The organism is Fusobacterium sp. FSA-380-WT-3A (assembly GCF_012843705.1).
Classification (GTDB): domain Bacteria; phylum Fusobacteriota; class Fusobacteriia; order Fusobacteriales; family Fusobacteriaceae; genus Fusobacterium_B.
Map to the genome: position 1 here is coordinate 1 of NZ_JABAFQ010000015.1, position 46,576 is coordinate 46,576.

44 protein-coding genes and 1 riboswitch are annotated in these 46,576 nt (G+C 25.4%); of the genes, 25 read left to right on the top strand and 19 right to left on the bottom strand.

The window, feature by feature from the left end; all coding sequences use genetic code 11:
* Positions 1 to 1,276: 1,276 nt before the first annotated feature.
* The 7 genes from HF862_RS08205 (at position 1,277) to yvcK (ending at position 7,947) form a co-directional block, all read left to right on the top strand.
* Positions 1,277 to 2,434: a nucleotidyltransferase gene (locus HF862_RS08205; protein ID WP_170187387.1), complete on the top strand. Its 1,158-nt coding sequence runs from the start codon at positions 1,277 to 1,279 to the stop codon at positions 2,432 to 2,434.
* Positions 2,435 to 2,494: 60 nt separating this feature from the next.
* A complete protein-coding gene (locus HF862_RS08210; protein ID WP_170187388.1) occupies positions 2,495 to 3,787 on the top strand; it encodes an MFS transporter in 1,293 nt (430 codons plus the stop codon).
* A gap of 21 nt (positions 3,788 to 3,808) precedes the next feature.
* Positions 3,809 to 5,125 carry a ComEC/Rec2 family competence protein gene (locus HF862_RS08215; protein WP_170187389.1) on the top strand — a complete coding sequence of 439 codons (1,317 nt, stop codon included), beginning with the start codon at positions 3,809 to 3,811 and terminating at the stop codon, positions 5,123 to 5,125.
* 25 nt (positions 5,126 to 5,150) lie between these two features.
* Positions 5,151 to 5,729 (top strand): YigZ family protein, encoded by a 579-nt coding sequence (locus HF862_RS08220; RefSeq protein ID WP_170187390.1) that lies wholly within the window; start codon positions 5,151 to 5,153, stop codon positions 5,727 to 5,729.
* A gap of 64 nt (positions 5,730 to 5,793) precedes the next feature.
* Entirely contained in the window at positions 5,794 to 6,108 is a 315-nt protein-coding gene (locus HF862_RS08225) for a hypothetical protein (protein ID WP_170187391.1), read from the top strand.
* Between the two features lie 165 nt (positions 6,109 to 6,273).
* A complete protein-coding gene (locus HF862_RS08230) occupies positions 6,274 to 6,822 on the top strand; it encodes a ferritin family protein (RefSeq protein WP_170187392.1) in 549 nt (182 codons plus the stop codon).
* 153 nt (positions 6,823 to 6,975) lie between these two features.
* Positions 6,976 to 7,947 carry a uridine diphosphate-N-acetylglucosamine-binding protein YvcK gene (gene yvcK / locus HF862_RS08235; protein WP_170187393.1) on the top strand — a complete coding sequence of 324 codons (972 nt, stop codon included), beginning with the start codon at positions 6,976 to 6,978 and terminating at the stop codon, positions 7,945 to 7,947.
* Between the two features lie 54 nt (positions 7,948 to 8,001).
* Here the strand turns inward: yvcK and HF862_RS08240 are convergent, their stop codons facing one another.
* Together HF862_RS08240 and HF862_RS08245 are read right to left on the bottom strand one after the other, a co-directional pair.
* Positions 8,002 to 9,879, bottom strand: a complete 1,878-nt coding sequence (locus HF862_RS08240) for an Hsp70 family protein (protein WP_170187394.1) — start codon at positions 9,877 to 9,879, stop codon at positions 8,002 to 8,004.
* 10 nt (positions 9,880 to 9,889) lie between these two features.
* Positions 9,890 to 10,744, bottom strand: coding sequence for a hypothetical protein (locus tag HF862_RS08245; protein WP_170187395.1), 855 nt, complete (start codon positions 10,742 to 10,744; stop codon positions 9,890 to 9,892).
* A 153-nt stretch (positions 10,745 to 10,897) separates the two neighbouring features.
* Between HF862_RS08245 and cobU the strand changes: the two genes are divergently transcribed.
* From cobU to metK, 8 genes are all read left to right on the top strand, one after another.
* Positions 10,898 to 11,458 carry a bifunctional adenosylcobinamide kinase/adenosylcobinamide-phosphate guanylyltransferase gene (gene cobU, locus HF862_RS08250; RefSeq protein WP_170187396.1) on the top strand — a complete coding sequence of 187 codons (561 nt, stop codon included), beginning with the start codon at positions 10,898 to 10,900 and terminating at the stop codon, positions 11,456 to 11,458.
* Between the two features lie 21 nt (positions 11,459 to 11,479).
* The gene (gene cobS / locus HF862_RS08255; protein WP_170187397.1) at positions 11,480 to 12,298 is read left to right on the top strand and encodes an adenosylcobinamide-GDP ribazoletransferase; all 819 of its coding nucleotides are present in this window, start codon (positions 11,480 to 11,482) and stop codon (positions 12,296 to 12,298) included.
* Position 12,299: 1 nt separating this feature from the next.
* Positions 12,300 to 12,887 carry a histidine phosphatase family protein gene (locus HF862_RS08260; protein WP_170187398.1) on the top strand — a complete coding sequence of 196 codons (588 nt, stop codon included), beginning with the start codon at positions 12,300 to 12,302 and terminating at the stop codon, positions 12,885 to 12,887.
* A gap of 6 nt (positions 12,888 to 12,893) precedes the next feature.
* Positions 12,894 to 13,949 (top strand): nicotinate-nucleotide--dimethylbenzimidazole phosphoribosyltransferase, encoded by a 1,056-nt coding sequence (cobT, locus tag HF862_RS08265; protein ID WP_170187399.1) that lies wholly within the window; start codon positions 12,894 to 12,896, stop codon positions 13,947 to 13,949.
* 19 nt (positions 13,950 to 13,968) lie between these two features.
* Positions 13,969 to 14,670 carry a DNA repair protein RadC gene (radC, locus tag HF862_RS08270; RefSeq protein WP_170187400.1) on the top strand — a complete coding sequence of 234 codons (702 nt, stop codon included), beginning with the start codon at positions 13,969 to 13,971 and terminating at the stop codon, positions 14,668 to 14,670.
* 100 nt (positions 14,671 to 14,770) lie between these two features.
* A complete protein-coding gene (locus tag HF862_RS08275; protein WP_304205940.1) occupies positions 14,771 to 15,706 on the top strand; it encodes a stage 0 sporulation family protein in 936 nt (311 codons plus the stop codon).
* 3 nt (positions 15,707 to 15,709) lie between these two features.
* On the top strand, positions 15,710 to 16,387 hold the full coding sequence (locus HF862_RS08280; RefSeq protein WP_170187402.1) for a tRNA1(Val) (adenine(37)-N6)-methyltransferase: 678 nt from the start codon (positions 15,710 to 15,712) through the stop codon (positions 16,385 to 16,387).
* Positions 16,388 to 16,431: 44 nt separating this feature from the next.
* A riboswitch (SAM riboswitch) is annotated at positions 16,432 to 16,518 on the top strand.
* 83 nt (positions 16,519 to 16,601) lie between these two features.
* A complete protein-coding gene (gene metK, locus HF862_RS08285) occupies positions 16,602 to 17,756 on the top strand; it encodes a methionine adenosyltransferase (protein WP_170187403.1) in 1,155 nt (384 codons plus the stop codon).
* A gap of 136 nt (positions 17,757 to 17,892) precedes the next feature.
* Here metK and HF862_RS08290 read toward each other — a convergent pair whose 3' ends face one another.
* The 10 genes from HF862_RS08290 to HF862_RS08335 all read right to left on the bottom strand — a co-directional run bounded on the left by HF862_RS08290 (position 17,893) and on the right by HF862_RS08335 (position 25,967).
* On the bottom strand, positions 17,893 to 18,219 hold the full coding sequence (locus HF862_RS08290; RefSeq protein ID WP_027128810.1) for an HU family DNA-binding protein: 327 nt from the start codon (positions 18,217 to 18,219) through the stop codon (positions 17,893 to 17,895).
* Between the two features lie 123 nt (positions 18,220 to 18,342).
* Positions 18,343 to 19,077 (bottom strand): precorrin-3B C(17)-methyltransferase, encoded by a 735-nt coding sequence (gene cobJ / locus HF862_RS08295; protein WP_170187404.1) that lies wholly within the window; start codon positions 19,075 to 19,077, stop codon positions 18,343 to 18,345.
* Positions 19,070 to 20,080 carry a cobalt-precorrin 5A hydrolase gene (cbiG, locus tag HF862_RS08300; RefSeq protein WP_170187405.1) on the bottom strand — a complete coding sequence of 337 codons (1,011 nt, stop codon included), beginning with the start codon at positions 20,078 to 20,080 and terminating at the stop codon, positions 19,070 to 19,072. Before cbiG ends, cobJ begins: the two co-directional genes overlap by 8 nt.
* Positions 20,073 to 20,837, bottom strand: coding sequence for a precorrin-4 C(11)-methyltransferase (gene cobM, locus HF862_RS08305; RefSeq protein WP_170187406.1), 765 nt, complete (start codon positions 20,835 to 20,837; stop codon positions 20,073 to 20,075). The genes cbiG and cobM overlap by 8 nt, the downstream gene beginning before the upstream one ends.
* Positions 20,816 to 21,544: a precorrin-2 C(20)-methyltransferase gene (gene cobI / locus HF862_RS08310; RefSeq protein ID WP_170187407.1), complete on the bottom strand. Its 729-nt coding sequence runs from the start codon at positions 21,542 to 21,544 to the stop codon at positions 20,816 to 20,818. The genes cobM and cobI overlap by 22 nt, the downstream gene beginning before the upstream one ends.
* A gap of 10 nt (positions 21,545 to 21,554) precedes the next feature.
* Positions 21,555 to 22,127 carry a precorrin-6Y C5,15-methyltransferase (decarboxylating) subunit CbiT gene (gene cbiT / locus HF862_RS08315; RefSeq protein ID WP_170187408.1) on the bottom strand — a complete coding sequence of 191 codons (573 nt, stop codon included), beginning with the start codon at positions 22,125 to 22,127 and terminating at the stop codon, positions 21,555 to 21,557.
* Positions 22,118 to 22,744: a precorrin-6y C5,15-methyltransferase (decarboxylating) subunit CbiE gene (gene cbiE / locus HF862_RS08320; RefSeq protein WP_170187409.1), complete on the bottom strand. Its 627-nt coding sequence runs from the start codon at positions 22,742 to 22,744 to the stop codon at positions 22,118 to 22,120. Before cbiE ends, cbiT begins: the two co-directional genes overlap by 10 nt.
* Positions 22,741 to 23,856 (bottom strand): cobalt-precorrin-5B (C(1))-methyltransferase CbiD, encoded by a 1,116-nt coding sequence (gene cbiD / locus HF862_RS08325; protein WP_170187410.1) that lies wholly within the window; start codon positions 23,854 to 23,856, stop codon positions 22,741 to 22,743. Before cbiD ends, cbiE begins: the two co-directional genes overlap by 4 nt.
* The gene (locus HF862_RS08330; RefSeq protein WP_170187411.1) at positions 23,857 to 24,501 is read right to left on the bottom strand and encodes a precorrin-8X methylmutase; all 645 of its coding nucleotides are present in this window, start codon (positions 24,499 to 24,501) and stop codon (positions 23,857 to 23,859) included. It lies immediately after the preceding gene.
* The gene (locus HF862_RS08335) at positions 24,501 to 25,967 is read right to left on the bottom strand and encodes a cobyrinate a,c-diamide synthase (protein WP_170187412.1); all 1,467 of its coding nucleotides are present in this window, start codon (positions 25,965 to 25,967) and stop codon (positions 24,501 to 24,503) included. The genes HF862_RS08330 and HF862_RS08335 overlap by 1 nt, the downstream gene beginning before the upstream one ends.
* 146 nt (positions 25,968 to 26,113) lie before the next feature.
* On the opposite strand from HF862_RS08335, the gene hemC reads away from it, so the two are divergent.
* From hemC to ilvA, 3 genes are read left to right on the top strand one after another with little or no spacing between them, the layout of a single operon-like run.
* Complete coding sequence (gene hemC, locus HF862_RS10195; protein WP_370456855.1) at positions 26,114 to 27,796, top strand: hydroxymethylbilane synthase; 1,683 nt, start codon at positions 26,114 to 26,116, stop codon at positions 27,794 to 27,796.
* Positions 27,789 to 29,258, top strand: a complete 1,470-nt coding sequence (cobA, locus tag HF862_RS08350) for a uroporphyrinogen-III C-methyltransferase (RefSeq protein ID WP_170187413.1) — start codon at positions 27,789 to 27,791, stop codon at positions 29,256 to 29,258. Before hemC ends, cobA begins: the two co-directional genes overlap by 8 nt.
* 28 nt (positions 29,259 to 29,286) lie before the next feature.
* Entirely contained in the window at positions 29,287 to 30,495 is a 1,209-nt protein-coding gene (ilvA, locus tag HF862_RS08355) for a threonine ammonia-lyase (protein ID WP_170187414.1), read from the top strand.
* Between the two features lie 50 nt (positions 30,496 to 30,545).
* Here ilvA and HF862_RS08360 read toward each other — a convergent pair whose 3' ends face one another.
* Positions 30,546 to 31,868, bottom strand: coding sequence for an MATE family efflux transporter (locus tag HF862_RS08360; protein ID WP_170187415.1), 1,323 nt, complete (start codon positions 31,866 to 31,868; stop codon positions 30,546 to 30,548).
* A gap of 89 nt (positions 31,869 to 31,957) precedes the next feature.
* Here HF862_RS08360 and HF862_RS08365 point away from each other — a divergent pair, with 89 nt between their 5' ends.
* From HF862_RS08365 to HF862_RS08390, 6 genes are all read left to right on the top strand, one after another.
* Positions 31,958 to 32,770: a MerR family transcriptional regulator gene (locus HF862_RS08365; protein ID WP_170187416.1), complete on the top strand. Its 813-nt coding sequence runs from the start codon at positions 31,958 to 31,960 to the stop codon at positions 32,768 to 32,770.
* Between the two features lie 34 nt (positions 32,771 to 32,804).
* Positions 32,805 to 33,623, top strand: a complete 819-nt coding sequence (locus HF862_RS08370) for a Cof-type HAD-IIB family hydrolase (protein WP_170187417.1) — start codon at positions 32,805 to 32,807, stop codon at positions 33,621 to 33,623.
* Between the two features lie 100 nt (positions 33,624 to 33,723).
* Positions 33,724 to 34,860: a glycerate kinase gene (locus HF862_RS08375; RefSeq protein ID WP_170187418.1), complete on the top strand. Its 1,137-nt coding sequence runs from the start codon at positions 33,724 to 33,726 to the stop codon at positions 34,858 to 34,860.
* Positions 34,861 to 35,038: 178 nt separating this feature from the next.
* Positions 35,039 to 36,166, top strand: a complete 1,128-nt coding sequence (locus tag HF862_RS08380) for an ABC transporter ATP-binding protein (protein ID WP_170187419.1) — start codon at positions 35,039 to 35,041, stop codon at positions 36,164 to 36,166.
* 1 nt (position 36,167) lies between these two features.
* Positions 36,168 to 37,724 (top strand): glycine betaine ABC transporter substrate-binding protein, encoded by a 1,557-nt coding sequence (locus HF862_RS08385; protein ID WP_170187420.1) that lies wholly within the window; start codon positions 36,168 to 36,170, stop codon positions 37,722 to 37,724.
* 15 nt (positions 37,725 to 37,739) lie between these two features.
* The gene (locus tag HF862_RS08390; RefSeq protein WP_170187421.1) at positions 37,740 to 38,729 is read left to right on the top strand and encodes an MBL fold metallo-hydrolase; all 990 of its coding nucleotides are present in this window, start codon (positions 37,740 to 37,742) and stop codon (positions 38,727 to 38,729) included.
* Between the two features lie 53 nt (positions 38,730 to 38,782).
* On the opposite strand, the gene HF862_RS08395 is transcribed toward HF862_RS08390, so the two are convergent.
* From HF862_RS08395 to HF862_RS08420, 6 genes are all read right to left on the bottom strand, one after another.
* A complete protein-coding gene (locus HF862_RS08395) occupies positions 38,783 to 39,652 on the bottom strand; it encodes a MurR/RpiR family transcriptional regulator (protein ID WP_170187422.1) in 870 nt (289 codons plus the stop codon).
* Positions 39,653 to 39,849: 197 nt separating this feature from the next.
* Positions 39,850 to 40,776, bottom strand: coding sequence for an alpha/beta hydrolase (locus HF862_RS08400; protein ID WP_170187423.1), 927 nt, complete (start codon positions 40,774 to 40,776; stop codon positions 39,850 to 39,852).
* A gap of 189 nt (positions 40,777 to 40,965) precedes the next feature.
* Positions 40,966 to 41,733, bottom strand: coding sequence for a TSUP family transporter (locus HF862_RS08405; protein ID WP_170187424.1), 768 nt, complete (start codon positions 41,731 to 41,733; stop codon positions 40,966 to 40,968).
* Between the two features lie 72 nt (positions 41,734 to 41,805).
* On the bottom strand, positions 41,806 to 43,191 hold the full coding sequence (locus HF862_RS08410; protein ID WP_170187425.1) for a sodium/glutamate symporter: 1,386 nt from the start codon (positions 43,189 to 43,191) through the stop codon (positions 41,806 to 41,808).
* A 328-nt stretch (positions 43,192 to 43,519) separates the two neighbouring features.
* Positions 43,520 to 45,067 carry a BCCT family transporter gene (locus HF862_RS08415; protein WP_170187426.1) on the bottom strand — a complete coding sequence of 516 codons (1,548 nt, stop codon included), beginning with the start codon at positions 45,065 to 45,067 and terminating at the stop codon, positions 43,520 to 43,522.
* Position 45,068: 1 nt separating this feature from the next.
* Positions 45,069 to 45,926: a carbon-nitrogen hydrolase family protein gene (locus HF862_RS08420; protein WP_170187427.1), complete on the bottom strand. Its 858-nt coding sequence runs from the start codon at positions 45,924 to 45,926 to the stop codon at positions 45,069 to 45,071.
* Between the two features lie 269 nt (positions 45,927 to 46,195).
* Here HF862_RS08420 and HF862_RS08425 point away from each other — a divergent pair.
* A partial coding sequence (locus tag HF862_RS08425; RefSeq protein WP_206039067.1) for a DUF6282 family protein occupies positions 46,196 to 46,576 on the top strand: 381 nt, incomplete at its 3' end.

The window sequence follows — 46,576 nt, forward strand, 5'->3', positions numbered from 1 at the left end:
AAACGCTGAAAGTACTTGGGGGGCAGCCCTCTGGGAGGATAGGAACTTGCCAACTTTTTAATTTTTTGGAAGAAATAGAGAGAGAAAATATATATTTAAATATTAAATGAAAAGCTGTGAGTAAAGAGTTATAGAATAGTCTATAGCTTTTTTTATTATTTGTTTAATATTTAAGGGGAAATTAATTATGGAAACATTAATGAAAAATTATTAAAAAATGAAAATTTTATTTTAAAAATTTATGATATAGAGGATTAATTTATTAAATAAAATAAATTATTTTTTATATTAACTATATTAATAGTTAATGAGAGTTATTTAATTTTAACTTATGGATTTTGAAGAAGAAAGAAAAATTCAGAAGTATTGTTTCGACAAAAAATAATAAATAATATTATTAAAATTAATTTGAATAGATATTATTATAGAATAGTATAAATCAAAATATAAAAGAGTTTTAGTAGCTTTTTATTACTCTTTGGAGAAATCATCAACTCTTTTATTAAAAATATAAAATTAACTCTAGATTTAGTTGATAGAAAAATTTATTTTAGAATTATGAAATTAAATTATCTAAAAAAATAATTAATAATAATGTAATAGTTGAATAAACTATTATTGTTAAAAATATTAATTTTCTAAAATATTTTATATATATGAACATTGAGATTTTCTAGAAAAGAAAGAGAATAGTTAAAAAATATATAAAAATATTTAAATGAAACTGAAATAAAATTTTTAAAATTAAAGGAAAGGGTTAATATAATTTATAAAATTATTAATTCTTATGGAGATAGAAAATTTAATAATTATAGATTAAAGAAAATATATGAAAAAAATTATAGAAAGAAATATTTATAAGAGAATGAAAATGAAATTAAATAAAAGAAAATATATATAAAATTAAAAAATTTTTAAAAATAAAAAAATATGAAATCTAAAATTTTAATGTAAGATAATTATAAGAATTTTATGAGAAGAATTTTTATATAATAGTTATTTTTATGATATTTTTAGATTAAAAGTTAGAGTAGTATTTTATAGAAATTTTTTTGTTATTAAATAATAATAAAAAATCAAGGTTTTAAAAGTTATTTTAAAGTAAAAATAAATATAGAAAAATGTTATTAAAACTTTTATAATAAAAATTAAATAAGAGAAAAAAGAGGAGAAATTTGATAAAAAATAGAAAATTTTATTTTTTAGAGAAGAGATTATAGTTTGAAAAATAAAAGTATATGATATAATATATGAAAAAATTATAAAAAGGAGAAAAATGAAAAAGGCTGTAGGAATAGTAGTAGAATATAATCCATTTCATAACGGACATAAATATCATTTAGATAAAGCAAAAGAGTTGGGTAATATAGTGATAGGAGTAATGAGTGGAGATTATCTTCAAAGAGGTGAACCAGCTTTTATTAATAAATGGAGTAGAGCAGAGATAGCTTTAAAAGAAGGAATAGATATATTATGTGAATTGCCAAGTTATTATTCTACTCAAAGTGCGGAAATTTTTGCAAAATCTTCAATAGGAATATTAAAAAATTTAGGAGTGAGTACTATTCTTTTTGGTTCTGAAAGTTCAGATATAGAAAAATTAAAAAAAATATTAGAGTTAGAAAAAAATGAAGAATTTAATGAAGAAATAAAAAGAAATTTAGATAGAGGAATTTCTTATCCAAATGCTTATAGTTTAAGTATAAAAAAATTTTTTGAAGAGGATATAGAAATTAATTCAAATGATATATTAGGGATTGAATACTTGAGAGCTATAAAATATTATGATGAAAAAATTGAAGCTAAAACTTTAAAAAGAAGAGCGGGCGGATATTATTCACAAAAAGAAGAAAATAATATTATGAGTGCTACTGGAATAAGAAAATTAATGTTTGAAAATAAAAATATAGAAAATTTAGTAACTACAAATTCATTTGAGGTTTTAAGAAATCAAAGATTTACTAAAATAACAGAATTTTATCCATTAATAAGATATGCAATATTAACTAAAAAAGATAAATTATCTGATTATCAAGATGTAGAAAATGGATTAGAAAACAGAATCTATGAGATGGCTTTAAAATATGAAAATTATCAGGAATTTTTTAATAATCTTATTACTAAGAGATATACAATAGGAAGAATACAAAGAATATTGATTCATATTTTATTAGATATAACAAAAGAAGATACTAACTATTTAAAGGAAAATATACCTTATATAAGAATTTTGGGATTTTCTAAAAATGGAAGAGAATATTTAAAAAATATAGAAAAAAATAATGATATAAAAATATTAACTTCTTTTAAAAATATAAAAAAAATATTAAAAGAAAATGAAATAAAATTTTTAGAACTAAATGAAAGAGCTAGTATAATTTATAAAATTATTAATTCTTATGAAGATAGAAAAATTCCGATAATTACAGACTAATAAAAATATATGAAAGGAGGATTGTAGAAATAAATATTTATATTTATAATACAATAAAAAATGAAGTTAAATAAAAAAGTACAAGTTCTATATGGAATAGGAGTCAGTTATGCAATAGTAGACCAAATTTTTGCTCAGTGGTTAATTTATTTTTATCTCCCAACAGAAAGTTCTGGTCTAAAACCAATATTAACTCCTACTTTATTGTCAATAGCTTTGGCTATTTCAAGAGTAGTGGATATGATAACAGACCCAACAATAGGATATTTATCAGATAAAATAAATACTAGATGGGGAAGAAGAATACCATTTATAGCTATTGGAAGTATTCCTTTAGGAATTACAACAATTGCATTTTTTTATCCCCCAATCAGTAGTCAAATGAGTTCATTTATATATTTATCCATAGTGGGTTCTTTATTTTTCACTTTTTATACAATAGTTGGAGCTCCCTATAATGCTTTAATTCCTGAAATAGGTAATAGTATGGAAGAAAGATTGGGATTATCAACTTGGCAGTCTGTATTTAGATTAATTTATACAGCAATAGCAATGGTTTTACCAGGAGTGATTATTGAAAAATTAGGGAATGGAAATTCATTAGTTGGAATTAGATATATGGTAATTATTTTTAGTATAATTTCAATTATAGGTGGATTTATTACTGTTTTTGGTGTAAAAGAAAAAGATTATTCTAAAGGAGAAGTTTCTAAAATTTCTTTTAAGGAAACTATAGATTCAATAAAAAGTTATAAAAGTTTTTATTATTATTTATTTGGACTATTATTTTTCTTTATAGGATTTAATACTTTAAGGGCTACAATGAACTACTATGTAGAAGACATTATGGGATATGGAAAATTTCAAATAACTATTGCTTCAGCTATTTTATTTGGAATGTCAGCTTTATTTTTCTATCCAACAAATATAATTTCTAAAAAAATAGGATACAGAAAAGTTATGCTTGGATGTTTAGGGCTTCTAATAATATTTACAGGAATGTTATTTTTAATAGGAAAAGTAATTCCACCATCAAGTGGTTTTATAATTTTTGCTTTATTAGGAATACCAATTGCAGGAGGAGCTTTTATTTTTCCACCAGCAATGTTAAGTGAGATAAGTAATAAAATTAGTGAAAAAACAGGAAATAAAATAGAAGGAATTTGTTTTGGAATACAAGGATTTTTCTTAAAACTAGCTTTTATGTTGTCAGTTCTTGTATTACCTCATATATTAGCATTAAATACTCAAGGAAATGAAAGTGTAACAAAATATGGAATATATATGACAGCTATTTTTTCTTTGGTATCTTTTATAATTTCAGGATATTTTTACTATAAATATGAAGAATAGATAAAAATTTAGGGGAAAATAATGGAAAGTATTTACATAATAGCAATTATATTTTTCTTTTTAGAATCATTGATATATTTTATTTCTCCAATCTCTATAACTTTTTTATCAATAATTTTATTGGGATATTTCTTTTGGATATTTAAAATAAAAAATATTGAAATTTATGTATTTTCTATACTTTTTTTATTGAGAATAATATTAGGAATAAACTTTAATAACTACAATATAGGAGATATTGTAGAAATTAAGACGGAAATTTTAAATGGAAGAGGAAAAATAGAAAAAATAGATAATAAGTTTTTAAAAGATTACAAATCAATATATGTAGAAAATATTGAAGAAGGAAATTATAAATTTATTGGTGAGATAAAAAAGATTCAAGACAAATATTTAATATTAGATATCTTTGAAAAAGAAAAAAGAGTAGAGAAAGATATAGAAATTATTTTAGAGAAAAAAATTATAAAATTAAGAAAGAATCTTTCCAATGGTTGTGTAAATTTAATTAAAGCAATGATATTAGGAGATAAAAGTAATGTTTATAGAGAAGTAGAAAATAAATTTAGATATTCAGGTGCCAGTCATCTATTAGCAATATCAGGGTTACATATAGGGATAATATCAGGAATTATTTTGTATGCTTTAGATAAACTTTTATTAAAAAAAGAGATAAAATATATTTTAGGACTTATTATTTTAAGTATATATGTTTTTTCTATAAAAATAAGTCCTTCAGTAATAAGAGCATATATAATGGGAGTTGTATATATAATTGGTAATATAATATATGAAAAAAATGATATAAAAAAATCTTTTTTAGTAGCTTTTATTATTAATTTATTGATATATCCAAACTCTTTTTCTAATATATCTTTTCTTATGTCATATCTTTGTGTTTTCACGATATTATGGATATATCCAAAATTTCAAATACAAATAAAAGTAAAAATGAAAAATTTGTGGAATTATTTGATATTTTTATTTTCTATTCAAATAATATTAACTCCTTTAACTTTATATTTTTTTAATACAATAAATTTTTTATCATTTTTTACAAATATAATATTAACTCCAATTGGTTCAGTTTTTATAATATTAGGTTTTGGAGCTATTATAATTCCATCTATATTTTCAAAATTTTATCTAATGATAGTAGAGGGAACTTATATATTATTAGAAAAATTTTTAAATCTTTTTGAAAAATTGCCATATCTTAGTTTGAAGATAGAGAATAAAATAGATTTTAAAATGATTATATTTTTTTATATAATTATTTTTGGAATAATATTCAGTAAAGAGTTAAAAAGTTATTTAAAAAATCAAAGAAAAATATAATTTTATCTAAATTATAGGAGAAAGAATGAAAACGGTAAAAAAGGAATGTTTTATAGAATTTGAAGAAAAAAAATCAAAATTTATTGGTTATATAAAGCCTGTATCTTCAAAAGAAGAGGCTGAGAAATTTATAGAAAAAATAAAACAAAAGCATTATGATGCTACTCATAATTGTAGTGCTTATAAATTAACAGAAAATGGGCAAGAATATTTTAAAGTAGATGATGATGGAGAACCAAAAGGTACTGCTGGAAAACCTATGGGAGATATAATCAACTACATGGAAGTAGAAAATCTAGTTGTGATTGCTACTAGATATTTTGGAGGAATAAAATTAGGAGCAGGGGGTCTTGTAAGAGCTTATGCAAAAACAGCAAAGTTAGCTATACAAGAATCAGAAATAGTTGACTATATAGAGAAAAAAACTTATCTTTTAGATTTTTCATATGATAAAGTTGGGGAAGTAGAGCAGATTATATTAAAAAATAATGATGAGATATTAGAAAAAGGATTTAATGATAAAGTAACATACAAGGTTATACTTTCAGAAAAATCCATTGAAGAATTGAAAAATAAAAAAGAGGTTTCAATAATAATAATTTAAAAGATTATTGACAACCTTAGAAAAAAAATATATACTTAAAATAAAAAGAAAGATGGAGGAAAATATGTTTTATAGTGCATTTATAGTTTTAAACAATGATGAAGTGAAAAGTTGGATAAATATTAATTCAAAAGAGGAATTCATGGAAAAAGTTTGCTCTCCATTTTTAAGTAATGATAAATTTCAATTTAATGGTGAAATAATAGATAAATCTCAAATAAAAGAGGTTAGGTTTGTAGAAACAGAAATGGAACAAATTGGAGATTATAAACTTATTTTAAGATATATAAAAGAAACAAAATGTTATGGAGATAAATTTGTGAGTGAAAAATACCCTATTTATTATGTAAAAGACATTACAAAGGAAATTATAAAATGATTATAAAATAGCTGTTATAGATTTATAGATAGATTTATTACAGCTTTTTTCATGAAAAATAAAAAAAGTTGTTGACAAAAATTATTAATTATGATAAAATTAAAACATAATTGAAATGAATACAATTTAGGAAAAAAGTTTAGGATAAAAATTAGGAGGAAAAAAATGAAAAAATTTAGATGTAAAGTTTGTGGAGCAATCGTAGAAGAAGGAATGGAAGTTTGTCCAGTATGTAAAGTAGGTCCAGATAAATGGGAAGAAATCGTTGAAGGAGAAGGAAGAGTTTGGGCTACTGAGCACAAAATCGGTGAAGGATTAGCTTGTGGAGACGAAGAAATAATTGCTGGATTAAGAGCTAACTTTGAAGGAGAATGTACAGAAGTTGGAATGTACTTAGCAATGTCAAGAGTTGCTGATAGAGAAGGATATCCAGAAGTAGCTGAAGCTTACAAAAGAATAGCGTTCGAAGAAGCTGAACATGCTGCTAAATTCGCTGAATTATTAGGAGAATGTGTAAGTGATTCTACTGAGAAAAACTTATCTATGAGAGTAGAAGCTGAGTATGGAGCAACAGCTGGAAAATTTGATATAGCTAAAAGAGCTAAACAATTAGGATTTGACGCTATCCACGATACAGTTCATGAAATGGCTAAAGATGAAGCTAGACATGGAAAAGCATTCAATGGATTATTAAATAGATACTTTGGAAAATAATTTTAAATAAAAAATAAAAGAAAAAGGATATTGAATTTTCAATATCCTTTTTTTTTTATTAAATATTAAAATAATAATAAAATTTTAATTTATTTTCTTGATTTTTTTCTTTTAATAGAGGATAATAAAATAAAAAATTATGGAGAAAGAGAGATGAATAAAAAACCAAAAGTAGTTGTTATTGGTGGAGGAAGCGGAATTTCAGTTGTATTAAGAGGATTAAAATATCTTCCAATAGAACTTACAGCCATTGTATCAGTAGCTGATGATGGTGGAAGTAGTGGAACTTTAAGAAAAGAATTTGATTCTCCTCCTCCTGGAGATTTAAGAAATGTTTTAATTGCTTTGAGTGATGTAGAACCAATAATAGAAGATGTTTTTCAATATAGATTTAATGAAAATACTTCTATAGGAGCTCATCCTTTAGGAAATCTATTAATAATGGCAATGAATGAAATAACAGGAAATATTGGAGAAGCTGTTGATAGACTAAGAAAACTTTTTAATATAAAAGCAAAAATATTACCTTCTACAATAGAAAATATAGTATTGTATGCTGAAACAGAAAATGGAAAAATAATAGAAGGTGAATCAAATATACCTTATAGTAATGAAAAAATAAAGAAAGTATTTTATAAGAAAAAAAGAAAAGCTCCTATAAAAAATTTACAAGTTTTAGAAGAGGCAGATTTAATAGTTTTTGGAATAGGGAGTTTATATACAAGTTTAATTCCAAACCTTTTGTTAGAAGGAGTAAAAGAGAGTTTGGAAAAAACAAAGGGAAAGATAGTGTATATCTGCAATGCTATGCAACAACCTGGAGAAACAACAGGATATAGTGCTGATGACCATATACAAGCTATTTGTGATGTAATTGGAGATAATATCATTGATGAAATAGTAGTAGACACTAGAGAAATTTCAGAAGAAATATTAAAAAGATATAAAAAACAAAATAGTGCTAGAGTTATAGTAGAAGAAGAAAAAATAAAAAAAAGAAACATAGAAATAATAGATAGGGATATATTAGAAATAGATTCAAAAGGGATGATAAGACATCATCCATACAAACTATCAGCGACATTATATTCTTTAATAGATAAATGGGAAGAGTTTTATAAATAATTTTTAAGAGGAGTTATTACTGATATATTCAGTAGTAACTCCTCTTTTTAATTTTTAGAAAATTAAAATTTCAACATCTTGAGCAAGTTTTTCTAATTTTAAATTTAATTCATTAGAAATATTTTTAGAAAGGTTTTCTATAAAATTATTATCAGTATTTTGTAATTCTTGAGCAATAGAATTAGCAAGTTTTTCTTTATTTTTTTCTGATAATAACATATCTTTTCTAACTAATTTTCTAGCAAGAATAGGAATTGATTTAGTCATAAATAAATTTTTGCTTTTATTAAATCCTATACTAGTAATAATAATTCCTAATAAAGCTCCTCCAATAAAACCAAGAGGACCAGTAGCAATAAGAGCTGTACCACTACCACCACAAATACTTCCAATTAAAACTCCAACTATTAGTGAAACAATACCATTTATAATATTTTCACCTTGAAGATTTTTTATAGAAAAAGAAAGATTATTGAAATTAGTATTTGTATCAATAGAAACAAGTCTCATTTCTTCCTTTGGAATTAAATATTTATTACAAATGTCATCAATAGAACTTTGTAAATTATGACAAAGTTTAAAAGACCATTTAATAATAATATCTTCTAATAAAAGTTTTATCTGTTCAGGAGAAAGGGTACTTTTAATTTGATTAGAAAGAATTTCATTCATATCCTGTATAGTATCTATTTTTCCTTTTTTCCAAAGAGAAATATTAGGAAGAACTGCATTATTTATTACATAATCTGTAAGTTTTTCTACAATAGAATAAATTAAATCATTTATTTCAATTTTTACATTTTTTTCTATAACTCCACTATTAATAAATTCTTTTACCTCTTTTCTAAATTCTCTAAGTCTTTCATCTATAATTCCAGAATAAGCTAATCCTTTTCCAATAGAAAATTCTGGTTCTTCAGAATTGACAATAATAGAGTTTGGAAAAGAAAATTTACATTGTTCTTTAAAGAATCTTATTCTAGAAGCTCCTCCTGTAAGAATAAGAAGTTTTGGGGGAGCGTCTTTTGTAACTTTAGCAGCCTCATATAAAGAGTATTGTAATCCTTCCATAAAAGATTTTCCATCAAGTTCTGGAATTGGTTTATTTATAATATTTCTTATAATTTCTGGACTTGCCTTAATAGTTAAGTTTTGCACTCCATCATAATATAATGAAAGTGATTCTTCATAGAATGAATCTTTATACAATTCCTCATTTGAAAAATATTTTTCTTTAACTTTTCTAGCCATTAATTGAGCATAACAACGCCAACCATAACTTTCTTCAAAAATTTCCTCTATTTTATTTTTGTGGATATTATTTTTTATAGCTTCTTGTAAAAGATATTCATCAATAATTCCACTACCAAGATTATTGTTTCCAAAAACTCCTATTCCTGTTTCTTTTCCATTAACAATATAAGCAAAGTCTAAAGTTGAAGAACCTATATCAATAACAAGTACACTTTCTTTTAAAAGTTCTGGATTAACTCTAATATTTTTAGCCTCTCTAGCATATAAAAAGGCTGCTCTGGACTCAGAAATAACTCTTACATTAGGAAGCCCAGAATTTTTTAATAATTCTTGATATACTTTTCTTTTTTCAAGATTCCAACCAGCAGGACAACCAACTGTTATTTGTACCTCTTCTCCTGATGTAAAATCTTTTATTTTATTGGCTACTCCTCTAGAAAAAGTTGTAATATCTTTTTCAGAAAATTTACTTTTAAATCTAACTCTTAAAGAATTTTTATTTCCAGAAGAGATAGCTTGTTCACCTATTAAAATTTCATTTTCTTCTAAAGCTACAGCAGATATAAAACTTGCTTTTTCATCTATTGGAAGTATTATTGGTTCAATATCCTTGCTTAAAGATGAAATTTGAGTAACAGTACTTTCTCCGTCACCTAAATCGAAACCTATATATCTCATATAAACTCCTTTAATTAATTTTTTTTGTAGCAATACCTCTAACTAAAATTTTATTGTTAGATTTATCTATGAAAGCTGATTTTATTGTCATTGAAGAATTTTTTGATGGTAAAATATCAAAATATTTTTCTTTATCATTTGAATATGAAATTTTTTTAATATTATTTTCTAGTAGTATACTTTGTATCTCTTTATTAAGAGAAGAAATAATATTTTCATTTTTTGTATTGTCAGCTTCATCAATTTTTTGAAATAACATTAAAATATCATTATTTAATTTTCCATCAGATTTATTTTCAAGATTATTGAGAATTTTAAATTCTTCAATGTATCTATCTATTGATTCCATAGAGTTATCCATATAATTTAAAATATTATTTATATCTATATTAATTTCTGTTTTTTGATTTTTTTCTATTTTTGATGAAATAGTTCTATATTTTTTTACAATAAAAAATAATAAGATTATTTCACAAATAAAACTTAGGAGAAAAGTAAAACTAATAAAATAATATTTATTTTTTAAAGAGTGAAAACCTCCTAAAATTATGGAATAAATTAGACCACAATGGAAAATAGTAGTAAAAATATTAGATAGTTTAGAATTTTTAACTGAATTATTTTCATTTGACCAAATAATAGTTTCACCAATAGTGTTGTAAAGATTTAGATTTTCTTTTAACATTGTAAAGATTATTCCAATTTGCTGTCTAAGTTTTATATTTTTTTCTTCGGACATAACTTCATGTTGGATAATTTCAATATTTTCTAATAAGATACTTTTAGCATCAAAAATATTTTTTTTATTTAAAAGAGATTGATTTATACTCTCTCTCATTTCTAGCCATTTATTTTTAGCTTTCATATGATTACACCTCCACTTATAATATTTTGACGAGAAAAAAAGAGATTTCGTTTAAATAAGTAAAATTTCTAGTTAAAAAAATATTTTCTCTTAGAAATTAGTAAAAATATATGGTATAATTAACATTAAGAAAAATATAAGGAGGATTTGATTTTGGGTAAGATAATCTATGTTAGTGGTGGAGCTCGTTCAGGAAAAAGTGGATATGCAGAAGATTATATAGCTGAAAGATATAGTAAAAAGATTTATCTAGCTACAGGAATAGCTTTTGATGATGAAATGAAAGATAAAATAGAAAAACATAAAAGAAGAAGAGGGAAAAATTGGAAAACTATAGAAAATTATAAAAATATTCCAAATCTTTTAAAGGAACATATGGAAGGGTATGACGTTGTTCTTCTTGATTGTTTAACAAATATGATAACTAACTATATGATATTAGATAATGAAAAAGATTGGGAAAAAATTTCTATGGAAGAGATAAATGGAATAAAAAAATTTATAACAAGAGAGATTGAAAGAATAATTCAATTTATAAGAGAAAATCCAATTGATATGGTAGTGGTAACTAATGAATTAGGAATGGGATTAGTACCAGATAATTACCTAGGAAGATATTTTAGAGAGATTGCAGGAAAAATAAATCAAATAGTGGCAAAGGAATCTGATGAAGCATATTTTGTAGTTTCAGGAATTCCTATGAAATTAAAATAGTTTTTGTTTTGGAGGATAGAAATGAAGGGGTTAATATTACTTTTTAAATTTATGACAAGATTACCAATTCCAATAGAACCTAAATTTGATTCTGAAGAATTAGGTAAAAGTATGAAATTTTTTCCTGTAGTTGGAATTGTAACAGGAATATTAATGTATATTTTTTATTTAGTAGGAGTACAATTTATTGGTTCTCCATTTGTATTAGCAACAGTATTAGTATTAATAGAGATTGGAATCACAGGAGCTATGCATCTTGATGGTTTATCTGATACCTTTGATGGAATTTTTAGTTATAGAAGTAAGCAAAAAATGCTTGAGATAATGAAAGATTCAAGAATAGGAGCCAATGGAGCCATTGCCTTAATTATGTATTTTCTATTAAAGATAATTATTTTAGGTTCTATTGAAATGGAAACTTCTTTAATGGGATTAGGTTTTTTATCATCAGAACTAAAAACTTTTGGAATGGGATTTGCTCTATTAGTTTCTCCAGTAATAGCTAGAGCTAATAGTGTACTAAATTGTGCTATGACTTCATATGCTAGAAGTTCTGGAAGTGCTAAGGATTTAGTAGAACAAACAGATAGAAAGGGAGCAACAATAGCAATTTTAATTTCTACAGTTTATTCTTTACTTGTTCAGGCTTTTCTATTTCCAAATTTAAATTCTGTTTATTTAGTAAATGTAATATTTGTAACTCATATTTTAGGAGCTTATTTTGTAAAATTAATGGAGAGAAAAATAGGTGGAGTTACAGGGGATACTTTAGGAGCTGTATTAGAATTATCACAATTAATAGTTTTATTAGGTATATATATAGCAATAGGAATAAGATAAAATGAAAAGAATAATTTTAGTAAGACATGGGCAAACTACTATGAATCTTCAAAAACTTTATTATGGATTTTTAGACCCTCATATGACAGAATTGGGAAAAGAACAAGTAATGAAGTCCAAAAAAATATTAGAGAAGATAGATTATGATGAGATAATATCCAGTGATTTAGATAGAGCTTATGAAACAGCCAAAATAATAAATTTTAAAAATTTAGAAATAAAGGTTTTTCCAGAAACAAGAGAATTAAATTTTGGAATATTTGAAGGATTAGCTTATGAGGAAATTAGAAAAAAATATCCAGAAGAATTACAAAAATCTATAGATGATTGGAAAAATTATTCTTTTGTTACAGGAGAAAGTCCTTATGATTTACAAAAAAGAGTTGTTAAATTTATAGATGAGTTAGAAGATAATAAAACTTATTTGTTAGCAACTCATTGGGGGGTTATTTGTACCTTATTAAGTTACCATTTTTCAAATGGATTAGATAGTTATTGGAAATATAAAATAGATAATGGGAGTATTACAATAATTGAATTTAGAGAGAAATATCCTTTATTATGCCAATTAAATTTGAAAGGGGATTAACTTAAAATGAAAAGATTTGAAGAAAGTTTAAGGGAAATATCTTTTTTAAATAAAAATTCAGAAAGAGAATGTAAAGATATATTAGATAAAAAAATGAAACCAATAGGAAGTTTAGGGGTAATGGAGGAAATAGCTGAGAAATTAGCTGGGATATTGCCTTATAATTTAAAAAGTATAAAAAGAAAAGGTTGTCACATTGTAGCAGTAGCTGATAATGGGATAATAGAGGAAAAAATTTCTCCATGTCCAGAAGAATATACTAGATTAGTGACAGAAGAGATGGTAAATGGTTTTGCTCCTATAAGTTTATTTTGTAAAAATTTAGGAGTAGATTTAAAAGTTATTGATGTTGGAATGAAAAAAAGTCTTTCTAAAAAATATCCAAATTTTTATATTTCAAAAGTTGTTAATGGAAGTAAGAATTTCAGAAAAGAACCAGCATTAACTGTTAATCAAGTTATTGATACAATAGAAAACGGAATATTTACAATAGAAGAGTTAGAAGAAGAATATGATGTATTTTCTACAGGAGAAATGGGAATAGGAAATACTACAACTTCTTCAGCAATATTATATTCTCTAACAAGATGTAGTATAGATGATGCTGTTGGAAAAGGTTCTGGAGCTGAAGGAGAAATATTAGAAAATAAAAAAAGAGTAATTTTTGAAAGTTGTATTAGATATAATACTTTTCAAATGAATCCAATAGAAATTTTAAGTCATGTAGGTGGACTTGATATAGCTTTTATGGTTGGTTTGTATATTGGGGCAGCAAGATATAGAAAACTTATATTAGTAGATGGATTTATATCAGCTGTAGCAGCTTTGATTGCTACCAAATTAAATCCTATTATAAAAAATTATATTTTAGTTACTCATTTAAGTGAGGAACCAGGAATGAAATTAGTTTTAAAAGAACTTGGAAAAGAACCTTTTTTAAATATGAAAATGAGATTAGGAGAGGGAACAGGAGCTGTATTTGCTTATCCAATGATTTGGGGAGCAGTAGATATATATGAGAAAATGAAAACTCCAAAAGAGGTGTATGATTTATTCTTTTAATTTTTAATTGGGAGAAAAGATGGAAAAGAAAAGTCAAGATGGAAAAGAGGGACATAGAAAAAGATTACAAGAAAGATATTTAAGTAAAGGATATAAAGCGTTAGCTGATTATGAAATAGTTGAATTTTTACTTTTTTTATTGATTCCTAGAAAAGATACAAAAAATATAGCAAAAGAATTGATTGAAAAATTTAATTCTTTAAAAGGAATACTTGAAGCAGATATAAAAGAATTAAAAAGTATAAAAGGATTGGGAGAAGTATCAATAACATATTTAAAATTTTTAGGTGATATGTACAGATACTATTATGAAGAAAATATATTAAAAGAAAGAGAAAATAATCCTATAAGTATAAAAACTAAAAATCAATTAATAAATTATTTGAGGACAGATATTGGTATTTCAAAAATAGAGGAGTTTAAGGTTCTATTTTTAAATTCAAACAATGAAGTTTTAGGAATAGAAACTTTATTTCAAGGAACTATTGATAAAAGTGCTGTTTATCCAAGAAAAATTTTAGAAAGAGTTTTATTTTATAATGCACGTTCAATAGTATTTTCTCATAACCATCCATCAGGAAATACTACTCCATCGTCAAAGGATATAGAAATAACAAAGATGATGAAAGATTTTTTTAAAATGGTAGATGTAAGTATTTTAGACCATATAATAATATCAAAAGATTCTTATTTTAGTTTTTTAGAAGAGGGATTTATATAGATTAGGGGGATACATGAATAATAATATAGAAAATTTAGAAAATAAAGATATAGAAGTAAAAGTAGAAGAATTTGTAGAAAAAAAAGAAGAAATAGTTGAAATAATAGAAGAAAATACAGAAGAAATAGTAGAAGAAGTACAAGAAGAGAAGTTTTATACAGTTGTAGGTGTAATTTTTGAAATTACTAAAAAAAGATATTATTTTGAAGTTGTAAATAAAGATGAAGTTTATAAAAAAGGAGATAAAGTATTAGTAGATACAGTAAGAGGGCAAGAGATAGGAGTAATATATAATACACCTATGGTACTTTCTGAAAAATTATTAGTACTACCTTTGAAACCTGTCTTAAAGAAAGCAAGTGAAGAAGAGATAAAAAAATATGAGGATTTAAGAAAAGAAGCTGAAAAAGCTCAAATAATTTGTAAAGAAAAAATAGTTACTCATAAATTACCAATGAAACTTATAAATACAGAGTTTACTTTTGATAAAACAAAACTTATTTTTTATTTTACAGCAGAGGGAAGAATTGATTTCAGAGATTTAGTAAAAGATTTGGCTAACATATTTAAGCTTAGAATAGAATTACGTCAAATTGGTGTAAGAGATGAAGCTAGAATTTTAGGAGATATAGGAGTTTGTGGAAAAGAGTTATGTTGTAGAACTTTTATTAATAAATTTAATTCTGTATCAATAAAAATGGCTAGAGACCAAGGACTTGTAATAAATCCATCTAAAATATCTGGAGTTTGTGGAAGATTACTTTGTTGTATAAATTACGAATATCAACAATATGAAGAAGCTTTAAAATCATTCCCAGCTGTAAATCAAATGGTAAAAACAGAAAAAGGAGAAGGAAAAGTAATCAGTATAAGTCCACTTAATGGTTTTTTATATGTAGATTTACCAAATATAGGTATAACTAAATTTGATATAGAAGAAGTCAAATTTAATAGAAAAGAAGCTAAAAAATTACAAAACGAAAGTCCTATTGTATCAGAAGATGGAAGTAATTTGGCACTTCTAGAAAAAGAGTAAGATATGGAAGAAATTGTAAATATAACAACTTTTGACGATGATATAAAAATATATCAATTAATAGATGGATTTAGGTTTTCTGTAGACCCAATAATTTTAGTAGATTTTTTTGAAGGAAATCCAGAAAAAAAAGTACTAGATATAGGAAGTGGTTCTGGAATAATTCCTATATTATTAGCTAAAAGAAAAAATATGAAAAATATTACAGGGATAGAAATTCAAAAGGAATCCTTAGATATTTTTAAGAGGAATGTTTCAGAAAATAAATTAGAAAAAAATATAGAGATTGTCTATGGAGATGTAAAGGAATATAGTAAATCAAATTATTATGATTATATTATTTCCAATCCTCCTTATATGTCTTTAGATGGGAAAAAAATTTCTGAGAATGAAAATAAAAAGATTTCTCGTCACGAAATTAAATTAAATTTAGGAGAATTAATAAAAAATAGTAAAAGACTTTTAAAACCAAGAGGGGAACTTTTTTTAGTGCATAGAAGTTTTAGATTATCAGAAATTATAAAAGAACTAGAAAAAAATAATTTTTCTCCTAAAAAAATAAAATTTGTTTACTTTGATAGAAATAAAAATTCTAATCTTATTTTAATTCAGGCATCAAAAGGGAGAAAAAATAAGTTAGAAGTAGTACCACCATTATTTTTGGAAGAGGAAGGATACTAAAAATAAATATTGACAATTTTAATAAAGTATTATATAATAAATCTTGACCATCAAGAGAGACGGAGGGAATGGCCCTGTGATGTCTCAGCAACCTACTATTTTGTGTGGTGCTAATTCCAGTTAGATGGGGATTATTTGTAAGATTATATCCCTTTCGTTGGAAAGGGATTTTTTATTTTTAAATTATTTTTGATTTTATTATTAGGAGGAATTAATGGAAGATTTAATTTACTTTACATCTGAATGTGTATCACCAGGACATCCAGATAAAGTAGCAGACCAAATATCAGATGCTGTTTTAGACGCTTGTTTAAAAGATGACCCAAATTCTAGGGTAGCTTGTGAAGTATTTTGTACAACAGGTCAAGTTATTGTTGGTGGAGAGATAACAACAAAAACTTACATAGATATTCAAGATATAGTTAGAAAAAAAATTCATGAAATAGGGTATAGACCAGGAATGGGATTTGATGATAACTGTGGAGTATTTAGTTCAATACATTCTCAATCTCCAGATATAGCTATGGGAGTAGATGTAGGAGGAGCTGGAGACCAAGGAATAATGTTTGGAGGAGCTGTAAAAGAAACTCCAGAATTAATGCCTTTAGCATTAGTTTTATCAAGAGAAATTTTAAAATTATTAGTTGAATTAAGAAATGAAGGAGTACTTACTTGGGCAAGACCAGATGCAAAATCTCAAGTAACATTAGCTTATGATAGAGAAGGAAATATAAAATTTGTTGATACAATAGTAGTTTCAGTTCAACATAATCAATTTGTAACACAAGAACAAATTCATCATGATGTAAGAGAATTAGTAATAAAACCTGTATTGGAAAAATATAATTTAAAATTTGAAGATGTTAAAAAAATATTTATAAATCCTACAGGAAAATTTGAAATTGGAGGACCTCATGGAGATACAGGGCTTACAGGAAGAAAAATAATAGTTGATACTTATGGTGGATACTTTAGACATGGTGGAGGAGCTTTTTCTGGAAAGGACCCTTCAAAAGTAGATAGGTCAGCAGCTTATGCAGCTAGATGGGTAGCTAAAAATATAGTAGCTTCAGGATTAGCTGATAAATGTGAGGTACAATTATCTTATGCAATAGGAGTAGTAGAACCTACATCAGTAAAAGTTGATACTTTTGGAACAGGAAAAGTAGATGAAATAGAATTGGCAAAAGGGGTTTCAAAAATATTTGACTTAACACCAAGAGGAATTGAAAGAGACTTAAAACTTAGAAGTTGTGAATTTAGATATCAAGATTTAGCAGCATTTGGGCATATAGGAAGAACAGATATAGAACTTCCTTGGGAACAATTAAATAAAGTTGAAGAATTAAAAAATTATTTTAATAAGTAATTAAAGAAAAGGATATTGTATTTATACAATATCCTTTTTATTTTAAATTTTAAAAAATAAAAATAGCTTTCTATGATACCATAGAAAGCTATTAGAAGCTTTAATCATTTAGTTTACTAAAATTTTTTGAATTTATTTATTTAGCTTTCTTTTTACAAGTTCTTTTTTTCTTAGGTTCTTCTTTTTTTACATTTAATCTATCAGATAAGTCTTTACCAACTTTAAATTTTATATAGTTTTTAGGAGTTATTTTAATAGGCTCCCCTGTTCTAGGGTTAATTCCTTCAGCTCTTTTTGTAGTTTTTCTTTCGAAAGTTCCTAGCCCTCTAAAAACTAAAACTTCTTCTTTTGCAAGTGCTTCTTTTAATACTTCTACAAAAACTTCTACTTGTCTTTTTGCTTCTTCTTTACTAGGCAAATTAGCCTTTTTCATAAACAATTCTGCAAATTCTACTTTTTTCATGATTCCTCCCTTTAAAAATATAAATAAATATTAAAGTATCTTAAGTTATTATATAAGACTCAAAAAAAATATATTTTGTTTAATTTTTTTTAAATTTTTTTTATTTATTATTTTAAATTTCTTTTACTTATGAATAATTCTATATCCACGAGGTGTTATTATCTTATTTTTTAAAATAAAACTATTAGAATTTCCTATAATAACTGTAGAAAACATATTTATTTCATAGTTTAACATATTTTCTAAAGTAGTTATAACAAAATTTTCTTCCTCTCTACCAACATTTCTAGCTATCAATACAGGAGTATCTTTAGATTTATATTTTAACATTATATCTCTAGCTTCATTTATAAGAAATTCTCTACCTTTACTTTTTGGATTATAAAGAGTAATTACAAAATCTCCTTGAGAAGCCAAATCAATTCTTTTTTTAATGATTTCCCAATCTGTTAAAAGATTACTAAGAGAGATATTGACACTATCATGTACAATAGGTGCCCCTCCTAAACTAGCTGAGGCATTAGAGGAAGTTACTCCAGGAATTATTTCTATTTCAATATTGCTATTTTTTGCTACTTCTAACATAAGTCCAGCCATTCCATAAACTCCAGGGTCACCAGAGCTAATAAGAGATACAGTTTTTCCATCCTCTGCTAACTTTAAAGTCTCTTCACATCTTTCTACTTCTTTTTTCATAAAAGATTTTATCAGTAATTTTTCTGGAAATAAATCTTCTACAAGAGAGATATAAGTTTTATATCCTATTATTATATCTGAATTTTTTAAAGTTTCATAAGCTTTAAAAGTCATATTTTCTTTATTTCCTGGTCCTATTCCTACCACATAAATTTTACCCATCTTTTCTTGTTTCCTCCTGAAATATTGATATAGTAATTCCATCATATTTTATTTTTTCTGCTATAATTTCTCCTTTTTTTCCAGAAGCTAGCATAGCACAAGGGCCTGATACAGAACCTATCCCTAAAGTTTTTTCCACAAACTCTGATTTTTTAAATTTATTTTCTACCTTTTTTATTTCATCTTTAGAAATAATTTTTAAGTCAATATTAAAGTATTTAGAAGTTTCTATTATTCCAATTTCATCTTTTTTTATATCAATAGTTCCTAAAACCTTTAAAGATTTTTCTGAAATATTATATTTTTCCAAAGAGTTTTTTATTGCAAAAATTATTTTATCTTTAGGTGTTCCTCTCTTACAGCCTATTCCAATAGATATATTTTTTGGAAAAATTTGAGTTATTTCAATATTTTTTTGATTTGAAATAATAATTACTCCTTTTGGATTTTCATTTGAAATATTTTCTGGAACTTTTATTTCAATTTTTTCTCCAGCTACTATAAGACTTGTAACTTTTTTAGCACTCTCTAAAGATTCTAATTTTCCATTTATTTTCATGGCGATTGTATCAACAGCAATTTTTCCTGAAATATCTGAAGATGTTGTCAAAACAGGGATTGAATTTAGCATAGAACTTATCTCTTTTGTTAAATTATTTCCTCCACCTAAATGTCCTGAAAGAATAGGAATTACAAAATCTCCATTTTCATCTACTACTAATACACAAGGGTCAGAGTCTTTAGAGTTAATAAAAGGTGCTATACTTCTTACAGCTATTCCTGTGGCTGTTATAAAAATAAAACCAAAATATTTTTGAAAAATATCTTTTAAAGTATCCTTAATAGAAAGTTTTATTATTTTTGTTTCTTCATCAGAATATTTTTCTAATGTAAAAACTTCAATTTCTTTATTAAAAGTTTCTAAATAAAGATTTTTTATTTTTTTTGCTAATTCAACGCCTTTTTTAGTGACAGTAATAATTCCAATTTTATCTTTAAACATTTTCTTTTCCTTTTCTATATTCATGAGTAAAGGTTTTATCATATAATTTTGATTTTGAATAATTATTTCCTAAAAAATTCCCAACAAGAATTTGAGCAGTCTTATTAATATTTTCTTTTTTTACTAATTCAGATATATTTTTTAAAGTTCCTATAACTTTTTTTTCATCTTTCCAACTAGCTCTTTGAACAACAGCTATTGGAGTATCTTCTGGATAATAAACAGAAAGTTTTTTAACAACTTCATCTATCATTTGAACTGATAAAAATATTGCCATAGATGCTTGATGAGAAGCTAGACTTTCTAAAGATTCTCTTTCTGGAACTTTAGTTCTTCCAGAAAGTCTTGTACATATAACAGTTTGGCTTACATCTGGTAAAGTATATTCTTTTTTTAAAGAAGCAGCAGCTGCTAAAAAAGAACTTACTCCGGGAATAACTTCATATTCTATATTATTTTCATCTAAAATATCCATTTGTTCTCTATGAGCTCCAAAAATACTTGGGTCTCCTGTGTGAACTCTAGCTACTTTCTTTCCAGATTTAATCCCTTTTATTGTTATATCCATAACTTCTTCTAAAGTCATTGTAGCAGAATTGTAAATCAAAGCTTCATCTTTATGGCAATCTATAACTTCTCTTGGAACTAAAGAACCAGCATATATAATTATGTCAGCTTCCTTTATAATTCTTTGTCCTTTAACAGTTATAAGTTCAGGGTCTCCAGGTCCAGCTCCTATGAAATAAACTTTTTCCATTTCTCAATTCCTCCTTTTTTTAATATAAGAGTTGAAAAATAAGGGATATCCTCTTTTGTTAAATTTTCTAAATCAAAATAAATTTTTTGTTCTTCTTTTCCTGATTCACATACAAGTACAATATTTTTTTCATTTCCTGTAATTTTCAATGCTTCTTTTAATTCTTCAAATCTCAATGAAACTTTCATCACTACTATATTATCACTATTTTTTATTTCTTCTATTATATGTTGTGAAGTACATTTTTTAGAAAGTGATATAACTTTTAAAGTTTCATCTCCAACAACCAAAGGGATATTTATTCTTGAGGCAATATCTATAAAAGAAGATATACCAGGAATTGTTTCCACTTGATATTTTTCATTTATATTTTCTATAAGATAGACATATGTACTATAAGTCATAGGGTCCCCTATAGTAATAAAACCTACATTTAAATTTTTTTCTAAATATTCTTCAATGATTTTGCTATTTTTTATTCTCTCTTCTTTTCTTTTTTCTATATTAGGATTCATAGAAATTTCCATATCTACAAATTTTATATCAGTTTTTAGATATTCTTTAACAATATTGTAAGCTGTACTTTCAATATCTCTTCCAGCATTTGGTAAAATTAAAATATCTAATTTTTTTAAAGTATTAATAGCCTTTAAAGTTATCATTTCAGGGTCTCCTACTCCAACCCCTATTCCATAAAATTTACTCATTTATTTATTTTTATTCCTTTCTTCCACTTATTATATATATTGGATTTTCTCCAATCATCATATTATAATTTCCTATTTTTTTATTTCTTGATATATTTACATTTACAATTTCTATATCTGATAATTTTTTTTCTTTTAATAAATCTAAAGTTTTTCCTAAATTTTCAAGAGTAATTAAATTTATTACAAATCTACTATTTTTTTTAGATTTTTTTATAAAAAAATCTAAAATATTTTTCATATTATTAGAACTTCCACCAATAAAAATTCTATCAAAGGAATTTTCTTCTAAAAAATTTAAATCATTTGGAGCTAGACCATAAATTAATCTATAATTTTTTATATTAAATTTTTCTAAATTCTTTTTTATAAGTTCAATAGCCTCTATATTTTTTTCTATCCCATAAACAAAACCATTTTTTAAGTAGGTAGAAGCTTCAATCCCAACACTTCCTGTACCAGCTCCAATATCTACTAATATAGAATCTTCAAGAAGTTCTAATTTAGATATAGAAATAGCACGAACCTCATCTTTTGTCATAGGGACATTTCCTCTTATAAACTCATTATCTTTTATATGCATTTTTTTATCACCATTACATTTATAGAAAATTCTCTATTATATTTTTCTATATCACTAAGAAAAAATCTACTTATTTTTTCATCATCATAAGATAAATTTTCTCCAACAATAATTTCAATATTTTCTATTTTATTTTCTAATAATTTTTTTCCAATTATATATGGATTATTTTTTTTATCTGTAAGTAAAATAACTCCTCTTTTACTATTTTTTAAAATTTCTATTATATCTGACTCTCTTCCATGTAAGCTACAAAAAGAATACTCTTCCCAAGTATCACAAAGTTTTCCAAATAGATATTGAAAAGAGGAAAGTCCAGGGATAACTCTTATTAAATTTTCTGAAAAATTTTTTTTAATAAAAGAAAGTAAACTGTAATATCCTGTATCTCCAGAAACTATTATAGAAATCTCTTTGTTTATATTTTTGTTTATATACATTTTCATTTCATCTAATTTACTTAGATAATATTTTTCAATATTATTATTTAAAAGAATTTCTATATCTTCTAATTGTCTTTTGCCACCTATTACAATTTCAGAAGTTTTTAAGAGTTTTTTTCCAGCTTCTGAAAAATAATCTAGATGACCAACTCCTAATCCAATAACATTTATCATAACTCTTTCACCATTTTATAAAAATTTTTACTCATTCCCACATCTTCTTTAAAAGAAAATATTAAAGCTTCAATTTTTATACTTTCATCTTTTATATATTCTTGTGATTTTTTTACAACCTTATTAGCGATTAAATTAAAAAATTCTTTGTTTTCTATATATTCACAAGCTTCTTCAACTGTATTAGAAGAGAGAATTTTATAAAGAATCTCTTTTTTCTCTCCGATTTCAAAAGCATTAGCCAACATTATCTCCATTCTAGCATCAGCAACTTTACTGTGAGTATTATATATTCCTCCAGCTATTTTTATGGCTTTTCCTATATGTCCCACAAGAAATATTTTTTTATAACCAATTTCCACAGCACAATCTAACATATATCCAATATAATTACTTATAACAATGAGATTATTAGTATCTAATCCAAAATCTTCACAATATTTTTTTCCATAGTTTCCAAAAGAAAATATTATCCAATCTTTGTTACTATTTTCATGTAAAACTTTTAATTCTAATTTTAGAGAATCTTTTAAAGCTTCTTCACTCATTGGTTTTAAAACTCCTGTTGTACCAAGAATAGAAATTCCATTTATTATTCCTAATTTCTCATTAAAAGTTTTTTTGGCAATCTCTCTTCCTTTAGGAATATATATTAAAATTTCTATTTTTTCATTTATATTATATTTTTCTAAAAAGGTTCTTATATTTTTTATTAAAATTTCCAATGGTTTTGGATTAATAGCATATTTTCCAATAGGTTGTTGTAATCCTTTTTTGGTGATAACTCCAATCCCTCTACCACCTCTTATAAAAATATTTTCATCTTTATATCCTTTACTATCTTCTGTAAAAGATTTAACAATTTTTATTTTAGTAAAAATTTCTATTCCATTAGTTACATCAGGGTCATCACCTGAGTATTTAATAACAGATGTGGTTACAAAATTTTTTCTTTTTTTAATTCTATTTATAGGAATTATTAAATTTTTATCATAAGGGAGAGAAATTTCTATATTTTTTAAAAATTCATCATTAAAAATACAATAAAATCCAGCTAATGCACTAGCTATAACACAACTTCCTGTAGTGTATCCTGATTTTAATTCTTTCATCTAAAATCCCTCTCTTTTATATAACTGATATAAAATTCCATGTAATATAGCTACAGTTACTGTACTTCCTCCCTTTCTTCCATTTATTGTAATATATGGAATATCTAAACTTTTAAAAACTTCCTTAGATTCTTTAGCTCCTACAAAACCAACAGGAGCTCCAACAACTAAGTATGGTTTTTCAATTTCTTTTGTTTCAATTAATTCTTTTAATCTATAAAGAGCTGTAGGAGCATTACCTATAAGAAAAATTTTAGTATTTTTATCTTTACTAGCTTTTTCAATACCTATTATAGACCTTGTAATTCCTCTCTCTTTACTTTCTTTTGCAACATCCTCATCAGATATTAATGTATAGGCTTCACAATTAAATTTTTTTAAAATATTTTTATTAAGTCCATTCAATATCATATTAGTATCACAATAAATTTTACAACCATTTTTTATAGCAGTTTTTCCACTTGTTATTGGATTATTAAGAAATTTTATAATATCAGCATACTGAAAATCAGCTGTTGTATGAATAATTCTTTTTACAATAGGTAATTCTTCCTCTGTAAAATTATTTATTTTTTCTCCAAGTTCTTCTGTTATAATTTCAAAACTTCTTTTTTCTATTGATTGAGGTTCTTTTATATATTCCATTATCTCTTTCCTTTTCTAAAATTAAAAAAATTCATAAAATTAAATCTATTTTTCTTATCATGATATTCTTTTGCTTTATTTAATAGGTTATATACAAAATCTTGACTTGAAAAGAAATGAAGATGAGGATAACCACAGAAAAGATTTTTTTCAGAATACCCACATTCCCAACTTCTTCCATCTTTCTTAGAAATTTTAAATATATTTTCTCCAGATTTTTCTATTATTTCAGAATAATGAAATTCATGAGCTGGAAAACTTAAAGTTTTTTCTTTTTCTAAAGAACAATCTACATTAATATATCCAAACTTTCCAACATTTAATCTATCTTTCATTTGAAATTTATTATTTGTCAGTCCTACAAATTTAAATGTTTCATTATTTAAGGTTTTTAATTTTTGAGAAAGATATATGTATCCTCCACACTCTCCATAAATAACTCCACCATCATTATAAAAACTCTTAATACTTTCTATCATTAATTTATTCTTTTCTAACTCTTTTCCATAAATTTCAGGATATCCTCCACCAAAATATAATCCATCAACATCTTCTGGAATTTTTTCATCATTTATAGGAGAAAAATATTTTATTTCAATTCCTAATCTTTCTAAAAACTCAAGATTGTCATTATAATAAAAAGAGAAAGCATTATCTTTAGCCACTCCAATTTTTAACCCTTTATATTTTACTACTTCACTTAAGTTTAAAATTTTTCGTTCTATTTTTAATAATTCTTCATTTAGTAAAATATCATTTTTTAAAAGTTTATCACTGATACTATTTTTTGATGTTGGAGTATCTATGTTGGAAATTTCTAAAATTTTATTTATATCAATAGTCTTTTTAATTTTTTCAGCTAATATCTCTATTTTTTTATCTAATTCTTTAATTTCCTCAGCTTGTATAAGTCCTAGATGTCTACTTTCTAAAGAAATTTCATCTATTTTAGGAAGATAACCAACACAAGGAATTTCAACATATTTTTCTATGGCTTTAGAAAGTATTTCATAAGATTTTTCAGAAGAGATATTATTTAAAATAATTCCTTTTATCTCTACTCTTTCATCAAAAAGTTTATAACCTAAAATTTCTGCACATATGCTTGTACTTCTTTTATTGGCATCAACAACAAGAATAATAGGAATATTTAAAATTCTTGAGATGTGTGCTGTACTTCCATTGTCTAACTCATCACCTAAACCATCATAGAGTCCCATTACTCCTTCTATTATTGAAAAATTTTTTCTATTTTTTAAAAAACTATATTTGATACCTTTTTCTCCCATTAAAAAGTAATCTAAATTATAACTTTTATTTTTTGTTACATATTCATGAAATTTTCCATCTATATAGTCAGGACCAGCTTTAAAAGGAGAGACATTTTTTAAAACTTTCATAAGTCCGATAGTTATTGTTGTTTTTCCAATTCCACTTTTAGTACCAGCTATAATAATACCTTGCATAAAATATCCTCCTTACATTAATTAATTTTTTATTATATAACCAATTTTAAATTTTACTTATATTATACAATATTTTTATAAAAATTTTCCAATATTTCTTTTCTATGGTATAATAATAGTACTAAAGAGAAAAAAGGACTGATATAATGGATTGGATTATAGGTGGAACAAAAGACTCTAGAAATTTTATAGAAAAAATTTTGAAAACGGAAAATTTTTCAAAAGATTTTATTGTAACTGTTGTTACTGAATATGGAAAAAAATTATTAGAGGATTATAATATAAATGTTTTAGTAAAAGCTATGGATAAAAACCAAATGGAAAAATTTATTCTTTCTAATTCGATAGATAGAGTTTTTGATTTTAGTCATCCATATGCAGCAAATGTATCTGAAAATATAATTGAAATTTCTAAAAAATTAAATATTGAGTATTATAGATTTCAAAGAGAAGATATAGAAAAAACTAATATTCAAAATAATTTCTTATATTTCTCAAATATTCAAGAAATAATAGACTATATAAAAAATATTTCAGAAAATATTTTAGTAACTTTAGGAAGTAACCAGATAGAAAGTTTTTCTATTCTTCCGAATTTAAAAAATATATATTTTAGAATTTTACCAACTAAAGTTTCTGTTGAAAAACTAGAAAATTCTAATATAATGGCAAAAAATATAATAGCTTTACAAGGACCTTTTTCAAAGGAATTTAATAAAGCTATTTTTAAAAATTATAATATTAAATATCTTATCACTAAAGAAAGTGGAAATATTGGTGGAGAATTAGAAAAATTAGAAAGTGCCATTGAAGAAAATATAAAAGTTCTTATATTAAAAAGACCTCTTTTGAATTATCCTTGGATAACTTCAGATATAAATCAGATAATAAAAGTTTATCAGGAAAGGAAAAGTATGAAAAAAAATTTTGTAATAGGTACTAGAGGAAGTATATTAGCTCTTGCTCAGACAGAAATAGTAAAAAATATTCTTGAAAAAAAATATCCAAATTACACTTTTGAAATAAAGAAAATAGTTACAACAGGAGATAAAGATTTAACTACTAATTGGGGAAGTGGTGGAACTTCTATAAAAAGTTTTTTTACAAAAGAGATTGAAAAAGAGTTACTTGAAAATACAATAGATTTTGCAGTTCATTCAATGAAAGATATGCCAAGCGAAAATCCTAAAGGACTTGTATTTAGTGGAGTACCTCAAAGAGAAGATAATAGAGATGTCTTTATTTCAAAATCTGGTTTAAAACTTAGTCAGTTACCAGAAAATCCAATTATAGGAACAAGTTCTTTAAGAAGAGGTGAATGTATAAAAGTCTTAAGACCTGATGCAATAATAAAACCTCTTCGTGGAAATATCCATACTAGACTTAGAAAATTAGAAGAAGAAAATTATGATGGAATAGTTTTAGCAAGTGCTGGTCTCATTAGAACAGGTTTAGAAAATAAAATTACAGAATTTTTTGATGTAGAAGATGTAATTCCAGCTCCAGCTCAAGGAGCTTTATGTATTCAATATAAAGAAGGAAACACAGAGGTAAAAAATATTTTAGATAGTATTTCTTGTGAAGTAACTACTAAAATCATAAAACTTGAAAGAGAATTTTCAAAAATATTTGATGGTGGTTGTCATACTCCAATTGGTTGTAGTATAAAACTTATAACAGATAATGATTGTGAAGAGTTTATTGAAGTTATTGGGATGTATTGTTTCAATAATAAAGTATTAAAGAAAAAATTAAGAGGACCTTTAAGATATGGAGATATTTTAATCAATAATCTAGCAGAAATTTTAAAAGGTGATATTAATGAATAAAGGAAAAGTTTTTTTTATAGGAGCAGGTCCTGGAGATTTTGAACTTCTTACTCTAAAAGGAAAAAGATATTTAGAAATGGCTGATTGTGTCATCTATGATAGATTGGTTAATAAAAGAATTTTATCTTTTGCAAATAAGGAAGCTGAACTTATATATTTAGGAAAAGAAAATACAGAAGGTGGAACTTTACAAAAAATTATAAATGATACTTTAGTTGAAAAAGCTCTTTCTGGAAATTTTAAAAATATAGTGAGATTAAAAGGTGGAGATTCTTTTGTCTTTGGTAGAGGTGGAGAGGAAATAGAAGCCTTAGAGAAATATAATATAGATTTTGAACTTGTCCCAGGAATAACATCAGCAATAAGTGTTCCTGAATACAGTGGAATTCCTGTTACTCATAGAAATATAGCTCGTTCTTTTCATGTTTTTACAGGGTCTACTGCTGATGGAGAGGGAATACAAAATTTTGAAATAATAAGTAAGTTAGAGGGAACTTTAATATTTTTAATGGGAGTTAAAAATTTAGAAAATATTTGCTCTGAGCTTATAAAAAATGGAAAAAATCCAAATACTCCCATAGGAATTATTGAAAAAGGTACTACCACAAATCAAAAAACTTATACGACTGTTTTAAAAGAAATAGATAAAATTGTAGATAAAGTAACTCCTCCAGCTATTGTTATAGTAGGAGAAGTTGTTAATAAGAGAGAAATATATAATTGGTTTGAGAAGAAATCTCTTTTTGGGAAAAAAATAATAGTTACTAGAGAAGAGGTACAAGGAGAAGCTTTTTCAAGAGAGATTGAAAAAAGAGGAGGAGAAAGTATCCTTATTCCTACAATAAAACTAACTGATTCTATGGATAAATTTGATTATTCATCTTTAAAAAATTATCAAGGAATTATGTTTAACTCCCCTAATGGAGTTGATTTTTTCTTCAAACATATTCCTGATATAAGAGTTATTTCAAATCTAAAAATAGGAGCTATTGGAAGTAAAACTGCAAGTCAATTAAAAAAATATAAAATAATTCCAGATATAGTTCCAGAGGAATATTTAAGTGAAAATTTAGCAAAATCTATGATAGATATAACAAAGGAAAATGATAATATTCTTATAATTACTTCTGATGCTTCACCAATATTAGAAAAAGAATTATCAGAAAAATATAAAAGAAATTTTAAAAAATTTATAGGATATTTCAATTCTAAAATTGAAATAAAAAATGAAATATTAGAGAAAAAATTAAAAGAAGCAACACATATTACTTTTTTTAGTGGCTCTTCTGTAGAAAGTTTTTTCTCTAATTTAGAAGATATATCTTTATTACCTCCTGAAATAAAAATTATTTCATTAGGACCCTCTACAACAAAAGTAATAAAAAAATATATAGATAAAAATATTATTCAATGTAAAATTTATACAGGGGAAGAAGTTTTAAAAGTTTTAGAAAACAATTAAAAATATAAATAGGAAGTGAGGTATTATAATGGTTAATGATGTTACTTTAGAAATGATTAAAGATGCTGCTTACACGATTAAAGATTCAATTAAAAGAACTCAATTAATGGAATGTCCTACTCTTTTTGAAATAACAGGAAATAGAATATTTTTTAAATTGGAGAATTTACAAAAAACAGGTTCTTTTAAAATAAGAGGAGCCATGAATAAAATTATGAATCTTACAGAAGAAGAAAAAGCAAGAGGAGTTATAGCTTCTTCAGCTGGAAACCATGCTCAAGGAGTAGCTTTAGGAGCTACAAGTCTTGGAATAAAATCTACTATTGTTATGCCTGGTACAGCTCCTTTATCAAAAGTGGCTGCTACAAAAAATTATGGAGCTGAAGTAGTTCAAGTAGGAACTGTTTATGATGAGGCTTATCAAAAAGCTTGTGAAATTCAAAAAGAAACAGGAGCTACATTTTTACATCCTTTTGATGACCCATATGTTATAGCTGGACAAGGAACTATAGGTTTAGAAATTTTAGAAGATTTAGAAAATGTAGATATAGTTATTGTTCCTATTGGTGGAGGAGGAATAATATCTGGTATAGCAAAAGCTATAAAATCTATTAAGAAAAATGTAAAAATTATAGGAGTAGAACCAGCCAATGCTCCATCAATGAAAGAAGCTATAAAATTAGGACATCCAACAACTGTAAAAGTTACTCCTACTATAGCTGATGGAATAGCTGTGGCTAGAGCTGGAGAACTTACTTATAAACTTATTTCTGAATATGTTGATGAGATAGTGACTGTTACAGAAGATGAGTTAGCAAAAAGTTTATTATTCTTATTAGAAAAAAGTAAAGTATTGGCTGAGGGAGCTGGAGCTTCTCCACTAGCTGCTGTTTTGGCTGGAAAAATCCAAGAAAAAGGAAAAAATATTTGTTGTGTAGTTTCTGGAGGAAATGCTGATATAACAGCTGTTGAAAGAATTATAAATAAAGCTTTAGTTCTAGCTGGTAGAAAAGTAGAACTTAATGTTATTGTAGAAGATAGATTTGGAGAATTAAATAAACTTTTATCTATTTTAGCTCATGAAAAAGCAAGTGTCCTAAGTATAAATCAAACTATGTATAGTTCAAATCTTCCTATAAATTCTCAATTAGCTACAGTGGCTATAGAATGTATGGACGCTGACCATAGAGATAAAATAATAAAAACTATAAAAGAAGCTGGATTCCAAATGAGATAAAAAATGAAAATCTGTACAAAATACTTTTATTGTATCTTGTACAGATTTTTTTATCCTAATCTTCTTTTTAAAGAATTTATAGATTTTTTCATTAAATAAAAAGAAACTAAAAGACAAAGGAATTCAGCTATAGGTGTTGTCATCCAAATTCCTTTTGGACCTATAATGTTAGGAAGGATGAAAAGAGGAATAGTTACAAATATAATAGACCTACATAAAGAAACAATAACAGACTCCAAAGGTCTTTCTATTGCTGTTAAAAATGAAGATGAGATTATATTTATAAATTCTAATAAATAAGCAAAACTTATAAAAAATAAAGCTTCATCAGCTAATAAAATCAATTCTTGATTTTCTTTAGCAAAAATTTTAATTATTTCAATTCCAAAAATATGACTTCCAATATATACAATAACTCCTAAAGTTCCACCAGAAATAAAAGAAATTTTTAAAACTTTTTTAATTTTCTCAATATTTTTAGCCCCTACATTATAAGCAACAATTGGTTGAAGAGCTTGAGATAAACCATAAAGAGAAATATTTAAAATTTGATTTATATAAAAAATAATTGTAAGAGCTGAAACTCCAAGAACTCCGACTTTTGCCATTATAACTCTATTAAATAGATATGTGGCTACAGTTGAAGCTACAACTGTTAACATCTCTGAACTTCCATTATAAAAAATATTTTTTATATCAGTTTTATATTCTTTTAAATTTTTAGGTTTTTTAAATTTTATATTAGAGATAAGGGCTAAGAAAGAACAAGTAGTAGCTATTATAGTGGCTAAAGCTCCACCTTTCATTCCTAAATTTAATTTAACAATGAAAAGATAATCTAAAGAGATATTTACTATAAGTCCCACTACTCCACTTAAAAAAACATAGTTTGGTTTTTCCTCTATTCTAACAAAAGTTTCTGTAAAGATTGGGGAAGTAAAAAGAAAAGTTCCCAATATTAAAATAAATAAATAATCTTTTACATAACTATAAATCTCTTTATTAGCTCCTAAAAATTTTATAAAAAAATCTAAATTTAAAATTATAATTATTGATAAAACTTCTAATACAATAAATAATAATGATAGAGTTATAGTAGCTATTTCTTGAGAGTTATTTATTTTTTTATTTCCTCTATATATACTAGCAATAACTCCTCCACCTATACAAATCATAAGACCAACACTCATTAACAAATTAACAAGAGGCATTGATAAATTTACTCCAGCAAGACCTAAAGGACCAACAAACCTTCCTAAAAAGGCTCCATCAATCATCATTTGAGCTGAAACGATTAACATCCCAAGTATACCTGGTATAGCAAATTTAAAAAATAAAGTAGTGATATTTTCAGTTTCAAAATTTGTTTTCATTAAAGTAAATCCTCCAAAAAAATAATGCTTTTTTTATATTTCTATGATATTATAAACTATATACTATAATATATAGTCAAGGAGAATTTATGAAAAATAAATATAAAATTTCAGAATTAGCTAAAATTTTTAATATATCTAGACAAACTCTTTTGTTTTATCATAAAAAAGATATTTTAGTTCCTAATGTTATAGATAAAAATAATGGATATAGATATTATACTATTGAGCAGATTTGGGATTTATTACTTATTTTAACATTAAAAAAAGCTGGATTTTCTTTAGATGAAATTAAAAAATTTGGAAGTTTAAAAAGTTATGATGAAAATATTTTATTTTTAGAGAAAAAAGTAAAAGAGGTAGAGGAAAGAATAAAAGAATTAAAGCAATCTAAAAAAGAGCTTATAAAAAGAATTGAAAACTTAAAAGAGTTTTCTATAGAATTTGAAAATAAAATAGAGATTAAAGAGAAGAAAAATATAAAATGGATATATTATAATTTAAAAAATCCAAAAGATGAGATAGAAATGATTAGTCTTTATGATAAATTAAATAAAATGATGAAAAAATATAATTTGGAAGAATCATCATATATTACAATGACAGACTTAAGTGATATTGAAAATGAAAATACTATTATTCCAGTATTAAAAATTGGAATAGAGATACCTTATGAAATGGATATAAAAGGAAGTGAAGTTTTAGAAATAAATAAAGTTTTAGAGATAAAATTTAATAGTGCTTATAATAATTTATTAAAAACTTATCAAGATGTAAAAAAATATATAAAAGAAAAAAATTATCAATCTTCAAATTATTCAATAGAAATTTCTAAAAATGTAACATTTTCTACTGAAGAGGGAGTAGGAGGATTGATTAAAATTTTGGTTCCAATTATTTAAAAAATATTTATAATACAATTTATAGGAGATGATTATGGAAAAACAATATAAAATGATTATTACAGATTTAGATGATACTCTTTTAAATTCTCAAAAGAAAATATCAAAAATTGATTTAGAGGCAATTTTTAAAGCTCAAGAAAATGGAGTTAAATTTGTTCTTTGTTCTGGAAGACCAACTTTTGCTATGAAATCTTTAGCCAAAGAGGTTAAAGCTGATGAATATGGAAGTTATATTATATCTTTTAATGGTTCAATAATAAATGATTTTAAAAATAATAAAAATCTTTTTGAATCTTCTTTAGAGAAAGAAGATTTACATTTATTGTATGATTTTTCTAAAAAATATAATACTCATATCCTTACATATATCAATGATGAAATTATATCTGAAACAGATAGTGAATATATAGATGTAGAAGTTGATTTAACAAAAATGCCACATAGAAAAGTAAAAAGTTTCAAAGAGTTTGTTAATCAAGGAGCTGTAAAATGTATGCTACTTGCTGAACCATCTTATTTAAAAGAAGTAGAAGTAGAATTAAAAAAAGAATATGGAGATAAATATAGTATAGCTATTTCTAAACCATTTTTCTTAGAAGTTACTAAATTAGGAATTGATAAAGGTGTAGCTGTAAAAAAATTGGCTAATACTTTAAATATTCCTATTGATGAAGTTATAGCTGTTGGAGATTCTTTCAATGATTTGCCAATGTTGAAAGCTAGTGGATTCTCTATAGCTGTAGAAAATGCTAATCCGGAAATAAAAAAACAAGTTGATTTTATAACAAAATCAAATGATGAGGGTGGAATGGCTTACTTAATAGAAAAGTTTATTTTTAATAGAGATTAAAATAATTTTTTATTTCTTATTTATGATATCTTTTAAAGTTAAACCATTGTATTTATATTCTAATTATTATAAAATTAAGAAAAAATAGTGGAGGATAAACATGAAGATAGTATTAGCACCAGATTCTTTTAAAGAAAGTATGACTGCAAAAGAAGTATGTATAGCTTTAGAAAAAGGATTAAAAAAAGGAAATCCTAATATAGATTGTATTTTTGCTCCTATGGCTGATGGTGGAGAAGGAACAACTCAATCATTAGTAGATGCTACTAATGGAAAATTTTATGAGGTTTATGTAACAAATCCTTTAGGAGAAAAAATAAAAAGTAATTTCGGAATATTAGGAGATAGTAATACAGCTATTATTGAAATGGCTTCAGCTAGTGGAATAGAATTAATCCCTAGAGAAAAAAGAAATCCTTTGATTACTACAACTTATGGGACAGGAGAGCTTATAAAAGGAGCTTTGGATAAAGGAGTTTCTACAATTTTAATTGGAATAGGTGGTAGTGCTACTAATGATGGTGGAGCTGGAATGATTCAGGCTCTTGGAGGAAAACTTTTAGATAAAAACGGAGAAGAAATAGGTTTTGGTGGTGGAGAACTTTCAAAATTAGAAAAAATAGATTTATCAGGTATTGATAAAAGATTAAAAAATGTGAAAATAATAGTGGTTTGTGATGTTCAAAATCCTTTAATAGGGCCTAATGGTGCTTCTCATATATTTGGAAAACAAAAAGGAGCTAATAAAAATGAAAGAATTTTACTAGATAATAATCTTAAACATTTTTCTCAAATTATTAAAAGAGATTTAGGAAAAGATATTGAAAATATTTCAGGAGCTGGAGCTGCTGGTGGTTTAGGTGGAGGATTAATTGCCTTTTTAAATTCAGAATTAAGAAAAGGAGTTGATATTGTAATAGAATATAGTAAATTAGAAGAAAAATTAAAAGATGCTGATTTAGTTATAACAGGAGAAGGTTGTATAGATGGTCAAACTCGTTTTGGAAAAACTCCTTATGGTGTAGCAAAACTTTCTCAAAAATATAATATTCCTGTTATAGGGATTGCTGGTAGTGTAGGAAAAGATATTGATGTTTTATATGAATGTGGATTTAATTCTATTTTTTCAATACTTCCTAGAATAGAAACTCTTGAAGAAGCAATAAAAAATGGAAAAACTAATATGGAATATATTGGAGAAAATATAGGAAGATTAATTTCTATTTATAAAAAATAAGTTAGTAATAAAATAAAAAACTCTATTAAAATTATTTTAATAGAGTTTTTTTAAATTCAATGTTTTTCATTTGTTAAAGTATGAAATTTGACAAAAATGTTTAATTATGGTAAACTATAAATGATGAAGTTTGAAACTTTTATTATCAACAAGTATTACTAGAAAGGAGTGGAAAAAAGTGATAGAATTTAAAAATATAACAAAAAATTTTAAAGGAAACCAAGTTTTAAAAGGGATTAATTTAAAAATAGAAACAGGTGAATTTGTTGCTATAATTGGAGAAAGTGGTTGTGGAAAAACAACTCTTTTAAAAATGATTAATCTCTTGATTGAACCATCTTCTGGAGAAATATTGATAGATAATGAAGACATAACAAAATATAACGTTATAGACCTTAGAAGAAGAATAGGATATGTTATACAACAAACAGGATTATTTCCTCATATGACTATAAAAGAAAATATAGAAATAATTCCAAAACTTCAAAAGGTTGATAAAAAAATATTAGATGAAAAAACAAATAATACAATGAGTATGGTGGGATTAGATCCTGAAAAATATCTAAATAGATATCCAACAGAATTAAGTGGAGGGCAACAACAAAGAGTAGGAGTAGCTAGAGCTTTTGTAACTGACCCAGAAATTATTTTAATGGATGAACCTTTTTCAGCATTAGATCCTATTACAAGGTCAGATTTACAAGATGAACTTGTAAGTTTACATTCAAATTTAAAAAAGACTATAGTATTTGTAACTCATGATATGGACGAAGCTGTAAAAGTAGCAGATAAAATATGTATTATGAAAAATGGAAAAATCTTACAATATGATACTCCAGAAAATATTTTAAAAAATCCTGTTGATGATTATGTTTCTAATTTTGTTGGAAAAAATAGAATTTGGGCTTCTCCTGAATTTATAAAAGTTAGAGACATTATGATAGAAAGACCAATTACTACTACAAAAAATTCTACTATAATTCAATGTATGGAAAAAATGCGTCAAAATAAAATTGATAGCCTTCCTATTATTGATATAAAAACTAGAAAGATATTAGGAATTGTAAAACCAAAAGATATTAGAAGGCAAGAAGATAGAACTTTAAGAGCTGAAACTGTTATGGAGAAAGAATTTCCAAAATTACATTTAGATGAAAATATAATATCAGCTTTAAAAATAGTCAATGAAAGTCATTCTTCAGCAGTACCAGTTGTAGATGATGATGGAATACTAAGAGGATTAATAACTAAAAGTAGTTTAGTTACTACTCTTAGTCAACAATATATAGATGTAGAGGTGGACTAATATGAATTTTATACAGTATATAATTAATAATCAAGAACAGGTGACAAAACTCTTATTAGAACATATTTATTTAACATTAATTTCTGTAGGATTAGCAGTCTTAATTGGAGTACCAATAGGAATATTAATTTCTTATGTGAAATCTTTAAATAAACCTATATTAGGAATAGCAAATATAATGCAAGCTATACCTAGTATGGCACTGTTAGGATTCATGATACCATTTTTAGGGATAGGAACTGTACCAGCAGTTACAGCTGTAGTTCTTTATTCTTTACTTCCTATTATAAAAAATACATATATAGGGATAGATAATATAAATCCTCAAACTATTGAGGCAGCTAAAGGGATAGGACTTACAAAATCTCAAATACTTGTAAAAATACAAATTCCACTAGCTTTACCTGTTATAATGGCTGGTGTAAGAATATCAGCAGTTACAGCTGTAGGATTTATGACAGTAGCTGCTTTTATAGGAGCTGGTGGACTTGGTTTTTTAGTATTTTCAGGAATAAGACTTATAGATAATGCTCAAATTTTAGCTGGAGCAGTGCCAGCATGTTTATTGGCTTTAACTGTAGATTTTATAGCAGCTACAATAGAAAAATTAGTTACTCCTATCAGTTTACAAAAAAATGTAACTAAGAAAGATAGAAAAAGACAAAAATTTATTCTTGGAATTTTTGGAATTATAATAACCTTACTTTTAGGAAATAGTTTGTTAAAAAATACAGGAGTATCAGAAAAAATTATTGTAATAGGGTCTAAGGATTATACAGAACAACAAATAGTAGGAAATTTAATGTCAGAAATGATAGAAAAAAATACTGACATTAAAGTAGAAAGAAAAATGGCATTAGGTGGAGGTCAAATTTGTTATTCAGCTATACAAACAGGAGAAATTGATTTATATATGGAATATTCAGGAGTAGCCTATGTAAATTATTTTAATCATCCAGCTACAAATGATTTAAGAAAAATATATGATACTTTAAAAAAAGATTTTAAAGAAAAAAATAATATAGAAATATTTAAAGAGATGACATTTAATAATACATATACTCTTAGTGTTACAGAAGAAACAGCTAAGAGATATAATCTTGAAAAAATAAGCGATTTAGTTAATATAGCTCCTAAATTAAAATCAGGAACTAGTTTTGAATTTATGAATAGAGAAGATGGATTAGTCGGAATGGAAAAAGTATATGGATTGAGATTTGGAGAAAAAATAGCAATAGATGGGTCTCCTAAATACATAGCTCTTTTAAATAAAAATGTTGATGTAATTGATGCTTTTTCAACAGATGGATTATTAAAGAAATTTAATCTTAAAGTATTAGAAGATGATAGAAACTTTTTTCCACCATATAATGGGATACCTTTAGTTAGAACTGAAATTTATGAAAAATATCCAGAAATTCAACCTTTATTGGAAAAATTAGGAACAGCTTTAACGAATGAGGTTATGATAGAATTAAATTATAGAGTTGATGAATTAGGAGAAAAACCAGAAGATGTTGCAAGAGATTTCTTGTTAAAAAATGGTTTTATAAAATAAAAGAGGTTACAATTTATGGTAGAATTAATTTATGAAAATCCAAAAATTTATAGAATTTTTGTTCCTCTTCCTGAAAATCCTCTTAAACTTTTAAATTCTTATGTAATCATAACTGAAAATAGAAATTTAATTATTGATACTGGATTTAAAAGAGAAGAATGTTTAAAAGCTTTATTAGGAGGTTTAAAGGAACTAAAGCTTGAACTAGAGAAAACAGATATATTTTTAACTCATCTTCATTCAGACCACTGTGGATTAATTAATAAATTAACAACAGATAATAATAAAGTTTATATGAGTGAAATTGATTATGATTATCTTATAGGAAATTTAATAGGAGATAATTGGAAAAAAATAGAAGAGAGATTTAAAGAAGAAGGATTTCCAAATGACATAGCTTTTAGATTGAAAGAGAGTAATCATGCTAAAAGATTTGCTCCTGATAAAATCTTTGAAGTTATAAAATTAAAAAATGAGGATAAAATACAAATAGGAGATACAGAATTAATAGGGATTCACACTCCAGGACATACTCCAGGTCATATGTGTCTTTATATTCCAAAAGAAAAAATTCTTTTTTCAGGAGACCATGTTCTTTTTGATATAACTCCTAATATAACTTCATGGTTAGAGAAAAAAGATTCTTTAGGGGATTATATTGAAAGTTTAAAAAAGATAAAAAAATTAGATATAAAAACTACATTTCCAGGACACAGAGAAATAGGAATTTCTATATATGATAGAATTGATAGTATTTTAAATCACCATAAAGAAAGGTTAGAGGAATTATTAGAGGTCCTTTCTAAAAAAGATTCTCAAACAGCCTATGAGATAGCTTCTCAAATGACATGGAATACCAGAGGAAAAGGTTGGAATGAATTTCCTGATAATCAAAAATGGTTTGCTACAGGAGAAACTATGTCACATTTAGATTATTTATATTGTAGAAATAAGATAGAAAAAATTTTAGATAAAGATAATTTTTATAAGTATTCTATAAAATAATAAAAAAAGCTAGATAGATTAAATTATTAATTTATCTAGCTTTTTATTTTTAACTATGCTTTAGCATCCCACATAAATACATCATATGTATCTAAATTTTTTTCTAAAGTTTTTATATTTTCGGTAGCTTCATCAACTATAACTTTTCCCAATTCATTAGCTATGGACTCAACAATAAACATTGAAGGCAAATTTACTAATGTACTATTGACAGAATTTGTATCTATAACAACATCTGCATACCTAGCTATAGGATTTAAAGTTGTATTAGTTATTAATATTATAGGAACATTTCTTTCTTTAAAAATACCAGCTATTTCAATAGTTCTTTTTGTACATGGCCATATAGAAAATACAACTAAAACATCTTCTTGCTTTGCTCTTAAAGCTTTATCAAATAAAAATTCACTCTCATTACTTAATTGACGAACTTTAGGATAAAATCTTTCAACTATATACTCAAAGTATAGAGCTACAGCTTTAGAGGAACGTAAGCCTAATACATTTATATTTTGACTATTAATCATTAATTCTACAGCTTTAGATATTTCTTCAACATTTTTAGGAGTAATAAAATTTTCTATAGTATGAATGGCTTCGTAGCAAGTTTTTGTAAGTATATCAGTATTAGAACTATTTACTATATTTTTAAATCCTTCCTTTATATTACTATAAGAGGTTGTTTTATTTTTTAAAGAATAATCTAATACATCATGTTTAAAATCACTATAATTTTCATAATGTAGCAACTTCATTAGACGCATTACAGTTGTTGTTCCTACTCCAGAAGCTTCTGCTAATTCAGCTACTGTCATCATTCCAACTTCTGTGTATTTTAGAACTATAAAATCACATAACATTCTTTGTTTTTTAGGTAAAACATCTTTTACCCTCATTATTTCATTTATTATATTTTTTTCCATACTCCCACCTTGCTAATTAAATTTCATTTAATTAAAGTATAACAAAAAAATTTTTTTAAGTCAAAATAATATAAAAATATTATTTTTTATATGAAAATATTAAAATGAAAAAACTACCTCTTAATTAGAGGTAGTTTTTTCAGGGTATTTTTAAGTTAACATATATCAAAAATTTAATTAGATGAACTTATAATTTGTTAGATAAATTTAGCAAAGAAAGCTGATAAAGCATCCATTAATCCTACTAATTTAGGATCATTGTCAAACATCCATTCATTATGTTTTCCTTCTACAAAATATAGTTCTTTTGGTCCATTTGCTAATCTATAAGCTTCTTCTGCTTCTATTTTGTCATGTAATTCGTTATATTTTCCATGTCCTACAAATACTCCACACTCTAATTTAGATAGTGCGTATTCAACATTGAATCTAAAGAAAGAATCTCCAATTGCTGTTGACATTGGTGTTGGGAATGACTCTCCAGCATCTTCATCAGCTTTTCCTCCCACTCCTCCATTTAATTTTTTTAATGTACTATCTATATAGAAATCTCCTGATTCTTCAATATTTGGATATACTATATATGGATGTCTTAATACAATATCTCCAGTAGTAGCTCTAGTTATTTTATCTTGTTCTAATAATTCTAATGATCTATGGTATTTATCATTTCCCATTCCCATTCTCATCCAACGATCTCCGTCAACAAAAGAGTTTAAAGTAGCTACAACTTTTACAGTTTCTTTTTCTCTTCTAGCTGCTTCAATGCATACAGCTCCTCCAACTCCCCATCCAATTAATCCTATTTTATTTCTATCTACTTCAGGTTGAGCTTTTAAGAAGTTAATAGCAGCACATACATCCTCTACTTCTCTTTCTAGAGTTGTATATTTAGTTAATCCTTCAGATGGTTTGAATCCTCTGTAATCAAATCCCATACATACATATCCTCTTTTAGTTAAATCTCTAGCGAACATTGCTGGATATACTATGTTTAATCCTGTCCATCCTGAGTTAGCGATTACTGTAGGTCTTTTTTCTCCTTCTTTATAATCATCTGGTAGATAAATAGTTCCTATTAATTTATCTCCTTCACTGTAAAATACAACTTCTCTTTGTTTCATTTTACTTCCTCCTGTTTGATTTTATATTTACTATGTTTTATTTTTTATCTTTATCTTTATGTCATAATTATATATCAACTTTTTCTTTTTGTCAACCATTTTTTTAAAAAAAGTTTATTTATTCTTTTTTTGATAAAAAATATATTTTTTTTAATAATAATATAAAAAATTAATCTTTATTATGGTAAATTATTTTATAAAAATATTAATACAAATACCTACTATTGTAAGAAATGATATTAGAATAAAAATTACTTTTATAAATTTTACCCCTTTTGATATAGCATATTTTGCTCCTAATTGTCCACCTAAAAACATTAATATTCCCATTGGTATAGAATAAAGATAATTAATTTTTCCTAAATATATAAATGATAATAAACCAGAAAAAGTAGATATAAAACTAATAATTTTAGCATTAGCAGAAGCTGTAACAAAATCATATTTGTAAATTTTTATAAACATAAGCATCATTAGTCCACCACTACCAGGACCAAAAAATCCAGAATAAAAGGCTAATATAAAAGACCAAAAAGTTCCAAGAAAATTTATTTTTTTATTTATTTTAATAAATTCGTTTTTTAGTCCTAGATTTTTATTTAATAGAGTGTAAATTAATGTAAAAATTAATAAAATTAATACAATATATTCTAAAATATCTTCTTTTATTAAAGTTGCAGTTTTTGCTCCTAATATTCCACCAATAAAGGAAATGATTATTGGATATTTTAAAATTTTTAGATTAATTTTTCCTAATAATATGTATTTTAAACTACTTCCTAAACATCCAAAAGTTACAGCGAATTTATTTGAACCTAAAGCATAATGTAAAGGTATTCCAGATATCATATATGCTGGTAAACTTATAACTCCACCTCCACCTGCAATAGCATCTATAAAAGCAGCTAAGAAACAAGAGAAACTTAAAAAAATAAAAATATTTAAATCAAATTCCATTAAAGCCTCCTAAAAAAATAATCCTCTAATATTAACTAGAGGATTATTTTTAATATAAATTTTATAATATACTTATTTTTTTCCTATAATTTCTGCTTCACCAGGTCTTAAAGCATCCATTGGCAAATTATAAGAACCATATTTAATTTTACATAATAGTAACATTCCTACAGCTATTGCAGTTAGTATTATTCCTATAGGAATGACTCCTATAGATACACAAAACACAGGAACCATTGTTATTAAGAATAATTCAATGATTGATTGTAGAGTATATGCAGTTCCAAAATCATCTAATGTACCACTCTTCATTTCAGGGTCTACTATTCTTAGTAAAGTGACTCCCACTGCTACAACTCCAGTTATATATCCAAAAATAAATATAGATCTTTCAAACCAGAAATTTCTAAATAACTTTCTAGCAACATAGAATACTAAAATTATAGGCCAACCAGTACCTATTATACATAAAACTAATATAGGCCCTATAAAATCTAAAACTACTGATACCTGAATTGTTGCTACCCCAAAAGCAACTAAATAATCTGTTACCCCACTTCCTATTCTATCAATAACTCTTTTATCTACATATGAACCGTAACCTATTTTATTTAATAATGCTTGGATAAATACTCCAACTAACATAGCTACACACATTAAAGGAACTTCTATATTTGGAAAATATTGTTTATAAAAACTATAAATTGCAAATCCGATTCCTGTTGTCATAAGTATAAGGCCAATATGCCAAGCTAATGGGTCCATTGCCATTGGATGTACTGTTTCATCCCCCATTGTTTGTCTTTTTTCAACTGGAATCATACCTGTTTTACATTCTTCTGGAAGAGAACCAATACTTTCTATCAATTTAGTAGCTCTTTTTCTAGTTGCATAGTTTATACAAATTATTCCTCCAAATATTCCAACTAATAATCCAATAGTAGCAAATGTCTGTCCTATTACTACTCCATCAGTTCTGTTTAATAGAGTATTTAATGTTCCACCTATAGCAGCTGCATAACCATGTCCCCCCATAAATCCTGATGGTAAAAGAATTGCTATTTCAGTAAAAACACTTGGGAAAAAAACTTTCATTAGGATACCACCCAATAAACAAGCTAGTCCAAAACACATAAATTCACTTGACATATTTATTAAGAATGTATCTCCAACTTTATGGACAGTTTCTTTTAAATTAAATTTTTCCTGTTTTCCTAAAAATATTCCAGCAAATAAAACACAAACTAATAAATAAGCGTAAGAACCTGTTTGAGAACTAAAAGGTAGAATATTTAAGAATTGTGGACCCCCAAATAATCCTAAAAAACCAGCAACCAATGATGATGGAATGTAGTAATTTTGTAAAAATTTAATTTTACTTCTCATCATTTGAGCTATGAATAATAAACCTGACATAATACAAAAATCTAATAACATTGACCATGCTGTAAACTGCATATTTTCACCCTCCTTATTATTAATATTTTTAAAGTTTGATATTAAAGTTTTAAAAACATAATAAGTCTTTTTTGTACAAAATTAAGACAAAATTTTATAGTGATATTATACATTAAAAAAAGAATAAAGTCAACCGTATTTTTTAAAAAAGAATTTAAATTTCTTTTTTTAAGATACAAAATAAACTTTTAAAATGATTAAAACAAAAATATATGATATAAAAAAATAAAAAAGAAAAAAATATGCTTTTAATAAAAAAAAGGTACAAAATTAACTTTTATAAATTGTTAATTTTATACCTTTTTTATTTTTTATAATTTTTTAACTATTAGTTTTCTTTGGATACTTTATCATATTTTTTATGATTAACTATTAACATAACTAAACTTGCTGTTGCTCCAAACATAATAAGAGCAGCAAACATACCACCAAAGTTAGCTATTACTTTTACTCCGTTTACTCCAAATAAAGAAATCATAATATATCCTAGTGACATAGTAATAGCTCCCCAAATAAGTTTTAATTTATTAGGTGCTTCAGGATTATCAGGGTCAATACCATGTGTAGAAATTCCAGCCATTGCAATAGTATTAGAATTACAAGCAGTAACTATTGATAAGAAAATTAAAATAACAAATAGTGGTATTATAATTTTACTTAAAGGCATTGCTCCTAACATATCATAAGGAACATTTTCAACTCCTCTGTTATAAGAATCTACTAAGTCTACTGTACCACTTTTGTGTAACCATAATGAAGTACCACTTACAAGAGTCATCCATAAAGCACTTACAGTAGCACATATCCCTATATATAAACCTAAAACATGTTTTATTTTACGTCCATAAGCAATTCTTCCCATAAAAGCTCCAGAAGTTGGGGCCCAAGACATCCAACTGAACCAATAGAAAGTTGTCCACCATTGTGGCCATTGAGTATCATGAGCAGCTCCTGTAACTAACATTTTTTCAAAGAATCCTCCAATAAATCCACCCATTGCTTCTGTTGCTAAATTAAATAAGAAAGGAGCATTTGAAAAAATAATTAAAAATACTAAGAATACAATATATCCATAAACATTTATATCAGCTACATATTTTAAACCTTTTTGAATCCTAGAAATAGAAGTTACAACAACAGTTATACCTATTATTATACCTATAATTAACCATAATTTTGGATTACTAGGAATTCCCATCATTTTAGAAACTCCACCAGCAACGTTCATAAATCCTTGAGCTACAGAACCAGCCATACCAGCTGAAATAGAGAATAATGTAATCGCATCTATTATATTTATAGCTTTTTGATTATCTGCATATTTACCTAATATTGGTGACATTTCACTAGCTATTGAGAATGGTTTTTTACCATTATAATACATAAAAGCAAAAACTACAGCTGGAACTGTATATATAGCATAAGGAACTACTGTCCAGTGTAAAAACATTGTTTCCATAGAAAATTTTAATGCATCTTTTGTTAAAGGTTCAATACCAGTAATATCTGTAGCTGGATTTAATAAATGAGCTATTGGTTCAGCTGGTCCCCAGAATAAAACTCCAGCAGCCATTGTTGTAGTAAGAGCTATTGTAAACCATGAGAAATCTGATAGCTCAGGTTTAGCATTTTCTCCACCAATACGAACATCTCCAAATTTTGAAAACATTGCTACAACTCCTGCAATTGTAACAGCTAATGCTAGAATACTTTCTAACCAACCAAAATTGTTAATAATTCCATTATTAATAGCATTAATAGTATTAATGAATTTGTCTTCACTTATTATTCCTAAAAGAACAAATACTAATAAAACTATAAATGGTGGAAAAAAAGTCATTTTACGTAATTTTAAATTTTTACCTTTATCTTCCATTTTAAAAACCTCCTAATTTTTCCATATTTTCTATACCTTTTATACTTTCTGTTAATTTTTTATATGATTCAATATTTCTATCTATTAATACTGTATTAAAATTTCTTTCAATAGTAACTCTATCTAAATGGATATCTTGATATAGAATAGTTTCTTCTTCTATACCTAATGTACCTAAAACCTGTCCTAATGGGTTTACAACTTGAGATTTTCCAGCATAAACTTCTTTATTGCCTGTAAATCCACAAGCATTACAAGCTATTACATATATTAAATTATCTAGTGCCCTACAAGCAAGAGTTAAATCCCACCATTCTTTAAAATAATGACCCCCTCTCCAAGCTGCGGGAGTTATCATTATTTCGGCTCCATTAAGAGCTAATATTCTACTAGTTTCAGGGAAACAAGCATCATAACAAATAGTCATTCCTATTTTTCCTAATTTAGTATCAAATACAGGATATTCAATTCCTTTTCTTACTAATGTACGCTCTTCACCTACAGGATGAGTTTTAGCATAAGTTCCTATTAAATTTCCCTCATCATCAATTAAAATAGCTGTATTTTCACATATATTTTTTTCTACTTCTAGAAGTAATGTACAAGTAATATGAACTTTTAATTCTTTTGCTAAAGATTTTAATTTAGTTAGAGTGTAACCATCCTTTTTCTCAATTAAATCAAGATGTTGATTCATTCCTTGAAATTTTATACCAGTATTAAAAACTTCTGGGAGGCATATTAATTTGGCCTCTTTACTTGCTGCTTCTCTGATATATTTTTCAGCTTTTTCTATATTTTTTTTCACCAATCCAAAATCGCTACTCATTTGAATTACTGCTACTTTAAAATTTTTCATAGAATGCCCTCCTTAAATTATAAAAAAATAATTATATGTATTATCAAAACTTGAATTTCATAAATAAGACATTTTAATTTATATAAATTCATTCTTTCGAATATAAGTATAAACTATTTTATGGAGAGTGTCAACCTTTTTTTAAAAAAAAGATTTTTTATTCTTTAATTTGCTGTTTTTTATATTTTTTAAATAAAAATGTTGTTTATTTTTTTGCTTTGTGATAAAATTGGTTAAAAATATATTTTTTATTAAGGAGGAATTGCGTTATGGAACAAAATTTTCAAGAAATAGCTAAAGAATTAATGAAAGGAGCATATGATTTACATACTCATACTGAACCTTCAGCTTTTAACAGAGCTCTTGATGATTTTGAACTTATTTTAGAAGCTGAAAAATATGGAATGGCAGGTGTGATGATAAAAAGTCATTATGAACCAACACAATCAAGAGCCAATCTTGTTAATAAAAAATTAAATTCTTCTACTAGAGCATTTGGTGGAACAGTATTAAATTGGCCTAATGGTGGATTAAATCCTTATGCAGTAGAAAATTCTTTAAAAAATGGAGCTATAATTGTATGGATGCCTACAAGAGACTCTAAAAATTGTTTAAGATATGGAGATATGCCAGGAGATTTTTTTAAAAGA

Bases quoted from the DNA above. Each gene is read 5' to 3' on its own strand.
- HF862_RS08205 (WP_170187387.1), top strand. From the start codon at position 1,277: ATGAAAAAGGCTGTAGGAATAGTAGTAGAATATAATCCATTTCATAAC.
- HF862_RS08210 (WP_170187388.1), top strand. From the start codon at position 2,495: ATGAAGTTAAATAAAAAAGTACAAGTTCTATATGGAATAGGAGTCAGT.
- HF862_RS08215 (WP_170187389.1), top strand. From the start codon at position 3,809: ATGGAAAGTATTTACATAATAGCAATTATATTTTTCTTTTTAGAATCA.
- HF862_RS08220 (WP_170187390.1), top strand. From the start codon at position 5,151: ATGAAAACGGTAAAAAAGGAATGTTTTATAGAATTTGAAGAAAAAAAA.
- HF862_RS08225 (WP_170187391.1), top strand. From the start codon at position 5,794: ATGTTTTATAGTGCATTTATAGTTTTAAACAATGATGAAGTGAAAAGT.
- HF862_RS08230 (WP_170187392.1), top strand. From the start codon at position 6,274: ATGAAAAAATTTAGATGTAAAGTTTGTGGAGCAATCGTAGAAGAAGGA.
- yvcK (WP_170187393.1), top strand. From the start codon at position 6,976: ATGAATAAAAAACCAAAAGTAGTTGTTATTGGTGGAGGAAGCGGAATT.
- HF862_RS08240 (WP_170187394.1), bottom strand. From the start codon at position 9,879: ATGAGATATATAGGTTTCGATTTAGGTGACGGAGAAAGTACTGTTACT.
- HF862_RS08245 (WP_170187395.1), bottom strand. From the start codon at position 10,744: ATGAAAGCTAAAAATAAATGGCTAGAAATGAGAGAGAGTATAAATCAA.
- cobS (WP_170187397.1), top strand. From the start codon at position 11,480: ATGAAGGGGTTAATATTACTTTTTAAATTTATGACAAGATTACCAATT.
- HF862_RS08260 (WP_170187398.1), top strand. From the start codon at position 12,300: ATGAAAAGAATAATTTTAGTAAGACATGGGCAAACTACTATGAATCTT.
- cobT (WP_170187399.1), top strand. From the start codon at position 12,894: ATGAAAAGATTTGAAGAAAGTTTAAGGGAAATATCTTTTTTAAATAAA.
- radC (WP_170187400.1), top strand. From the start codon at position 13,969: ATGGAAAAGAAAAGTCAAGATGGAAAAGAGGGACATAGAAAAAGATTA.
- HF862_RS08280 (WP_170187402.1), top strand. From the start codon at position 15,710: ATGGAAGAAATTGTAAATATAACAACTTTTGACGATGATATAAAAATA.
- metK (WP_170187403.1), top strand. From the start codon at position 16,602: ATGGAAGATTTAATTTACTTTACATCTGAATGTGTATCACCAGGACAT.
- HF862_RS08290 (WP_027128810.1), bottom strand. From the start codon at position 18,219: ATGAAAAAAGTAGAATTTGCAGAATTGTTTATGAAAAAGGCTAATTTG.
- cobJ (WP_170187404.1), bottom strand. From the start codon at position 19,077: ATGGGTAAAATTTATGTGGTAGGAATAGGACCAGGAAATAAAGAAAAT.
- cbiG (WP_170187405.1), bottom strand. From the start codon at position 20,080: ATGTTTAAAGATAAAATTGGAATTATTACTGTCACTAAAAAAGGCGTT.
- cobM (WP_170187406.1), bottom strand. From the start codon at position 20,837: ATGGAAAAAGTTTATTTCATAGGAGCTGGACCTGGAGACCCTGAACTT.
- cobI (WP_170187407.1), bottom strand. From the start codon at position 21,544: ATGAGTAAATTTTATGGAATAGGGGTTGGAGTAGGAGACCCTGAAATG.
- cbiT (WP_170187408.1), bottom strand. From the start codon at position 22,127: ATGCATATAAAAGATAATGAGTTTATAAGAGGAAATGTCCCTATGACA.
- cbiE (WP_170187409.1), bottom strand. From the start codon at position 22,744: ATGATAAATGTTATTGGATTAGGAGTTGGTCATCTAGATTATTTTTCA.
- cbiD (WP_170187410.1), bottom strand. From the start codon at position 23,856: ATGAAAGAATTAAAATCAGGATACACTACAGGAAGTTGTGTTATAGCT.
- HF862_RS08330 (WP_170187411.1), bottom strand. From the start codon at position 24,501: ATGGAATATATAAAAGAACCTCAATCAATAGAAAAAAGAAGTTTTGAA.
- HF862_RS08335 (WP_170187412.1), bottom strand. From the start codon at position 25,967: ATGCAAGGTATTATTATAGCTGGTACTAAAAGTGGAATTGGAAAAACA.
- hemC (WP_370456855.1), top strand. From the start codon at position 26,114: ATGGATTGGATTATAGGTGGAACAAAAGACTCTAGAAATTTTATAGAA.
- cobA (WP_170187413.1), top strand. From the start codon at position 27,789: ATGAATAAAGGAAAAGTTTTTTTTATAGGAGCAGGTCCTGGAGATTTT.
- ilvA (WP_170187414.1), top strand. From the start codon at position 29,287: ATGGTTAATGATGTTACTTTAGAAATGATTAAAGATGCTGCTTACACG.
- HF862_RS08360 (WP_170187415.1), bottom strand. From the start codon at position 31,868: ATGAAAACAAATTTTGAAACTGAAAATATCACTACTTTATTTTTTAAA.
- HF862_RS08365 (WP_170187416.1), top strand. From the start codon at position 31,958: ATGAAAAATAAATATAAAATTTCAGAATTAGCTAAAATTTTTAATATA.
- HF862_RS08370 (WP_170187417.1), top strand. From the start codon at position 32,805: ATGGAAAAACAATATAAAATGATTATTACAGATTTAGATGATACTCTT.
- HF862_RS08375 (WP_170187418.1), top strand. From the start codon at position 33,724: ATGAAGATAGTATTAGCACCAGATTCTTTTAAAGAAAGTATGACTGCA.
- HF862_RS08385 (WP_170187420.1), top strand. From the start codon at position 36,168: ATGAATTTTATACAGTATATAATTAATAATCAAGAACAGGTGACAAAA.
- HF862_RS08390 (WP_170187421.1), top strand. From the start codon at position 37,740: ATGGTAGAATTAATTTATGAAAATCCAAAAATTTATAGAATTTTTGTT.
- HF862_RS08395 (WP_170187422.1), bottom strand. From the start codon at position 39,652: ATGGAAAAAAATATAATAAATGAAATAATGAGGGTAAAAGATGTTTTA.
- HF862_RS08400 (WP_170187423.1), bottom strand. From the start codon at position 40,776: ATGAAACAAAGAGAAGTTGTATTTTACAGTGAAGGAGATAAATTAATA.
- HF862_RS08405 (WP_170187424.1), bottom strand. From the start codon at position 41,733: ATGGAATTTGATTTAAATATTTTTATTTTTTTAAGTTTCTCTTGTTTC.
- HF862_RS08410 (WP_170187425.1), bottom strand. From the start codon at position 43,191: ATGCAGTTTACAGCATGGTCAATGTTATTAGATTTTTGTATTATGTCA.
- HF862_RS08415 (WP_170187426.1), bottom strand. From the start codon at position 45,067: ATGGAAGATAAAGGTAAAAATTTAAAATTACGTAAAATGACTTTTTTT.
- HF862_RS08420 (WP_170187427.1), bottom strand. From the start codon at position 45,926: ATGAAAAATTTTAAAGTAGCAGTAATTCAAATGAGTAGCGATTTTGGA.